Annotated in this window: 54 protein-coding genes, 2 tRNA genes, 2 pseudogenes and 1 CRISPR repeat array; of the genes and pseudogenes, 23 read left to right on the forward strand and 35 right to left on the reverse strand. The window is 52.5% G+C overall.

Features of this window, described 5'->3' with window-relative positions:
- Positions 1 to 499: integrase core domain-containing protein (locus IE065_RS12940; protein WP_194500037.1), on the forward strand; the 499-nt coding region annotated here is incomplete at its 5' end.
- A 262-nt stretch (positions 500 to 761) separates the two neighbouring features.
- Positions 762 to 1,097 (forward strand): STAS domain-containing protein, encoded by a 336-nt coding sequence (locus IE065_RS12945; RefSeq protein ID WP_189515748.1) that lies wholly within the window; start codon positions 762 to 764, stop codon positions 1,095 to 1,097.
- 50 nt (positions 1,098 to 1,147) lie between these two features.
- On the opposite strand, the gene IE065_RS12950 is transcribed toward IE065_RS12945, so the two are convergent.
- A complete protein-coding gene (locus tag IE065_RS12950) occupies positions 1,148 to 3,196 on the reverse strand; it encodes an ATP-binding protein (protein ID WP_189515750.1) in 2,049 nt (682 codons plus the stop codon).
- Between the two features lie 115 nt (positions 3,197 to 3,311).
- The gene (locus tag IE065_RS12955) at positions 3,312 to 3,725 is read right to left on the reverse strand and encodes a tellurite resistance TerB family protein (protein ID WP_189515753.1); all 414 of its coding nucleotides are present in this window, start codon (positions 3,723 to 3,725) and stop codon (positions 3,312 to 3,314) included.
- Between the two features lie 251 nt (positions 3,726 to 3,976).
- Between IE065_RS12955 and IE065_RS12960 the strand changes: the two genes are divergently transcribed.
- Positions 3,977 to 4,495, forward strand: a complete 519-nt coding sequence (locus IE065_RS12960; protein ID WP_189515755.1) for a phage regulatory CII family protein — start codon at positions 3,977 to 3,979, stop codon at positions 4,493 to 4,495.
- A 2-nt stretch (positions 4,496 to 4,497) separates the two neighbouring features.
- On the opposite strand, the gene IE065_RS12965 is transcribed toward IE065_RS12960, so the two are convergent.
- The 4 genes from IE065_RS12965 to IE065_RS12980 form a co-directional block, all read right to left on the reverse strand.
- Positions 4,498 to 5,022, reverse strand: coding sequence for a rhodanese-like domain-containing protein (locus tag IE065_RS12965; RefSeq protein ID WP_189515756.1), 525 nt, complete (start codon positions 5,020 to 5,022; stop codon positions 4,498 to 4,500).
- A gap of 95 nt (positions 5,023 to 5,117) precedes the next feature.
- Positions 5,118 to 6,428 carry a glutamate-5-semialdehyde dehydrogenase gene (locus IE065_RS12970; protein ID WP_189515758.1) on the reverse strand — a complete coding sequence of 437 codons (1,311 nt, stop codon included), beginning with the start codon at positions 6,426 to 6,428 and terminating at the stop codon, positions 5,118 to 5,120.
- Positions 6,429 to 6,518: 90 nt separating this feature from the next.
- Positions 6,519 to 7,805 (reverse strand): hypothetical protein, encoded by a 1,287-nt coding sequence (locus IE065_RS12975; protein WP_189515760.1) that lies wholly within the window; start codon positions 7,803 to 7,805, stop codon positions 6,519 to 6,521.
- Between the two features lie 35 nt (positions 7,806 to 7,840).
- Positions 7,841 to 8,212, reverse strand: a complete 372-nt coding sequence (locus IE065_RS12980; protein WP_189515762.1) for a dUTPase — start codon at positions 8,210 to 8,212, stop codon at positions 7,841 to 7,843.
- A gap of 118 nt (positions 8,213 to 8,330) precedes the next feature.
- Between IE065_RS12980 and IE065_RS12985 the strand changes: the two genes are divergently transcribed.
- Positions 8,331 to 8,960 (forward strand): methionine biosynthesis protein MetW, encoded by a 630-nt coding sequence (locus IE065_RS12985; protein WP_189515764.1) that lies wholly within the window; start codon positions 8,331 to 8,333, stop codon positions 8,958 to 8,960.
- Between the two features lie 132 nt (positions 8,961 to 9,092).
- On the opposite strand, the gene IE065_RS12990 is transcribed toward IE065_RS12985, so the two are convergent.
- The 12 genes from IE065_RS12990 to ilvN form a co-directional block, all read right to left on the reverse strand.
- Positions 9,093 to 9,767 carry a SanA/YdcF family protein gene (locus IE065_RS12990; RefSeq protein WP_189515766.1) on the reverse strand — a complete coding sequence of 225 codons (675 nt, stop codon included), beginning with the start codon at positions 9,765 to 9,767 and terminating at the stop codon, positions 9,093 to 9,095.
- A complete protein-coding gene (locus tag IE065_RS12995; RefSeq protein ID WP_189515769.1) occupies positions 9,764 to 10,450 on the reverse strand; it encodes a lipid-binding SYLF domain-containing protein in 687 nt (228 codons plus the stop codon). The genes IE065_RS12990 and IE065_RS12995 overlap by 4 nt, the downstream gene beginning before the upstream one ends.
- A 113-nt stretch (positions 10,451 to 10,563) precedes the next feature.
- Entirely contained in the window at positions 10,564 to 11,052 is a 489-nt protein-coding gene (locus tag IE065_RS13000; RefSeq protein ID WP_189515771.1) for a hypothetical protein, read from the reverse strand.
- A complete protein-coding gene (clpS, locus tag IE065_RS13005) occupies positions 11,045 to 11,338 on the reverse strand; it encodes an ATP-dependent Clp protease adapter ClpS (RefSeq protein WP_189515773.1) in 294 nt (97 codons plus the stop codon). The genes IE065_RS13000 and clpS overlap by 8 nt, the downstream gene beginning before the upstream one ends.
- Before the next feature lie 66 nt (positions 11,339 to 11,404).
- On the reverse strand, positions 11,405 to 14,125 hold the full coding sequence (locus IE065_RS13010; protein WP_189515776.1) for a hybrid sensor histidine kinase/response regulator: 2,721 nt from the start codon (positions 14,123 to 14,125) through the stop codon (positions 11,405 to 11,407).
- 247 nt (positions 14,126 to 14,372) lie between these two features.
- Entirely contained in the window at positions 14,373 to 15,134 is a 762-nt protein-coding gene (locus IE065_RS13015; protein WP_189515777.1) for a substrate-binding periplasmic protein, read from the reverse strand.
- A gap of 121 nt (positions 15,135 to 15,255) precedes the next feature.
- Complete coding sequence (gene cobA / locus IE065_RS13020) at positions 15,256 to 16,770, reverse strand: uroporphyrinogen-III C-methyltransferase (protein ID WP_189515779.1); 1,515 nt, start codon at positions 16,768 to 16,770, stop codon at positions 15,256 to 15,258.
- Between the two features lie 8 nt (positions 16,771 to 16,778).
- A complete protein-coding gene (locus IE065_RS13025) occupies positions 16,779 to 17,345 on the reverse strand; it encodes a hypothetical protein (RefSeq protein ID WP_189515781.1) in 567 nt (188 codons plus the stop codon).
- Positions 17,345 to 17,518 (reverse strand): hypothetical protein, encoded by a 174-nt coding sequence (locus tag IE065_RS13030; RefSeq protein ID WP_189515783.1) that lies wholly within the window; start codon positions 17,516 to 17,518, stop codon positions 17,345 to 17,347. Before IE065_RS13030 ends, IE065_RS13025 begins: the two co-directional genes overlap by 1 nt.
- Positions 17,519 to 17,562: 44 nt before the next feature.
- Positions 17,563 to 18,420, reverse strand: coding sequence for a hydroxymethylbilane synthase (gene hemC / locus IE065_RS13035; RefSeq protein ID WP_189515785.1), 858 nt, complete (start codon positions 18,418 to 18,420; stop codon positions 17,563 to 17,565).
- 163 nt (positions 18,421 to 18,583) lie between these two features.
- On the reverse strand, positions 18,584 to 19,618 hold the full coding sequence (gene ilvC, locus IE065_RS13040; protein ID WP_189515787.1) for a ketol-acid reductoisomerase: 1,035 nt from the start codon (positions 19,616 to 19,618) through the stop codon (positions 18,584 to 18,586).
- A gap of 87 nt (positions 19,619 to 19,705) precedes the next feature.
- Positions 19,706 to 20,206, reverse strand: coding sequence for an acetolactate synthase small subunit (gene ilvN, locus IE065_RS13045; RefSeq protein ID WP_189515791.1), 501 nt, complete (start codon positions 20,204 to 20,206; stop codon positions 19,706 to 19,708).
- Between the two features lie 133 nt (positions 20,207 to 20,339).
- Here ilvN and IE065_RS13050 point away from each other — a divergent pair.
- A tRNA-Val gene (locus tag IE065_RS13050) sits at positions 20,340 to 20,416 on the forward strand.
- Between the two features lie 438 nt (positions 20,417 to 20,854).
- Here the strand turns inward: IE065_RS13050 and IE065_RS13055 are convergent.
- From IE065_RS13055 to IE065_RS13080, 6 genes are all read right to left on the reverse strand, one after another.
- A complete protein-coding gene (locus tag IE065_RS13055; RefSeq protein WP_189515793.1) occupies positions 20,855 to 21,205 on the reverse strand; it encodes a hypothetical protein in 351 nt (116 codons plus the stop codon).
- Positions 21,206 to 21,316: 111 nt separating this feature from the next.
- A CRISPR array of direct repeats spans positions 21,317 to 21,681; the repeat unit is 36 nt; unit sequence GCTTTGCCTTGAATCCAAATCTTAATCGGGCAGACT.
- A gap of 31 nt (positions 21,682 to 21,712) precedes the next feature.
- Entirely contained in the window at positions 21,713 to 22,048 is a 336-nt protein-coding gene (gene cas2, locus IE065_RS13060) for a CRISPR-associated endonuclease Cas2 (RefSeq protein WP_189515796.1), read from the reverse strand.
- Positions 22,015 to 22,935 carry a type II CRISPR-associated endonuclease Cas1 gene (gene cas1, locus IE065_RS13065; protein ID WP_189515800.1) on the reverse strand — a complete coding sequence of 307 codons (921 nt, stop codon included), beginning with the start codon at positions 22,933 to 22,935 and terminating at the stop codon, positions 22,015 to 22,017. Before cas1 ends, cas2 begins: the two co-directional genes overlap by 34 nt.
- A 4-nt stretch (positions 22,936 to 22,939) precedes the next feature.
- Positions 22,940 to 26,176 carry a type II CRISPR RNA-guided endonuclease Cas9 gene (gene cas9 / locus IE065_RS13070; protein ID WP_189515803.1) on the reverse strand — a complete coding sequence of 1,079 codons (3,237 nt, stop codon included), beginning with the start codon at positions 26,174 to 26,176 and terminating at the stop codon, positions 22,940 to 22,942.
- A gap of 308 nt (positions 26,177 to 26,484) precedes the next feature.
- Entirely contained in the window at positions 26,485 to 26,724 is a 240-nt protein-coding gene (locus tag IE065_RS13075; RefSeq protein WP_189515805.1) for a hypothetical protein, read from the reverse strand.
- Positions 26,717 to 26,854: a hypothetical protein gene (locus IE065_RS13080; protein ID WP_189515806.1), complete on the reverse strand. Its 138-nt coding sequence runs from the start codon at positions 26,852 to 26,854 to the stop codon at positions 26,717 to 26,719. Before IE065_RS13080 ends, IE065_RS13075 begins: the two co-directional genes overlap by 8 nt.
- Positions 26,855 to 27,139: 285 nt before the next feature.
- Here IE065_RS13080 and IE065_RS13085 point away from each other — a divergent pair, with 285 nt between their 5' ends.
- Positions 27,140 to 27,304 (forward strand): zincin-like metallopeptidase domain-containing protein, encoded by a 165-nt coding sequence (locus IE065_RS13085; protein WP_189515807.1) that lies wholly within the window; start codon positions 27,140 to 27,142, stop codon positions 27,302 to 27,304.
- A gap of 140 nt (positions 27,305 to 27,444) precedes the next feature.
- Here IE065_RS13085 and IE065_RS13090 read toward each other — a convergent pair.
- A pseudogene (locus IE065_RS13090) lies at positions 27,445 to 27,597 on the reverse strand (tyrosine-type recombinase/integrase); the annotation flags it as partial.
- Between the two features lie 186 nt (positions 27,598 to 27,783).
- Here IE065_RS13090 and IE065_RS13095 point away from each other — a divergent pair.
- The 8 genes and pseudogenes from IE065_RS13095 to IE065_RS13125 all read left to right on the forward strand — a co-directional run bounded on the left by IE065_RS13095 (position 27,784) and on the right by IE065_RS13125 (position 33,419).
- Positions 27,784 to 29,685 (forward strand): ankyrin repeat domain-containing protein, encoded by a 1,902-nt coding sequence (locus IE065_RS13095; protein WP_189515809.1) that lies wholly within the window; start codon positions 27,784 to 27,786, stop codon positions 29,683 to 29,685.
- A 190-nt stretch (positions 29,686 to 29,875) separates the two neighbouring features.
- Entirely contained in the window at positions 29,876 to 30,478 is a 603-nt protein-coding gene (locus tag IE065_RS13100) for a site-specific integrase (protein ID WP_189515811.1), read from the forward strand.
- Positions 30,469 to 30,840, forward strand: a complete 372-nt coding sequence (locus IE065_RS13105) for a tyrosine-type recombinase/integrase (protein WP_200163326.1) — start codon at positions 30,469 to 30,471, stop codon at positions 30,838 to 30,840. Before IE065_RS13100 ends, IE065_RS13105 begins: the two co-directional genes overlap by 10 nt.
- A gap of 5 nt (positions 30,841 to 30,845) precedes the next feature.
- Positions 30,846 to 30,959, forward strand: a pseudogene (locus IE065_RS18420) (integrase); the annotation flags it as partial.
- 1 nt (position 30,960) lies between these two features.
- Positions 30,961 to 31,131 carry a hypothetical protein gene (locus IE065_RS18070; RefSeq protein WP_229792114.1) on the forward strand — a complete coding sequence of 57 codons (171 nt, stop codon included), beginning with the start codon at positions 30,961 to 30,963 and terminating at the stop codon, positions 31,129 to 31,131.
- An 80-nt stretch (positions 31,132 to 31,211) separates the two neighbouring features.
- Positions 31,212 to 31,697: a tyrosine-type recombinase/integrase gene (locus tag IE065_RS18075; protein WP_200163327.1), complete on the forward strand. Its 486-nt coding sequence runs from the start codon at positions 31,212 to 31,214 to the stop codon at positions 31,695 to 31,697.
- Positions 31,698 to 31,978: 281 nt separating this feature from the next.
- On the forward strand, positions 31,979 to 32,974 hold the full coding sequence (locus IE065_RS13120; protein WP_189515817.1) for a tyrosine-type recombinase/integrase: 996 nt from the start codon (positions 31,979 to 31,981) through the stop codon (positions 32,972 to 32,974).
- Positions 32,975 to 33,161: 187 nt separating this feature from the next.
- Entirely contained in the window at positions 33,162 to 33,419 is a 258-nt protein-coding gene (locus IE065_RS13125; protein ID WP_268244962.1) for a zincin-like metallopeptidase domain-containing protein, read from the forward strand.
- Positions 33,420 to 33,744: 325 nt separating this feature from the next.
- Here IE065_RS13125 and IE065_RS13130 read toward each other — a convergent pair whose 3' ends face one another.
- The 4 genes from IE065_RS13130 to IE065_RS13145 form a co-directional block, all read right to left on the reverse strand.
- Positions 33,745 to 35,820 (reverse strand): carboxylesterase family protein, encoded by a 2,076-nt coding sequence (locus IE065_RS13130; RefSeq protein ID WP_189515821.1) that lies wholly within the window; start codon positions 35,818 to 35,820, stop codon positions 33,745 to 33,747.
- Positions 35,821 to 36,195: 375 nt separating this feature from the next.
- Positions 36,196 to 37,182 carry a tyrosine-type recombinase/integrase gene (locus IE065_RS13135; protein WP_189515823.1) on the reverse strand — a complete coding sequence of 329 codons (987 nt, stop codon included), beginning with the start codon at positions 37,180 to 37,182 and terminating at the stop codon, positions 36,196 to 36,198.
- Positions 37,183 to 37,268: 86 nt separating this feature from the next.
- Positions 37,269 to 37,358, reverse strand: a tRNA-Ser gene (locus IE065_RS13140).
- A gap of 127 nt (positions 37,359 to 37,485) precedes the next feature.
- Positions 37,486 to 37,989 (reverse strand): hypothetical protein, encoded by a 504-nt coding sequence (locus IE065_RS13145; protein ID WP_189515825.1) that lies wholly within the window; start codon positions 37,987 to 37,989, stop codon positions 37,486 to 37,488.
- Positions 37,990 to 38,089: 100 nt separating this feature from the next.
- Between IE065_RS13145 and IE065_RS13150 the strand changes: the two genes are divergently transcribed.
- Both IE065_RS13150 and rpmG read left to right on the forward strand, forming a co-directional pair.
- Entirely contained in the window at positions 38,090 to 38,440 is a 351-nt protein-coding gene (locus IE065_RS13150; protein ID WP_189515826.1) for a DUF3127 domain-containing protein, read from the forward strand.
- Positions 38,441 to 38,562: 122 nt separating this feature from the next.
- Positions 38,563 to 38,733, forward strand: coding sequence for a 50S ribosomal protein L33 (gene rpmG, locus IE065_RS13155; protein ID WP_189515828.1), 171 nt, complete (start codon positions 38,563 to 38,565; stop codon positions 38,731 to 38,733).
- Positions 38,734 to 38,782: 49 nt separating this feature from the next.
- Here rpmG and IE065_RS13160 read toward each other — a convergent pair whose 3' ends face one another.
- Both IE065_RS13160 and IE065_RS13165 read right to left on the reverse strand, forming a co-directional pair.
- Positions 38,783 to 39,082, reverse strand: coding sequence for a hypothetical protein (locus IE065_RS13160; protein ID WP_200163328.1), 300 nt, complete (start codon positions 39,080 to 39,082; stop codon positions 38,783 to 38,785).
- A gap of 132 nt (positions 39,083 to 39,214) precedes the next feature.
- Entirely contained in the window at positions 39,215 to 40,297 is a 1,083-nt protein-coding gene (locus tag IE065_RS13165; RefSeq protein WP_189515830.1) for an Mrp/NBP35 family ATP-binding protein, read from the reverse strand.
- A 130-nt stretch (positions 40,298 to 40,427) separates the two neighbouring features.
- Between IE065_RS13165 and IE065_RS13170 the strand changes: the two genes are divergently transcribed.
- Together IE065_RS13170 and IE065_RS13175 are read left to right on the forward strand one after the other, a co-directional pair.
- On the forward strand, positions 40,428 to 41,627 hold the full coding sequence (locus tag IE065_RS13170) for a PD40 domain-containing protein (protein ID WP_189515832.1): 1,200 nt from the start codon (positions 40,428 to 40,430) through the stop codon (positions 41,625 to 41,627).
- A gap of 84 nt (positions 41,628 to 41,711) precedes the next feature.
- Complete coding sequence (locus IE065_RS13175; protein ID WP_189515834.1) at positions 41,712 to 42,764, forward strand: zinc-binding metallopeptidase family protein; 1,053 nt, start codon at positions 41,712 to 41,714, stop codon at positions 42,762 to 42,764.
- A gap of 6 nt (positions 42,765 to 42,770) precedes the next feature.
- On the opposite strand, the gene IE065_RS13180 is transcribed toward IE065_RS13175, so the two are convergent.
- Both IE065_RS13180 and IE065_RS13185 read right to left on the reverse strand, forming a co-directional pair.
- Positions 42,771 to 43,757 (reverse strand): agmatine deiminase family protein, encoded by a 987-nt coding sequence (locus tag IE065_RS13180; RefSeq protein ID WP_189515836.1) that lies wholly within the window; start codon positions 43,755 to 43,757, stop codon positions 42,771 to 42,773.
- Positions 43,758 to 43,770: 13 nt separating this feature from the next.
- Positions 43,771 to 44,649 (reverse strand): carbon-nitrogen hydrolase, encoded by an 879-nt coding sequence (locus tag IE065_RS13185; RefSeq protein WP_189515838.1) that lies wholly within the window; start codon positions 44,647 to 44,649, stop codon positions 43,771 to 43,773.
- 117 nt (positions 44,650 to 44,766) lie between these two features.
- Between IE065_RS13185 and IE065_RS13190 the strand changes: the two genes are divergently transcribed.
- Positions 44,767 to 44,934: a hypothetical protein gene (locus tag IE065_RS13190; protein ID WP_189515840.1), complete on the forward strand. Its 168-nt coding sequence runs from the start codon at positions 44,767 to 44,769 to the stop codon at positions 44,932 to 44,934.
- Positions 44,935 to 44,954: 20 nt separating this feature from the next.
- Here the strand turns inward: IE065_RS13190 and IE065_RS13195 are convergent, their stop codons facing one another.
- Complete coding sequence (locus IE065_RS13195; protein ID WP_189515843.1) at positions 44,955 to 45,812, reverse strand: phytanoyl-CoA dioxygenase family protein; 858 nt, start codon at positions 45,810 to 45,812, stop codon at positions 44,955 to 44,957.
- A gap of 55 nt (positions 45,813 to 45,867) precedes the next feature.
- Between IE065_RS13195 and IE065_RS13200 the strand changes: the two genes are divergently transcribed.
- Positions 45,868 to 46,842 (forward strand): helix-turn-helix transcriptional regulator, encoded by a 975-nt coding sequence (locus tag IE065_RS13200; protein WP_189515845.1) that lies wholly within the window; start codon positions 45,868 to 45,870, stop codon positions 46,840 to 46,842.
- A gap of 9 nt (positions 46,843 to 46,851) precedes the next feature.
- Here the strand turns inward: IE065_RS13200 and IE065_RS13205 are convergent, their stop codons facing one another.
- Entirely contained in the window at positions 46,852 to 48,462 is a 1,611-nt protein-coding gene (locus IE065_RS13205) for a bifunctional GNAT family N-acetyltransferase/carbon-nitrogen hydrolase family protein (RefSeq protein ID WP_189515847.1), read from the reverse strand.
- Positions 48,463 to 48,559: 97 nt separating this feature from the next.
- On the opposite strand from IE065_RS13205, the gene IE065_RS13210 reads away from it, so the two are divergent.
- The 3 genes from IE065_RS13210 to IE065_RS13220 all read left to right on the forward strand — a co-directional run bounded on the left by IE065_RS13210 (position 48,560) and on the right by IE065_RS13220 (position 52,310).
- The gene (locus IE065_RS13210; protein ID WP_189515849.1) at positions 48,560 to 49,867 is read left to right on the forward strand and encodes a PEP-CTERM sorting domain-containing protein; all 1,308 of its coding nucleotides are present in this window, start codon (positions 48,560 to 48,562) and stop codon (positions 49,865 to 49,867) included.
- Positions 49,868 to 49,961: 94 nt separating this feature from the next.
- Positions 49,962 to 51,659, forward strand: a complete 1,698-nt coding sequence (gene recJ, locus IE065_RS13215; RefSeq protein ID WP_189515851.1) for a single-stranded-DNA-specific exonuclease RecJ — start codon at positions 49,962 to 49,964, stop codon at positions 51,657 to 51,659.
- Positions 51,660 to 51,761: 102 nt separating this feature from the next.
- Positions 51,762 to 52,310: a hypothetical protein gene (locus tag IE065_RS13220; RefSeq protein WP_189515853.1), complete on the forward strand. Its 549-nt coding sequence runs from the start codon at positions 51,762 to 51,764 to the stop codon at positions 52,308 to 52,310.
- Positions 52,311 to 52,500: the final 190 nt, after the last annotated feature.

A 52,500-nucleotide genomic window follows, 5' to 3' on the forward strand; every position in this document is an offset into this window, starting at 1 on the left:
CCATAATCTATCGCATGCGACAAGCCGGAAACACACAGCAGCAAATCGCCTACGCTTTGGGCTTTTCGCAATCGGCCATCAGCAAGGAGCTGATGGCGCAACGCCGGGCATCGTGGTTACCGCCCAAAGCAGGCTCAGCAGATGGCTGATTACCGGCAGTGGCGTAGACAATGGACCTGAGTTTGCTGGCAAAGTGCTCGATGCCTGGGCTTATGCCAATGAGGTTCAGCTTGATTTTATTCGACCAGGCAAACCAACCGAAAATGGCTATATCGAGTCCTTCAATGGCAAGCTTCGCGACGAGCTGCTGAACACTGAGATCTTCTTTTCTCTGCCCGAGACCAGGGAAAAGCTTGAAGAATACCGCCTCGATTATAATACCTATAGACCGCACAGCTCGCTGGGCTATCGGCCTCGGGCCGAATACGCCCAGCAAGCTGCATCCAAGACAACAACAACCCAATCGAAACGGAAAATCCTAGCACTGCCCCTGGCATAAAGATTGGGAGCGAGTCATGACCGAAAATCTTCTCACTGACAATGGACTGATTTTATGGAGCCCCTGCCACATACACCTCTTTGCTTTATTGATTGAGGTTTGCAGGCCGGAAGCTGTGTTTTGATAATCAGGGTAACAGACAGGTGCCAAAATACACGATTTCCACTCCGGAACGATAAAAAATCTTGAATCAAAGCCATTGTCACCGTTTCTTGTAGCGAACAAACTTCGAACCAATAATTTACCAACCCCCCGTACCACTGTGGAAATCAACCAGGAAAAACAGGAAACCATCAATATTGTCAGCCTTAAGGGCCGACTAGACGCCGGCACTTCCGGGCAACTGGAAGAATCGCTCAACGCACTGGTCGAAGCCGGTGAACCCAAGGTGCTCGTTGACTGCCGCGAATTGGACTACATTAGCAGCGCTGGCCTGCGTGTTCTTTTGGCTGCGGCAAAGCAATTCAAGAAGCTCAGCGGCTCGATTGCACTTTCCACGTTGAATCCAAATGTGAAGCAAGTCTTCGAAATCTCGGGCTTTACGTCGATTTTCCCGATCTACGGCACGCGCGAAGAAGCGGTCGAAGCGCTTTCTTAAAGGAAGTTAGATTTTTTTTACCAACCCTGCCACTAACGTGGCGGGGTTTTTTATTGGGTGGGGCTCCGTTCGAAGTGTTCCTGAGCTTTCTGGATCAAGGCATAAAACTGCTCGTTGACCATGGGCTTGTTCATATATTCATCTGCCCCAGCGTCCAACGCTTGCTGTCGAGTGCTACCCACGGCATCCGCAGTTATGACGATAATGTAGGCAGGGATGAAGCCCGTGCGATCAGCCATGCTCTCCCGCTTACGGATGCGAGCGACTGCGGTCAAGCCATCCATATCCGGCATGTGCACATCGGCAATAATCAGATCGAAATCACCGGGAGAAAAGGCACGCAAAAGCTCTTCTCCGCAATCCACCACGTTGCAGCGATGCCCACGGCGATGAAGCAAGGCAGAGATAAGCTTTTGGCTGACGGGACTATCTTCGGCCACCAGTGCCTTTAGCGGGCGGCCTGCGAGCGTCACTGGCTTCTCCAGCGAAGTCTCCAGACTAGGTGCCGCGGCCCGAATGGGAATCGTGACGAAGAAGTTTGAGCCTTGGCCGAGAGTGCTGCGCACCCCGATTTCTCCACCAAGCATCTCCGTGAGACGTTTCGTAATGGCCAAGCCCAGCCCAGCTCCACCAAAACGCTTGGTAGCGCTCGCATCGACTTGAGTAAAGGAATTGAAAATGCGCGTCTGATTATTTTCCGCAATGCCGATGCCGGTGTCTCGCACCTCAATGGACAAGGAATACTCACAGAGCAGTTCTATAGAGCTGACAGGAGTGGCATCCACATGAATTTCCACAGAGCCAGCTTCGGTGAACTTGATGGCGTTGCCGGCCAGGTTAAAAAGAACCTGGCGCAGGCGGCTGGCATCAGTAACGACGGTATGCGGGGTGCGGGGTGAAATAATAATCCTCAGATCCAGATCTTTTCGAGCAATCTCATGTTGGAATATTGATTCGACTTCATGGAGCAGTGATTTCAGGTCAAAGGGCGAAAAATCCAGCTCAATGCGCCCGGCCTCAATCTTGGAGAAATCCAGTAGATCATTGAGTAGAGTCAGTAGATTATTGGCACTGGAGTGGATGATCTCAGCCAGCTCCAATTGCTCTTCATCCAGCTCCGTCTCACGCAGCAAGGAGGCAAAGCCCATGATGCCGTTCATCGGCGTCCGAATTTCGTGACTCATTGAGGCCAAGAACTCCGATTTTGCGCTGCTAGAGGTCTCCGCCTGTTCCTTTGCCGTACGCAAATTCTGAGATTCCAATCGTTGAGCAATCACCAATCGCTGCTGCAAACGGCGTTCGCGAATTTGTGCTTTGCGCAGTTGCTCCTGTTCTTCGTGCAACAGCTTTACTTTAGACTCCAACTCCTGCCGCGCGTGCTCTAACTCCGCTTCACGCGCTTCAATATGCGCCAGCATGTGATTAAAGTCCTCCGTCAACTGCCCAAGTTCGTCATTGGAGTTTTTAATAGCGCGCAATGAGTAATTCCCCGAGCGCGTAATCCGACTAGCAGTGTCGGCAAGCTGGCGCACCGGAATCAAAATGAAATCCAACAGGCGCGACGATAAACGCTGCGCCGTAATCAGGCAAACTCCGACAATCCCCAAGCTAATGAGCAACCCGGTAAAGATCGAATGCCAGAGCGGGTAAAGGCTGGAAGCCAGCGAGAGAAATCCGTAGTAACGGCCATCCTTAATGATTCGGCAATGCACCACGGCCTCGCCATTAATGAACTCCATATGGTCCTCGACCTCAAACTGCGCATCCCGCGGCGTCGCACTCTCAATCGATTGAGAAAATACGTAATCTCCATCGGCGCTACGAAAGCTGACCCACCGTAGATGCTCGTTGTTATACGGCAAAGACAATGCGTCCCCCAAATCAGTGGGTTCCGCACGATCCATCATCAACGCGATCCGATAACCGATCAGGTGGGCGTTACTGGCAAGCTCATCCTCTAGAGTACGCAGACTAACAATTGTCTGATATGTAACGATACCTGCTCCGGCCAGAACGACAATAATGACGCCCGTTAACCCAATGATCAGCGTTAGTTTATCCCGTAACGATCGGGAATTCAGATGGAATTTAAAATCCAAAATTATGCGATGACAGCCTTCGCCGTTATTTAGTTATTTGGCCCCAGTATGGTGATACGCAGCTTAGTTATACGAATAGAACGGGTCAAAATAAAAAAGGCCCGCCAACCTAGGCTCACTCCCCTAGAAGCGCAGTGCGCAACTCCGCTTCCAGCTCGTGTTCATCTGGACTTTCAATCCCATCACTCAGGAAAAGTTGATGACTAAGCTGGAAGGCTTTTTCACGGGTAGAGACATCGGCAAGTCGCTCGGACACACGTTTCAAAAAGCTCTCGCGCGCCTCTTGGCTAACCAAAATGTCCCGCACGCGGGTCACCGCCAAATCATAGTAGTTGTCGATACTTTGAACGGCCTGCCAGTCCATTGACTCCAAGCGCCGCTGGATCAACTGATCCTCAGCCAGTGAGACCGTGCGGTCTGAATACATGCAGAATACCAGCAGATCAACGATGGCTTCGCGTTGCTGCTGGGTGAGACCGTCAGCGGAATCACCACCAGCGCGGAAAAGTTTTTGGAAAAAGCTCAACATGTCAGTGGGAAAAGTATGAATCTAATGGGCTCACGGCAACAGATATTAGTAGGGCGAAATGCCCTAGGCCATCAAAATATCGTAAGCATTTTCACCATACGCTCAAGTAGTCGCGGGGGGGGTATTGATGTCAAAACTAAGAGTATATAAACAAGAGTTATATCCTGCGCAAAAACCAATGAAAATCATTATTTTTCGGTGGCTGGACAAAGCTTGCCACGCTCTGTCACGATTCGCACAATGCAGAAGTCATGAAATCCCATCAGGTGGTGAAGGCTTGCTTTGATAAGCAAAGCCCCAAACAAATCGCGGAGGATATCGGAGTCTCGGTATCGCTTCTCTACAAGTGGTCACAGCCCGTGGGCGAGACCCAAAGCGGCGCAATCAATCCGCTCGATCGGGCGGTACAGCTCAATTCAGTCGCCCCAGACAATGAAGTGTTGCATTGGCTTTGCCAGCAGGCCGACGGCGTCTTTATCCGCGATCCAGAGAGCGCAGCGCGGGCCTACCGCTACATGCCTGCCACCAATGACATTGTCCGCCAATTCGCAGCCCTCCTATCTGAAATAACTCAGGCTGCACTGGATAATAGGATCACTGAGCAGGAGGCAACCGCCATTCGGCAACTGTGGGATCGGCTAAAGGCCTATACGGAAGGCTTTGTCACCGCCTGCGAAGAGGGAAACTTTGCGCAAATCCGCGGCCTGCCGCTACCAGAGCCACCCACTGATTCAGGTGAGCCATCACCCAGCGGGATCGACTGTCGCTAAGCTTATCGGTTCCAAGGCATTTTGGTGAGCAATAGGGCCAAACCACAGGCACCCGTGAGACCGGCGAACGTCAGGCCAGCGCCGAAGAAGCCTGGGATCAGCAGGAACCAAGGGTTCACAAAAGCGCCGAGCAACGTGCCTACAAAGATGTTGGCTCCGGCCACAATCCTCACTTGTCGATCCAAAGAGATCGCACCGCCCGTGGGCGAAGTAAGACCTGCTTGACCGGGCCAAGCGCTCATCCCACCGTCCAGCTCAACGGCACCGTTGTGGCCTGCCTTAGCCCAAATTTCGAGCGCACGTTTGGAGCGCGTGCTCGATTGACAAATCAAGACGATTTTACGCCCATTGGCGGCATCAGCAAGCCGGCTCACCGTAGTAGCATCGAGTTGGTCTACCGGATAGTTAGAAGCACCGTCGATGTGGCCACTGCGGTATTCACCAGGGCTGCGCACATCGATCAGAAACCACTCATCAGGAGCGTGGCGTAGATTATCCGAGAGTTGTTGAGGCGATATGGAGTTCATTTCGATCCATTAGTCTACTCAACTCCATAAACATTACAGCACAAATCGTTATTTTTCAGTGACTTGCATCTTTGGTTCCTGACTCAAAATACTAACTACTTAACCTGCCCAGATCCGAAGATCAGATATTTGTAAGAGCACAGTTCTCGAAGTCCCATGGGCCCACGAGCATGCAAACGATCCGTCGAAATGCCAATCTCTGCACCAAGGCCAAATTCGTAGCCATCAGTAAAGCGGGTGCTGGCGTTCCAATAGACTGTGGCCGAATCCACACCGAGCATGAATCGCTTCGCCGTCTCCTCGTTACCAGTCACGATACCGTCGGAGTGAGCGCTGCCATAGAGATTAATTGCCGCAATGGCGTCGTCGACCGAATCCACCAACTTCACCGCAATGATGTAGTCGAGGTATTCTGCGTAAAAATCGTCTTCGGTCGCGTAGTTGTAATCAATCGACGGCACACCGTGGGCAATGCCGCCAGCATTGATTTTCTCCAGCACACGACCGGCAGCGTGATCGACGCGCATTTCAACGCCTTTTGCCTCAAATGCCCGAGCCAATTTGGGCAAGATGCTCGCTGCAACGTCCCGGTGAATAAAGAGATTCTCGATGGAGTTGCAGACGCCCACACGATCAGTCTTGGCATTGACCACAATGGACTCGGCCATATCGGCATCAGCCTCCGCATCAATGTATATCGCACACACACCCGTGTAATGTTTGATAACTGGGATACGGCTATTTTCCGCCACAAAGCGGATCAGCGTCTCCCCCCCCCTTGGGATAATGCAGTGGACGTATTTATCGAGCTTGAGCAACTCATTGAGCGCCCAGCGATCTGTCGTCGGAATCAACTGCACCGCCAATGGGTTAATACCGGCCTCAGTCAACGCCTCATGAATAATCTCTGCCAGCGCCATGTTCGTGTGGAAGGCCTCTTTGCCCCCACGCAGAATCGCTGCATTACCGCTTTTCAGGCATAGAATCGCGCAGTCAATAGTCACATTGGGGCGAGACTCGAAAATGATGCCCACCACACCAATTGGCACGCGCACCTTGCGAATGTCCAAGCCATTGGGGCGAGAAATACGCTCCAGCTCTTCGCCAACGGGGTCGGGCAGCGCCGCGACCTGTCGCACGCCATCAGCCATCTTGGCGATACGCTCCGGAGTAAAGGTCAACCGCTCAACCATAGCGGGCGCGAGCTCCAGAGCTTTGGCGGCGGCCAGATCCTTCTGGTTCATGGCCAGCAGGTCGCCCGTTGCCGCAACAAGGCGATCAGCCAGGATTTCTAGCGCTCGATTCTTCTGCGCTGCGTCCAGCGTAGCCAGCTCCAACGACGCCGCACGCGCCTGCTTGGCAATGCCAGTAATTAATTCCTTCAGATGTTCAGTCTCTTCGGCCATAGCTAAAGTGGAAAGCAAAACCGCCTTTTTGAAAAGCGCAATCCTCAGGCAGTCCTCTTATGCAATTCCAATAACTACGAACTCCGAAGGTTACTTAAACCGCGCCATAAGCGGAACCAAGACTTCGGTTACGACACCAGCACCATTGTCACGCGCATGGCCACGGGCAACAGCAGACACCGTGCGGGCTGAATCACTGTCTTCCCGGCCATCAGAGAAGGCGCGTTGGGCAAGCGAAAGATAGGCCGTGGCAAGGTCGAGGGAAATGGTCGCTAAATGCGCGTTGTTGCTGATTTCCGCGGCTAAGCCGAGAACGATCGGATTGTGTTGGCGAATCTGCCCGTCTTCCTTCCAATGTGGCAGGTCCGCACATTTGCCCAGTCCTAGGATATCTGTGTCAAAAATGGGGGCTACATCCAGATCGATAACCTCCACGGCATCTGGAAGTAGATGGCTCACGCTATCGAGCACTTGAGAATCGTAGCGATTGGCCCTAGTCATACGACGATAAAATCGGATGGCACCAGCCAAGCCACCCGCATCAGGGTCAAGTAACTCGGGCATGAGTGTGTCCAGAATCCTCTCTGCGGCGTCCCGAAAACGGTCATCGCGCGAGATGTTCCAAATTTTAAGCAATGCCTGAATCGCGTCTTCGGCCAGCAAGGCTTCCGCACGATGGACATTTTCCCGGCTATCATTGGCGATACGTGGCTCGTAGACCGGGCCTTTGGCGTCGAGACCAACCGGCAGCATGTCGCCCATTAGAATCGCGTCTGCCCAGCGACCACCATAAGCGATGGCAAACTTCGCGTAGCGCTCAGACTGGTTAATCCGATAGGCGACCAGCGCGAGGTTGATTAAATGAAAATGCGCAGGCGTGTTATAACTCGGAAAGCTATCGTGCGAGAAGCCCTCAGCACCCAAGGTGTGCGACGGGAAGCAAGCAGTCTCCTCATCATACCAAGGCCGCACATTCTCACTCCAGTTACCAATGTGCTCGGCAGCGTCGAGGACTTGGCCGATAGTCGCCATGTCGCCATCCAGTCGTGCTAATTGAGCCAGAAAAATCTCAAAATGCTGCATACCGCTGGTAACGTCGGCCATCCGCCAGTAGCCGTGGCGCCAAGCCTCGGTCTCCTTGAAATGCCGGGCCACCTGATCGCGAATTTTCAGCAAGAAATGTGCGCCAGGGTGAGTGGGCTCAAAATAGAGCAGCGGCAGCCAACCCGTCGCATAGATCGCCTGATCCGGCGTGTCGAGGGGGGGGGCATCGGCGTAGCGGCGTATGCAATCATTCGTCCATGCACTTACCTCACGCAACAGGTATTTGCCCGCTTCGCGCGGGTCCTGATGGCGGGCAAGCTTGTAATGAAACATGGGGCAACGAGAAGGCGCCGGGAACAATGCGCCTGTTAAATGTGTTTAGAATCCGCCTCGTCCTTGACGACGTATCCGCTGTCTTGTCGGGCGTGGTTAACTTTATTTTTCTTGGTATAAGCTTCGTAAACGTCTTCAGCAGTCATTCCAAGCACTTGAGCGGTGGAAATCAGGAAGTGGAACAAATCGACGACTTCCACACGTGCATTTTGCTCATCGAACTCTTGATACTTCGCCCACCATTTCCATGGAACTGAGTCAATCAGCTCGGCAGTCTCTTGCTGCATGGCCCGTGTATAGTTGAGGACCCATTTGATTTTTTCCTCCTGAGTAAGGCTGGAAGTATCGACCCCGATACGCTTGTTGAGCGCTTCCTGCTGCTGAAAAATTTCGTCGAGCTTATCCATATCCGTCACGAAAGCCCGCCTTTTGGCTTGGGGCAAGATTTTAACGCATCTACAACAGCGACTTGCGTTGAAAAAGGCGTTTACTCACGCAGTTAATGCGTCAAGCTGGCGCGCTGTTATGGGACGCCACGCTATCAAACGCGAAATGGACCTGCAAATCCTCCTAGAGTGGATTGCGGATGGTGCGCGCGTGCTGGATCTCGGCTGTGGGCGCGGTATTTTGCTTGAGGAGCTCATTGCCCGGAAGCACTGCTACGCCGTCGGGATCGACAGTGATCTAGCTAAAATCACCTCCTGCGTGAAGCGCAGCGTGCCAGCTTACCAAGGCGACCTCTGTGACATGCTCCCAGTCTACGACGACAATTCCTTTGACTGGGTGGTCTGCTCGCGCACGCTTCAGGAATTAAGCAACCCCCAGCAAGTCCTCCGTGAGGCGCTGCGCGTGGGCAAGCGCCTGGCGATTGGCTTTGTGAATCATGGCTACTGGCTCAATCGCTGGCATATGCTTAAGGACGGTTCCCGCGTAAAGAACGATGTCTACCCGGACCCGTGGTGGGCAAGTCGCGCAATGAACCCCGTTAGCATTTCAGGGTTCGAAGATTTTTGTCGTGCAGAAAATGCCGTGATCGAGCACCGCGTTTTTCTAGCAGAGGACTGGCGCACGCCCTGCAAATTCCTTCCCGGCTGGTTTGCCGGATATGCCGTTTATGAACTGCGCCAAGGCGCAGTTCAGGAGGTTAAAGTTTAAAGATTAAAGTCTGGGGGGGGGGCATGACGCAACGAGATGGCATCTCGAGACGGAAGCTCTGTAGATTCCTCAGCAACTGAAAGCTGGGCAATCTGGATTATGATGCCCCCCGGGGGGGGGGAGGGGGGGGCGTTAATTTGCGGTCAGCAGGTAGATTTCGCGGCCAAGGTATTTCGGGCGAGTGTCGAGGACTTGCACATCAAGAACGGCCTTCACGCGGGCCAACTCCTCACGGAGATTGGTCTTAATACCGGTGTTAAAGGGCACATCCCGTGCAGCGAAGCCTGTAGCGTCCATCCCGTTTTCCTGGGCCAAATAGAGGGCGCGCTCCACATGGAAACCCTGCGAAATGATTAAAACGTCGTTGCAGCCAAAGATTTCCTTGGCGCGGACCACCGAATCCAATGTGCGAAAGCCCGCATAATCACGCGCGATGTAGTCTGACGGCACGCCACGCTTGATCAGCGCCAGCTTCATTGCGGTGCTCTCGTCGTAGTGATTGGTTGGGTTTGCTCCGCTAACGAGTAGACGCTCAACTTTGCCTGCGCGGAAAAGCGCGGCAGCAGCATCCATCCGGTATTCGAAATAAAGATTTGCGCGTCCATTGGACAGCGTGGGGGAGGTCCCCAGCACTAAACCAACGGGGGCTGACGCGACATCGGCAATATCGGTTGCAACCCGGCCTTCTGCCGCTGCTGCGACGGTCGCCCGCGCCTTCCAGATCAGGCCACCTGCGACCATTACCCCGACGCCACCTGCAATCAGGCAACGTCGGGCAATGCGATTAAATATGGCGCGGGTGATCATTCACCTTCAACAATGGAATTGAGCTGTGAGTAGAACGTGTCCATCAGCGACGGCGCAGGCACTTCTCCGCTAAGAATTTGGTTTGGTGTAAACAGGTTGCTGTAAACCAGGTTGTTCAAATCAGTATCAACGGAGACGTAAACGCCGCCAATCGTCGCCCCAGCAAAGGCCCCATCCGAGATGGAATAGATGTAGATGTCAGATTTTGGCATCTTATCATTGGCCGCAGCGGCGTGGTCGGGGCCTGCAGTTGCGCTGGCCTTGGCGTCCAGAGAGACTTCATTGCCGACAAACTGCTCGATAGCAGTTTTAGTGTTGAGAACAAACACGTATTGCACGGTTTCAACGCCTAGCTGGAGGCCAATAGAGCCGCCACCGGTGTCAAAAGACGATGGGGCCGACCAACCACCTTCTGTCTTGGTGATTACGAACCCCTTGCCTTTCTGTCCGCCGATGCCGATGCCACCGCGCGTAACTGTCGCAATCGCCAAACCTTCAGCCTCTTGGATGACAAACGCCGGGATTGGCTTTTCAGAGGCTTGAAGCAGTTCGAAAGACGAACGGCACTTAATGATCAGCTCGTTCATCGCATCCGGCTTTGGGCCGCCGGGATTCTTAGCAGACAGGCTTAGCGCCAGAAGGCTGGTGGAAATAAGTATAGCAGAAATGGATTTCATTTTCATAGTGAACATAATACCATTTCGCAGCACCTTGTAAAGCGAATCTTTGCCAGAAAGTGTGTCTTCAAATGACAGCCCGCATCAATAAACGAGCACGCCACAGCCGACCCTCTTCCTTAATCCTCGTCTTCTTCAAAAAGCTCGTTGAAATCGTAAAAATCGGGCATGAGCTGGGCAACTAATGCCTCCTGAAAGCGTGCTAAAAACATGAAGCACAGGTAGGGCTTACGCTCTTCTGGGCCAAGCCGAGCCATATCCACCTGATCGCGCTCCAGCGCTTCTTCAGAAAATCGAGACAGGAACACTTCGCGAATTTTCAGGCGAATGGCCGAGGCCGCTCGCAAGGTGCTTTCAGCTTCCTCATCGGTGAGGGTCAAGGACTCCTCGGACAGCATTTTGCGCAGTAAATGGATGAGGTATTCGCCGTCTTCCCGAAGTTGCTCCAACAGACTGTCTCGCCATGCCTCCAGCAATAATTCGTCGTCATCCGGGACGCTGTCCAGAGAGATGGCCACTTGCAGATGCAGGCGCTGCTCAATGGGCTCTACCACATCCATCAAGGCTTGCAGGAAGTGCGGGCTGATCTGAATCGAAAGTTTAGGCATCGTGCTCTAAGCGGGCGTTCAGTTGCCACTTGTGTAGCTCATGGACGTAGTTTTCGGCCTTTTCACGTTCCCCTCCCCAAACAATGGAGCGCCCCTCCTCGTGGACCTCAAGCATGTGCTTGCGGGCTGTGTCTTCATCAAACCCCAAAACACGGCGAAACACTAGCACCACGTAGCTCATCAGGTTGACGGGGTCGTTGAGCACGATCACGTTCCATGGGGCTTCAGTTGCGACTGACGTGCTCGTATCGCTCTCCGTAAACGGATTATTCGCCATATTACTCATTATTACTCCCCCTAATTTAAACTCTGGAATGGGGAGAAGCAAGCCTCCGCCAAGGAATGAGTTGGCTCAAGATCGGAGTAAAAACGATTCCAGTGAGGCACGGATGAGGACGCCTTCACGGTCCAACTGAGCAAGCACCTCGATCACGCCCGCCCGGTCATGACGCTTGGCCGCGTCTTCCAGACAAGCGGCGCATTGGCCAAGGCGGATCGCACGGAGCAGACCCGATGCGCCCTTGAGCGTGTGTGCGTAGTGCTGCATCACATTATAGTCAAATGGGCCATCCGAATTGAAGCTCTTGAACTCCCGCTCCCAGTTTTCGTGAAACATACGCGCGGCCAAATACATGTCTTCGCGATCTTCTTCGCTCAGTTCTTTAGAGATTGCCTTGGGATTATAATGGGGGCCGCTAACTGTCGCACGACTTTCCATCTCCATACGTTCCAAAATGTGTTCGAGCACGTCGCGCATTTTTGCCGCCCGAAAGGGTTTGGTTAAGTAGCCGTCCATCCCGGCGTCGAGGCAGATTTGCTCATCACCTCGCATGGCACGCGCAGTCATCGCGATAATCGGCGTGCGGCGGTCGATGCTTTTTTCAATTTCGCGGATGCGTCGGGTCGCTTCCAAGCCATCCATTTTAGGCATTTGCACATCCATTAACACGAGGTCGAACTTCAGGCTCTGATAAGATTCCACGGCCTCAATGCCATCGCCGGCTAGTGTTACCTCATGCCCTAATTTGGACAGGCGCTGCATGGCGACCTCCTGATTGATTGGGTTGTCTTCAACCAATAAAATACGGAGTGACGATGTGTCCGCTGGAGGAGTAATCATCACATGCCCCCGGGGGAAAAATGGATCCGATGTTTTCGCTCCCTCAATCACCAGTCCAAATGCATCCAGAATGGCTTCCCGGAGTGCGTTCTGCTTAACGGGCTTGGTGAGAAAGCGCCCAATGCCCATCGTGCTGCCCCGCAGGCGTTCTTCCTGCGTAATCGCTGAGGTTAAAATGATCATCTTAATGTCCCGCAGACGCGCCCGACTGTGCACCAGCGAAGCGACATCGGTGCCGCTGAGACCCGGCATTTGCTGGTCCAATAGCAGAAGCTGGTAAGGATTGCCCTCTTCAAGCGCCCGCTCCAGTCGATCAATCGCCTTAACGCCGTTATCGCATGTGGCCGGACTCAAGCCCCAATGACGACAAACCTCGTCCAGTATCTGGCGATTCGTTAAATTGTCGTCGACAATGAGCACGCGACAGCCGTGAAGCTCCTCCAGCGTGATCATTTCGTTTTCGGTCTCGCTACTGACACAGCCCATCTCCAGCTCGACAATAAAGGTGGCACCTTCGCCCAGTTTACTGCGAACAGAGACGTCTCCGCCCATCATTTTTGCCAGTTTGCGCGCGATCGACAGCCCTAGCCCAGTGCCACCATATTTGCGAGTCGTCGAGGAGTCTCCTTGGATAAAAGTGTCGAATACATTCTCAATCCGCGTCGGGTTGATGCCGATGCCGGTGTCGGATACCTCTACCTCAATGCGCAGGCGCTCATTTTTCACAGAGAGTCGGCGAACGCTGACAATGACTTCGCCCTCTTCCGTGAACTTCACGGCGTTGCTCAGTAAGTTGTTCAGCACCTGGCGGAAGCGAATTGGGTCGCCCGAAACCACCGATGGCAATGCCGGGTCAATCTTAAGCGCCAACTCGAGCCCACGGTCACGCGCCAGAGTGACAAACTGGTCCATCGTGTCTTCGATGCTTTCGCGCAGGTCAAAATCAATATTTTCAAGCTCAAGCTGCCCGGCTTCGATCTTGGAAAAATCGAGCACATCATTCACCAGAGCCAACAGGGTATTGCTACAATTGAGCACCGTTTGCAAATAGCGATCCTGATCAGGCGTCACATCGCTCTCCAGGCACAGTTCGCTCATCCCGATGATTCCGTTGATGGGCGTACGGATTTCGTGGCTCATGTTCGCCAGGAAATCGCTTTTGGCCTGATTGGCCTGCTCAGCACGTTGAATCGCCTGGCGTAAGCGGTTCTCAGTCTGCCGCGCCTCGGAAATATCTCGACTTACAGAGACCAAGCCAATGCACAGGCGGTTGTGGTCAAACACTGGCATTTTCGTAGTCTGCAACCAATGGGCACCGCCATTACGAATCTGGAACAGGCCTACGTGATTAACGATTGGCTTGAGCGAGGTCAGCACCTCCTGGTCGGTCTCACTGACCCAGCGCGACGTCTCCTTGGTGACGAAATCCATGATCGACTTACCCACTTCCTGGCCCGGGTATTGCGTCTCCAATGCCCGTTGAAAGGCGCGGTTGGTAATGACGAAACGGCCGTGAATATCGGTGAAGTAAACGTAGTCGAGAGTGTGATCCATCAGGATCTGAAGCAGACGGAGCTCACTACGCGGATTCAGGATCATCTGGCCATTGACGACCGGATTTTCCATGACGATGAGCCAGACATGGTTCGGCGTATCCATGTCCGCCTGTAAGAGCACTTCGACGGCAAGATTCTGCCGTCCCACGATTTTCAACTTGCCGTGCCAAGCTTGTTTCTCCGTTTTGGCCAAGAGGGAATTCAATTGAAGACCCGCCTGAAGGGTGCTCATGAACTCACCTATATTAAGCCCGCTTTCCAAGCTATTCTCCACTCCCACCAATCGTGTAAACACATCGTTACAATGAACTACCATGCCCTTGCGATCGCACAGAGCATATGGCCAAGGCATTACCTTGGCTAGGTTTTCAGTCATTGACGGGGTTATACTACTCATTATCGGGAGATGAAATTACTTAGCTAAATTATCACAAATGACAAATACATTTCACAAAGCGCTCTACATCATCATCGATTAACACCACAAACCGTGCCCGAACTACCAAAGTCGTCCGAAAACAGAACTTCCACACCTACGCGGAAGCCGTGGCCCATGCTTTATATCGCCTTAGCGATCGGGCTCTTTATCTTTATTTTTAATCTTTTTCTGTTTTTAACAGAAGGGAGCTAACGCTCCGCCTAGATTAAAGGCTGATCCAGCGCCGCACAATGCGGTTAAGTTCGCCATTGGAAGCCCAAGTCGTCACCAGAGCATTGATCTGGTTGACAAACATTTGATTGTCCCGGTTCACGCCCCAGACCATTTGGTCGAGCGTTAACACCGGTCGAGCCGGCGTCACCCCGCGATTCTGGTAAGTTCCAGCCAACCAATAAATAGTCGGTGCGTCATGGATGAGTAATTCCACGTCGCCATCGGCCACCGCTTGCGCACCAGCTTCAGCCGAGGAATAAGTCACCAGTTTGGCATTAGGAAAACTAGACTGAACGAGATATTCACCGGTCGTACCGGCCTCAGCACCCACCTTCACGCGTGTGTTGCCAATCAAGCCAGGCAAGCCGTATTTCGAGGCATTTTTGCGCAAAACCAGCGCCATCTGGCCACTTTGCATGTAGGGCGTGGTCATCGCAATGATCGCCGCACGCTCCTGCGTGTAATTCATGCCAGCCATAATGATGTCCACGCGATTGTTTTGAAGTGCAGGGATCAGGTCTTCAAAATCCATCTCCACGATACGCAGCTCGCGGTTCATCCCCTTGGCCAACTGCTTCGCCAGATCAATTTCCAAACCGACAAGCTCGCCACCCTGCTTAAAAACAAATGGTGGCATATTAGCTGAAGTGCCCACCCGCAGCACATTGGCCGAAGCGGCCATTTCGTCTGCGGAATTGGAGCTGCCCTTTGCCCCGCTATTGGCGCAGCCCGACAAGCCAAAGCTAGCCAACATTAGGGACAGCAAAACAAATGCGTGCGCAAGAAAACCAACGGAACGGAATCCGGAAAAAGCTTGTTTGGATGTGTCGATAAGCACACGCCACAGTCCTCTCAGAGGGGAGGCTCCGTCAAGGTTAATCCCAAAGCGATTGCACGGCCTTGACCAAGCCTTCGATCGATGACTGCTTGGCCAAACGGTCCACTGGCAAGCCAATCTCGCGCATCCGCGCCGCGGTTTTCGGGCCAATTGCCACGCCCTTGGGCCGTCGCGCACCAGGTCCGGGCAATAAATTTTTCGCCTGCTGCACGAAACCGTCCACTGCACTGGAGCTGGCAAAGGTAATCGCATCAGCGCCGGAATCGCGGAATCGCGTTGCTGCCGGGTGGCCAGACAGATCCGTTAGTTCCGTCCGGTAAACCGGGAAGGCATCGACGATCGCACGGCCCTCCTCAAGCTTCCCGATCAGCACATCGCGGTTGCGATTGCCCGTAACCACCAGCACAGTTTCATTTTCCAAAGTTTCCTCGCGCAGAAGTGCCTCAGCAAGGGATTCACTCACAGCCTCATCAGGGACTAGGTCCACGACCAAACGTTGCTCACGGACGGCCTGCGCTGTCGTCTCGCCCACGCATGCAATACGCACTCCACCGATGCAACGTAAGTCGTCGAACTTCCGGTGAAATTTTTCAAAGAAATACTTCACGCCGTTCGGGCTGGTGAATACCAACCAGCGGTAAGCGCCCAATGACGGCCAGATGTCTTCTCCGGTCGACTCCGCGTCCTCGGCCACCTCAATCAAAGGTAGTTCAAGCACTTCGGCCCCCAACATTGTGAGCGCAGCAGAGAGCTCGCTTGCCTGCTCACGACTACGGGTGACCACCACTCGGCGGCCAAACAGCGGACGCTGCTCAAACCAGCCAATCTTCGTGCTCAGCTTCGCCACCTCGCCAATAATAACCACTGCCGGGGACGACAACCCTGCCTCCTCCTTCGCCGTCGCAACTTTGGCCAGCGTGGACAGCAAACTGCGTTGCCGTGGAGTCGTCGCCCATTGCACGATCGCAACTGGAGTTTCGCCGGACAGTCCGGCCTTGAGCAGCCGCGCCGTAATTTCGGCCAAGTGCCCCATGCCCATGTAAATACACAGCGTGCCGCCAACCGTGGCGAATTGCTCAAAATCAACGTGCATCTCGTGCTTTTCCGGGTCTTCGTGGCCCGTTAAAAAGCTCACCGAGGAGCTGAAATTGCGATGCGTCAACGGGATACCTGCATAGGCCGCTGAGGCCAACGCCGCCGTCACCCCAGGCACGATTTCGTAGGGCACACCGTCTTTCTGAAGTGTTTCAGCCTCTTCGCCGCCGCGTCCGAAAACAAACGGATCGCCGCCCTTGAGCCGCACAACGCTCTCCCCCGCCTTAGCACGCTTAACGAGGATCTTCTCGATCTCCTCCTGCGAAATCGCATGTAGATTTGGCTGTTTGCCCACGAAGATTTTCTCACACCCGACCTTGGTCCACTGGAGCAAGTCCGGATTGGCGAGATAATCATACACCAGCGCATCACAGCGCTCGATGAGCTCCTTGGCACGCAAAGTAACGAGCCCGGGATCCCCCGGCCCCGCTCCCACGAGATAGACTTTTCCTGGCATTGGCATAACTAAAATTTCAGTCGAGGTCGAAAGAACCCAATAATGCTTACGGCACTGCGGACACATATCTGGATATGATCCTGCTTGTGTAGGCCCGCCCCTGGATAAAGTGGCTCACCTTCAGAGAAAAAACCGCGGACACTACTGTAAGGTGCCAGATCTTTCTCTTCGCGCAATTGATGTAGCCACTCGAAGACCGCACAATCCCTGTATCTCTTCTCCAATTGAAGCCCTTTATTTTCTGGCAAAGATAGCCCGAACTCCTCCATTGACTGAAGCGCTGAAAAGGTAGCTTGAACTTCAATTAAGCATTCAGCATCGATTAAATTCAGGCAGTTCCCTAAATCGATGACAGCGCCCAGAACAGCGGGTTTCTTAATTTTACTACCTTTTTGACTGCATCTTTTTTTTGCCCAAGCCATTGCACGCAAGGGACTGTCTTCCCAAAAATAAAGACCATGCCCAAGCCAATCGTATGGCTTGGCGCTGGGACGCATATCTTCTCCTTCGATTATCGCTTTCGCGACCGACGAATCGCAGCCATGATAGCCCAATGCAATAGAATATGCGGGCATTAACGAAACTGCTTTTTCAGGCTGCCATCCTTCTTGTACATACCCGTCGCCTGCGCCAAACGAAGGAATTTCTCTCGGTCCTCCATCAGTTCCTTCGCAGCTTCTTTAATAAGCTCGATTTCCCTGTCAATAACTCTGGGATCGCGAGATTCGATGTATGTTCCAACAGTCATTCTATTTAACAATTAAACGGTGTAACGCCTCCTAGTCAAGCCAGCTACGCGCTGAGCACTTGCTCCACGACATCCTTGAGCCAGTTGTCCATGTCGCCATTGTCCTTGGGCAAAGGGAACTCCTGACGGCCCGTGTCTTCGTGGAAAACGTGCAGGCTACCGTGGCAGAAATGGCCTGCGGTCGCCGTGTGGCAACCACCACCCATCGCCGCCAGGAACTTACGCTCTAGCTCGACCGCAAACTGCGTCGCTGGGCAGGCTAATGTGGCAAATCTCTCAACATCCTCAGTGCGGCATTGAAGCGCAATGGCCCCCTGCCCCACCGCTGGCACCATCTGATGGATCGTCAACGGCTTGAAGACCACGCCTTCGCTTTGCAGGATACCTAGGCGACGTAGGCCCGCCGCCGCGAGGATGGTTGCATCCGCCTGACCGTTAGCAATCTTGCGTAGACGAGTGTCCACATTCCCACGGATTTCGCTCCACACTGCACACGGAAAATACGTCTTGAGCTGCAAGCGGCGGCGCGGGCTGCTCGTCGCGATAAAGCATGGCTTCGCAACGCCGTCGCGGACCACGAGCACATCATTAACTGCCTCACGAGGCAAAAAGGCGGCAATGGCCAAGCCGGGCGGGTTTTCCGTCGGCAAGTCCTTGGCCGAATGCACGGCCAGATCAGCCTCTCCGGCAAGCAGGGCATCTTCTAGCTCCTTGGTGAAAAGTCCTTTGCCGCCCTCTTTCTCGAGCGACCAGCTGGTCTTCTTGTCGCCAGTGGTGACAAATTCCTTCAGCTCCGCCGTCGCGCCGTCGAAAATCGTTTCCACGTGCGCCTTGGCCAGTTTCGCCTGACAAAGCGCCAGCGGGCTACGCCGCGTCGCGAGTATGATTGGTTGGTTCGACATAGGAAAAAATAGCGAGCAATCAAAAGGTTTCAGGCCACACAGTCAATTTCCGATTCGGGAGGGTAAATCCCCCGAGAGCGCCACCTTCTAGACGCCTGTACGACAAAACGGGAGAGCGCATTTCGCACTCTCCCGCTGATTAAAGTTCATACTGAACCGGCAATTACTTGCTGGTATATTCGGCTTGAGTGCCGCCGATTTCCTTCTTGGGGACCCAAGGCATGAGAGCGCGGAGTTCCTTGCCGACCTTCTCGACTGGGTGATCCTTACCTTCCTGCGCCATGCGCTTGTAGTTCGGGCAGCCCTCTTTGTATTCCTTGACCCAGTTCTTGGTGAATGTGCCGTCTTGAATTTCCTTGAGGACCTGGCGCATCGCCTTCTTCGACTCGTCGTTGATCACGCGCGGGCCGGAAACGTAGTCGCCGTATTCCGCAGTCTCGGAGATCGAGAAGCGCATGCCGCTGATGCCGGACTCAACCATGAGGTCAACGATCAGCTTCAGCTCGTGCAAGCACTCGAAATACGCCATTTCCGGAGAGTAACCGGCTTCGGTCAGGGTTTCGAAACCAGCCATGACGAGGGCGCTCGCGCCACCGCAAAGAACGGCTTGCTCGCCGAAGAGATCGGTTTCTACTTCTTCCTTGAAAGATGTCTGAATAACACCGGCGCGGGTGCCGCCAACGCCCTTGGCCCAAGCCAAAGCGATTGGCTTAGCGGATTCAGAAGAACCTTCAGCGACAGCGATCAACGCAGGAACGCCCTTGCCCTCATTAAACTGAGTGCGGACAACGTGGCCCGGGCCCTTTGGTGCCACCATGATGACGTCAACGCCTTCTGGCGGTGTGATGAGGCCATAGTGAATCGCTAGGCCGTGCGTGAAAAGAAGGGTTTTGCCAGGAGTCAGATTCGGCTCGATGTCTTCCTTGTAGACCTCGGCTTGCTTCATGTCCGGCAATGCGATCATGATGACATCTGCCTTCTTGACAGCTTCGGCCGTCGTGTAGACCTCGAAGCCTTGCTTTTCAGCGACGGGCTTCGACTTGCTGCCTTCATAGAGGCCGATGATGACCTTACAGCCGCTGTCCTTCAGGTTAAGCGCGTGGGCATGGCCCTGCGAGCCGTAGCCGATGACGGCGAGGGTCTTGCCTTGGAGGACGCTCAAATCGGCGTCCGCTTCCGTGTATACTTTTGCGGGCATGTGTTCGGGTTTTTCGTTGTTTTCGTTTTCAGCCGCCAGATGCATTCACTGACAACTGACAATTGGTAAAAGATTATCGGTAAATTCTTAGTCTTCCTCTGTCTCGGCTGGTGCACCGCGTAACAAGGCAACATTGCCCGTGCGAGCCAGCTCCAGAATGCCGAAGGGTGTAATGAGTTCCAGAAAAGCGCGGATCTTATTCTCGTTGCCCGTGCACTCTATAATAATCGCCACTGGAGTGACGTCGATCACCTTGGCGCGGAAGATGTCGCAGACTTCAATGACCTTTGAGCGTGTATCACCGCTAGCGCTGACCTTGAGCATAACCAGCTCGCGAGCCACAAACGCATTGCGCTGACCAAAATGCGTGATGTCGATGACATTGATCAAACGATCGAGCTGCTTGATCGCCATGTCCAGCGCATGTTCTTGAGCGCGCAGGGTGATCGTGATCCGCGAATACTTGGGATCATGAGTCGGGCCCACGTTGAGGGTGTCGATGTTAAAACCGCGACCGCTGAACATGCCAGCAACTCGCGCGAGGACACCAAATTTGTTTTCAACTAAAGCTGAGATCGTATGACGCATGAGGGAAAAGCTCGGAAAAATGACGCATGACCCGCCCTTACGGAAGCATAAAATTGTATCTTTCGGTCAATTCCCGCTTCTTTTTACTTGATCGACGCCGCAAATCGCTCATTTTCATGCGTTTCCCACTAACGGACGGTTAGCTCAGTTGGTTAGAGCGCCTCGCTTACACCGAGGATGTCGCAGGTTCGAGTCCTGCACCGTCTACCATTTTGGCAAGGTGACTACGTGCGCCAAGTTGTGCCAGAATGCGACTAAGACCCTGATCCATAGCGGCTTGCACGGCTTCCCTTGCGTCCCTGATTGTGACAGGTTGTGACTGCGAAGGACCCTCTGCGACTGATTTCTGTAGCACTATACGTATCAGTTTTTCATCCGGCTTTAGCCTCGGCAACTGGTCAAGGGCGGTCGAATCGTGCAATAGCTCGCGATCCGTATAAACTTCTTCCAACAACCGAGAATCGCTGTGGCGCATTAAATTTTGCGCGTAGGAGCGAGAAATATTGTTGCTGACTAGGAATGTCGCGAAGGAATACCGGAGCGAATGAAAATCAACCTTGCGACCGCTCGCGTCCTTGCGAGGAATGCCCGCAGCGTCGATGTCACGAAGATGACTAGGCTCATTGCTTACTCACCCATGGAAATCCATTAATCTTCCTCCCGCTCATCAATAAGCTCGTTGTAGTTCTCAGCCAAATTCACCCCAACAACTTTGCTGCCATGCTCAAAAAGCGAATCACGCGCCTCATTATTTGTGTCGATGAAGTCGTCTTTAAGGGTTTCGTCCCTAGAATATACCTCCCAAAAATTCCTTACGGATGTGTGGCTTGTTTTTACACCACGCTCAGACGGCCACTTGGACACACCTCGCCAACTAATGTCCTTCATGCGCAAGACAGCAATAGTCTTCCTATATGGGAAAAGCATGGAGCTTTCGGCATCACATGCTGCTTCGCTGAATAATTGATCGGGATCAGGCAGTTGTTTTTCGTTACTCATGGTTTTTGCAATTCAAATTTACACAATAAAATCAATATGTATTTACGGAATGATTTTACAGGCTACTTGCGCGAAGAGAATCCCTGTAAACATTACCCCACCAGAAGCACCACTTTGCCTTGAATCCAAATCTTAATCGGGCAGACTTTAAAACGGTGGGTTCGGTATTGCTGATTGCTTTGCCTTGAATCCAAATCTTAATCGGGCAGACTAACGATGAACGCGGACGGGTAAATAACTGCGCTTTGCCTTGAATCCAAATCTTAATCGGGCAGACTGGTGGTCTTTTTCGTTAGCCATCTATTCAGGCTTTGCCTTGAATCCAAATCTTAATCGGGCAGACTCTTGATCAGTGGCTAGATGCTCGTCCCTGGGCTTTGCCTTGAATCCAAATCTTAATCGGGCAGACTTGGCCATTATGACCCCGCAACTCCGCGCGGGCTTTGCCTTGAATCCAAATCTTAATCGGGCAGACTGGAATTTTCCAGTCTGCTGATTAAGAAGAGTTTACCAGAAAAGAGTTTGTTCTGGAAGATCTTCCGGAGCCTGCTTTTTTGCGGGTTTACCGTAGATGACGAGGCTTCGCTGCCATTGCGCTTGGGTGACATACCAAGCACGAACGCTCCCATTGGGTGGGATTTCTTTCTCAACGCGGCGCAAGTGGGTTTGCATCCGTGAGTGTGTGACCATGGGGCGTGCATACACCGAAAACTGTATCATCTGAAACCCGTCTTTCAACAGGAATTTGCGGAAGTCGGTATAGGCTTTACGGGCTTCTTTTTCTGTGACCGGAAGGTCGAAGGCGACAACTAGCCAGCCCATTTTGAATTTGAGGGAATCCACGGTTTGTATTGGCGAGTTTGCCCACTGAGCACAGCTTGGCGAAAACTGCGCACAACTGATTCCAGGCAATTGCGAAAATCCATTTCAATACCTAGGTAACCAACGCGCTCCAGTGTGAAGTTGGTAATGTAGCGGCGGAAACGGCCATTGACTTGATAATCATCCGGTGCGGCTTCTTCCATCATCCATCGTGCCACGCGCCAGTCCACACAAGGGCGAAACGGTTCCATGAGGTCATATGCAAGCGGAGTAGATCGTTCACGCACTTCATGGGAAATACCAACCGTTGGATCGAGTCCACAGGCAAAAAGCTTTTGAAGAATAAGTGATAAAAGAATCGCGTAACCGAAGTTGAGTAAATCGTTGACCCCACCCTCTTGACGGCCCCGCTTGAAGCCAATGATCGCCAGAGCATCAGCATAGATTCCCCAATAATAGCGCGCGCAAACGCTTTCCTTACCCGGAGCTTTACTGTTGGCCCGCTTTTGCAATATTTCACGCTTGGGGTGCTCGGGATTCAGGTGCTCGGCCAGAGACGCTTGGTTCACGCATTTAGCATCAATGGTTTTCTGCCAGAGTGTCGCCACTTTCTTCTTATCCATTGTGAGCGCCGCTTTAGTGAGCAAGGTGTCGGTCGAGCGATTCGCCGGCAATAGCAGACTGATCGGCTGAAAATATTCACAGATCACGAGCGCAACGCCATACTTAGCGGCTTCCAACAGCAGATGGCTATTCAACTGCGCCGAGAAACTGGTAATGACGATAGCGGCAACATCCTCCAAAGGCACTTGCTGTCTTCGCCCATTCTCACCCAAGCACGTTAACTGTCCGTGCTTGCAATTGATGCTGCAATTCGGGGAATCGATGTTGACGATGTGGTAGGACATGGCGTCATAGCGTCCCAGTATAGTCAGGCGAGAGTATGGTGAGCTTATTTGCTAGAAGCGTTTTCAAAAGCGCGTTGATGACACAGTCTCGCTTCTTATTGGCAAGTTTCACAATTTCTGGTGAGGCCATGTCGATGAGGAATCCAGACTTCGCGTCTTTGATTGAAAATACTTTCCAAGTTCCTTTGTAGCGGCCCTCCTCTATTCGGATCAGGCTTCCTCCTCGAATAATACGAGGCTGCACTCCATTGTTTGCGGCTTTAGCCCGCTCCAACTCGTAGTGAACATTTAGATGAGGCAGTACGCGCATCTCAGGATCCAATATTACGCCAAAGTTCTCCTCTACGATCAGACTACCTTTTAGCTTCGCCAACTTACCGTCACCATTCTTGGGAGCTAAACCGAGTAGTTTACTTTTCTTTTCGGTTTTAGTACTTCGTTGACGTTTTTTGTTTTCATCCCGTGAGGCTATGGTGATGACCATTTTCTGTGAATCTTTTTCATCCTGACCCAATACACGCCAGGTGTTTTGCTGGACCTTCAGGCCACGCATGGTCTTGGGCTGATGCTGCACAACGCGCCGTTCGGCAAGGCGGTTCGCGACTTGCTGTTTGAGCTTAAGGGGCAGATCTTTAATGCCCCATGAACCGCCACTGGAGAAGCTAACGCTTTGCTTGGCGCGTTGTCGAAATTCCTGTTGCTCGGCGGCGCTTCTGATCTGCCGACGGCTCATCAACTCCCAGAGCTTTCCATCTTTTGGGAAATAGTAGGCGGCGAGCCCGATGGTCACGGCATCCAATGCATGGTGCAGGTGGGTGATTTCGCGAATCTCCGTTTTGGTTTTGTTTTCGGTTTCCGGACAGGCTTGGACAAGGCAACCCTCCAATTTCCATGCCTTGCGCACGGCGGCAGTGACGCTCCCAGAGAGGCTCAAAATATCGGCGGAATGTGCCCGCTTGAGTTCATCGCGGGCCTGCAGCGCAGCTAATTTATTGAGATGGCTGGTTTGCGTGAGATCGCGTCCAGTGAAACCACTACCAGCGTCACCATCGGACTTCTTCCGCTTATCGAAATCTGGCAGTTGCAGCAGCAACTTGCGTCGCCAACGGCGCAAATCGTCATCGATGAAGGTTTGCGCGGCGTTGCCACGCGGGTCCCTCCCAGGCTTGAGCGATTTCTGGACGAGTTTCTCGTAGTTGGCCAGTGTTTGCAGTTGTAAATTAGTTCCGGGAACTTGCTTGCTCTCGTCGCTGACCATAAATTCCCAAGCTGTACGCTGGCCCTTCATGCGGTTGACTTCGGGCCATGTCAGGACAAGTGAGTCAAGAGAATCACTGGGACGCCACGAACGAGGAATGATGTGCTCTTTGTCAACTTGCCCATTCACAACGTCGTCAAAGCAATAGTGCTTGCCGGTGAATGGACATGTCCAGTTCATGTCTCGAGCAATCCGCACCTTTTTAATGAGTCCCGCACTGATCTTATATTTGCCTCCGTAATTGGGCAGCTCTTGTTCAATCTCTTTTACTGCACGTCGATGATCCGCCAACTTCAAGCCCATCAGTTGAGCTTTTTCTTTCGCGGTCTTTGCCGAAAACTCCTGAAGGTCGCGAATGACTTCGATGGATACCTGGCCAACTCGTTCTGCTTTGCCCCCAGCATAAGTCCGCACCATGTCTTTCAACAAGCGACGGAAAATAAGCAGACGATGCCGAACTAGGTGATTGTTGATTTGTGCGTCAACTGAGCGTTGAATTTGCTTGCCGACGATTTCCGCCGTTTCTTCCAGGCAACCACCAGAATCTTTAGGATCGGGTTGCTGATCATCAAAGACCGCCTCCCATGCCCGCTGCATGTGCTTACGCGAATAAGGAGCGCGACCACTAGCGCAGTCTATACTAATTCGGTCAGCTTTAAATTGATATAAAGATCGCGCCTTTTTACGGCTGCGCTTCACGTAGGCATCATAGGTAGCTTGAACTGCTTCGTCAAATGCCTCAGTGGATTCGCCTCCGGCGATCAGCACATCACGCCAGCGGTTTAAACTGGCTGGTTTGCGCTTGAAAAGTTGGCCCGCGAAGCGTTTTTGAAATTGCTCGGGGATTGTTGACCACATGCCGCTCAGTTTTTGCGATGATAGTTCTCGCTTCACCGGATCAAGGACAAGAGCCTTCTCCATTTCCGGCGTCACAAACATCTGGTCCACATTGACGGGCGTCGAACTCGTGGCCTCCTCCAACGCTTTCTTGAGCGTCTTTTTCGTCAGGTAGCCATCCTTCTCCATGATCGCATGAACGGCCTGTCTCTCACGGGCAAACAGCTTCCTTGAATCGGTCAAAACGTCCGAGACGCGTAGATTGCACAGAAGCATACCCCAACGATACCGGTAGAAATCTAGGCAATGCTTATCGGGCGTCTTTTCACCACTGATTCGACACTCCGGTATGATGCGATTGTGAAACCGTGGCACCATTTGCCCGAAGAGCAAACCGCCATGAAAGCGCTTGGGCAAACGAATGCCGCAACAAGAAACCGCCTTCCAGGAATCGCGCCCTTGACCACATAGACATTCTATTAGTTGAGCGTCACAACGCGGAAGCTTACCAATATGCGCTTCAAGGATACGTATCACTTCCCCTTGAACAACTTCGCGTGGAAAGGCGGCGTCCTGGCCTTTGAAATACGCTTTCAGCGCGGGTGCTTTGTTATCGGATAGGTCTACGCCGAGGAATGCGCACACCGTTTCCGCCATAGTCGAAGTCTCAAACTGCTGCATCAGGCGGTTCGCATTTTCGACCTTCTGCGTATCATCCTTGTCATCTTCGTCAGGAAGTGAACCCGACCACAACACATTGCCATCGTAGCCACGATTGTGTGCGTACCAGCGGATTACTGCCCAAAGTTCGAGCCAATTCAACTGATCATAGTTTCCGATTAATACCTTAGCGGCCAACAGCCACGGCCAAGGATGCGGATTTCTCCGTGCAAGCTCGATGTCCGCCTCGCTTAACGCACCGATATCAAGCAGCAACTTTTCCAAGCGCTTCATGCGGTTTCGCGTCGCGGCGATATGCCGCCGCCCTCGCCGGAAAACGGCCCGAGTGTGGTTCTGGCAATCATCAGGCCTAAAAGTCACCGCGCCGCATCCGATAATATCGGGCGCATCGTCGATTTCCTTAATCGCTGCCCAACCAATGCTGGCGTGACCAATGTCGAAGCTGAACGAAATAGGGCTTTCCATTTATTCAGCTTGAGCAATCTTTTAGCTTGATTCAATTCCGTATTTCGTAATTATTGCAAATGGATTCAAGACAAAGTCAATAACGCGGGCGTATGGCCACGGTCACCGTCTAGCTGTCCGTTCTGCGGATCACGCCAGCCCAAGAAAGCGTTTTCTAAAAAACACGAGCCACTAGGTTCGTGTTTTTTTTCTAAAATTCCATACTGTAGTCTGCGTCACTTATACTGATCCTTAACAAGGAAAGGGCCGAGCCCGAGTCGGGGCAGGACGGCGAAGCCGTCTCCGCTCCCGCCATCGAGCATCGGCCGTCATTCCATTTCGGCAAGCCATTCAGGGATTGTTGATTCATCGACGTATTTTTCGATTACATCCAAAACAATCGTATCATAGACGGTTTCGCCAATGTCCGATATATGGCTATCGAGTCCCTCAAACCCCATCAGGACAAAGGCCTGACAGAATTGCCCAGGTGTAACCCTGTAACGCTTTACCCATGCATTGATAATCTGAAAATGGGCATCGCTAAAGGAAACGGCGACCTCATTCATAGCTGAATTCGACGTAAACGGTCATGATTCCTTTTTCCTTATTGGCACCATCGACCATGATCATTGCACGGCGTCCCACCTGAACCTCTGGCAATTGACCGCGTTTATCACTGGCGGAGAAGACATACATCTGCCGCCCGTTTGAGATAGTGGCGCGGAGCTGCTTGTAAGCCTCCTTTGCCCGAAGTGGATATCGATAAACGCCTACCTTTCACCAGCGCCGAGCTAAGAAGCATTTTTGAACGCTCAGGTGTATATCTGGAAGGCAAGCGATACTCATGGGCGGTAGAGAGGCCTGCTACTGGATTCCACTTCTGGCGCCATATACGGGTGCGCGCGTGGAAGAACTCGGGAGCCGATACCAGAGAAACCAATAGGGAACACCGTTGAACCAATAGCTGAAGGCCAGAGACTGGTGACGGAATGGACTGATGGTCCAGAGATCCGTCACGGCATGCGGGATGCGACCTATTTTCCTCTGCTAGACGTCATCGGTCTACCTAACCGAGAGTCCTTTACCTCTGCACCTGAGTATTACTCAAAGCTCTTTTACGAAATGGGACGTTATGCTGACTTCTGAATTATGCCGATATGAGCTTGGAGCGATGCAAAATAACAGGGCTTAACGCATTTAGAGGTTGGCATAATCATGGGGCTCCGGGTCCGTGCCTATCAACATATTGACCAATGAAAATCCAGCGGACTTGTCATCGCCTGAGATCACTGGCTTCGCACATGCAGGTAAATTTGCGTCGTTTTGATATTGTTGTGACCAAGCAAAGATTGGACTTCGGCAATGTTGGTTCCGTTTTCCAGTAAATGGGTGGCGAAGCTATGGCGGATAACATGAGTAGTAATGCGCTTGGCCCTACGCGAATTTTTCGTTTTAGCACTTGTAGAATTATTTTATCGGCCTACTTTCAATTCTGTGCCTGACAGAAGGCCATCGTGTCCGCGAGAAAGACTGTGTCTAGCTGCATTACCTAAGATATAACAAAACCCATTCATGGTTACTCTGGCTTGTTACGCGGACTCGGGCCTTATTTTGATTGAGCAATCATGAATACTTCAAAAAATAGGCACGATCCGATCCGCCGCCAGCTTCCTGAGCGGCCGGATTTACAGCAGATTAAAAGGCAGGCTAAGGAGCTTATTGCGCGCTACAATAACGGAGACAGCGCAACACGACAGGAGGTGGAGTTTTATTTTCCAAAACTCCAAGAACCATTGCAGCATTCGCAGGCCATTCTGATCATTGCCCGTTCTCATGGGTATGCCAGTTGGTCTCGTCTCAAAGCATTTGTCGACGGGGTAACAGTCGCCCGGTTCTGTGACGCGGCCAAAGCAGGTGATGTTGGAACCCTTAAATCAATGGCGAAAAAACGGCCCGAGTTAGTGAAGATGGAACTTGCGCCAGACGATGAACGCATTGCGCTTCATTTTGCTGTCATGAATAACCAAGCAGACGCGGTGCGCTGGTTGATGCAAGCAGGATCAGATGCCCGTAAAGGCATCTATCCCTATCGCGATGTATCAAGTGCATTGGATCTATCCAAACGCTCTGGCAGTGAGGCTATTAACAAAATAATTGAAGAGGAGGAACAACGGCGACGCGAAAATGCAAGCTGCCCAAACGTAACGGTATCGCCAGCTCAGGATAAAATCAATCAACTCATCAAAGAGGGAAGTGATGCTGATGTCCTTGCCCTGATGAAGTTGAACCACGATTTACTCCGAAGCTGCGACCGAGACGGATGCACTCCCCTGCACCGTGCTGCCGAGCAAAGCCGTTTATCACTCGTAGAAGCCATGATCGCACAAGGCGCTCCGGTTTTCAAAGAAGACTTGAGCGGAATGAACGCCCTTGAATATGCCTTACACCGTCCAAGATGGGAGCGGCATGGAACGCCAGAGCGTATTGCAATTGCTAGACGTCTTGAGAAGGCAGGCGTTGAGCCTAGCTTGCTATCTTTGGCTGCTTTAGGAGAGATCGAAAAATTAAAAAGAGTTCATGAGCAATCATCTGATGGGTTTCATCGGATTCAAGAGAGTATTGATTGGCAAACGGGTGGCCTGATGAGTCAGGCCGTAAGGTTTGGGCAACTTGATTTGCTGGCATGGTTGCTGGAGATTGGGTTAGACCCAGATGAGCGCACGCGCCTCGGAGGCGTCGAAGATGAAATTTGGAGTGAAGGGAGACCACTGTGGCTGGCAGCTGCAAATAGTGATTTAACCGCAGCAAAACTTCTTCTCGATGCAGGCGCAAATCCCGATGGTAATGTCTATGCGTCCGGCGTCGCCTTGGATCGGGCTTATGAGAATAAAGATGAAAAGATGAAAGCACTCCTACTAAAACACGGTGCTAAATTCATGAGCTGGACCCTGTGTTACCATAATGAAGTCGAGCGCGCACCGCAATGGATAGAAGACAACCCAGATAAAATCAATGACTTGCTATGGGCCGCGGCAGGCCGAGGCAGTCTAGCGATTACCCGGATGGGTTTTGATAAATTAGATTGGCCGGGTGATGATAACCATTGGTTTAATATTTTGGCGGAGACTATGAGTGGGCTTTATTGGGGAGTCGAACGAGTTGATGAGTTCCTGGAAGTTTTCGACTTTTACCTCGATAATGGAATCTCTCCAAATGTCATGGGAAAGCGAGGAGTGACTCTCGCTCACCACGTAATTGGACGATGCCCGGGGCATATTACAGAATCCATCCGTATTCGATTTCTGAAACAATTGATCGAAAAGGGAGCAGTATTAACCGCACGAGACGAAGTCCTACAAGCAACACCGCTCGGATGGGCTTGCCGATGGGGCTACGCCGAAGTCGCAGCTTATTTGTTGGCATCAGGAGTCGAATCCGATGAAGCAGACGCTCCCCCATGGGCAAGGCCTAGAGCTATTGCCGAATCCTATGGCCATTTTAGATTGTTATCTAATATTTTAAACTAATTAAAATAGTAGAACTACAGAATACGCAAAAGAGCTCAGGAGATTTAATTATTTTCAGCAGTCACATTTCTGCGGGAATTCGCGTGTTTTGTAGTTCACTGATGGAATTAAATCCAGTCAGTGCGAACATAATCCAACACTTTCTGCAACTGGAATAGTAGTGTGGGGTTGATATAGAGCATCGTTCTTTATGGATGCCAAGCTCGACAATGCCCTTGACGCCTTTGTGTTGCAACTGGAGCAGCAGGGATACGCGCGTTCCACTCGACGCTCTTACGAGGCGTCTGCTAGACATTTCTGCGAAACACTTGCAAGCGAAGGTGGGCGAATCTCGGAAACTTTGATTGAGTGCGCAGTAAAAACGGTTTTGCAACGTTACAGTGCGTCGTCTCGAAAAAGTAGAAAGTATAGCCTGAGTCGCTTTGTTATTTTCATCAGAGAAACCGGACGATTAAATATGCCGGTTACACCAGCGGCAAAATCATCGGATCGGAAGGAATTAGAGGAGCAACTCACAGTTTACTTAGCGGAACAACGTGGACTGAGTGCAGCTACGGTGGCGACATGTCAGGATGAGGTGCGGCGTTTCTTGAATTTCCAGTTCGGCAATGGTGAATTAGGCGATTTAGATACAATAACTGAGAATGACATCGTGGCGTTTCTTACGCGCCCAGCGGAACGTCCGGGTCCAATAAGCGCCTGCGTGCTCCTAGTCATTTGCGCAGCTTCTTCATATTTCTGTTTTGGAGCGGTCGGACGAAGCGAAATCTTGCCCAGTGTATTTTGCCAATAAAACACGGGTATCCCAACAATAGCCTCCGCTATCTCGATGCCGATTCGGTTTTGAAACTCTTGGAATTTATTCACGAGACCGGTAAAATGGCGCTTCGCAACTATGCAATGATATTGCTGATGGCTCGGCTAGGCCTTCGCTCAACCGAAGTCATCGCAATCCGCTTGGAAGATATAAACTGGCGAGGTGGAGTATTAGAGGTTCGCGGAAAAGGGAAGCGTCGAGACAAAATGCCACTTCCAGTAGACGTCGGTGAAGCCATCGTCGCTTACATCCGCAGCCTGCGTCGTGGTTCTTCGCGTTATCTGTTTGTTGGAGACCGGGGGCACCGTATCAACCGTTCAAGGATGCCCAAGTTCTAAACACGGTGTTGCGTGAAGCTTTCAGCCAAACTGACCAGGCTCCGCCACAAACCTACAGTGGAGCACATGTGCTCCGCCATAGTTTAGCGACGGAAATGCTGCGCCGAGGCGCTTCGATGGATGAAGTGCGCGATGCGCTTCGGCATCGTTCGCGATCAACAACTGCGCTTTACGCCAAATACGGCCTGGAAGCCTTGCGAGAACTTGCACCAGAGTGGCCAAAATGTGATGACGCTGACCGCACAGCTTGAGCGTTATCTGAACTTCGCCGTCGCTTCGGCTATTCGCTAAAAACCGAAGAACGTCTACTTCGACGCTTCACGGCCTACGCTGATGATTCGGGCGTCAATTATGTGACCATTGAGTTATTTTTGAATTGGAAAAAGCAGTTTGGCTCGGCCAACGAGCAGACATGGTCAATGAGGCTGGGCATGGTCCGAAATTTTGCCCGCTGGATGCAAAGTGTTGACGATCGAACGGAGGTGCCGCCCGCCGAGTTGTTGCCATCTAAGATCCGTCGCCCTAGACCCTATATCTACACTGAAACAGAGATCCATTCTATACTGCGAGAAGCAAAGCGTATTCCTTCGTGGTATGGTTTGCAGACACATGCGATCCTCTTTGGTCTGCTCGCGGTAAGCGGTATGCGTGTCAGCGAGGCGATTCATCTGCGAGATAGCGACGTAGACCCTGAAGCGAAGATACTGACCATCCAGCACGCTAAGGGCGGAAAAAACCGCTGCATTGCGCTGAGTGCAAGCACGGCGAAAGTGTTGGCTACTTACCGAGCTGAACGTCAATACTTCCTCGGTAAGAATGCTCTAGCGTTTTTTATTCAAGAGTCTGGGCGTCCGTAGACGGACTGTTCTGTGCGTTACGTATTTGCCCAAATCTGTCAACGCATTGGATTGCGTGAACCCCAAGATTATTTTCGACATGGTGTTGGCCCACGCATCCATGATTTGCGACATACCTTTGCCATTAGTACACTTATTCGTTGGTATCGCGCCGGTCTAAATATAGACACAGAAATCCCAAAATTAAGTGCATGGCTTGGTCATACCAAACCATCCCGCACTTACTGGTATATCGAAGCAGTTCCAGAGCTAATGCGCTTGGCTGTCGAACGCGCTCAGAGATGAAACAAACAACATTACCTGTCTGTCTTCAGCGTTTCTTCGCTGAACGCCTTAGAAATCAGTTGAGGGCAAGCCCACACACAATCGCCAGTTACCATGACACTTTCCGACTTTTACTTAACTATGCGTCTGAGCGTCTAAATCGCGAACCAACAATGCTAGATATCGGTGACCTGGATGCCGAGTTAATCGGTGGGTTTCTCGCTGACCTTGAAGCCGAAAGAGGAAAAAGCGCACGCACTCGCAATACCCGATTGTCGGCAATCCGTTCCTTCTTCAAATATGTGTCGGTCAATGAACCACAATGGCTCCATCATTGTCAGCGCATTCTGTATTTACCGCCAAAACGATACGTAAAAAAAGTTATAGACTTCCTCGATGCCAAAGAAATCTTGGCGCTCCTTGATGCACCTGACACTAACACTTGGCATGGTTGCCGCGACCGGATAATATTGCTACTTACACTTCAAACGGGATTGCGAGTTTCCGAACTCATCAATCTCACATTGAATGATCTTGAATTTGGCCCGTCGCCCGCTGTGCACTGCTTGGGAAAAGGGCGTAAAGAACGCACTACCCCCTTGCGTAAGGATACCGTACATGCCCTGCGATTATGGCTTCGGCAACGCAACGATCCCATAGTTGATACTCTCTTCGTCAGCCAACGCCAGCAGCCTCTGAGTCTTGATGCCATTGAGCGGATTGTTCACAGGCACGTTAACGAAGCTGCGCTGAAGTGCCCGTCACTAAGCCACAAAAACATCACTCCCCATACACTGCGGCATACCTGTGCCATGCAATTATTGCAGAATGGCGTCGATACAACGGTAATAGCACTTTGGCTCTGGCACGAATCTATCGAGACCACACAAATGTATCTGCATGCAGATATGCAACTCAAAGAAAATGCCATAGCAAAAACAACGGCCACCGATGTTCCAAAAGGCCGATACAACCCCCCGGATGAAATTCTTGCCTTCCTTGAAGCGCTTTGATTATGCCGATATCAAAGGCGGCGAATGCTGTTACTATGCACTTACTCAAGCTCATGTCGGCATAATTTGGAAGTCAGCATAATGCCCCTTATGCCGATATCGGCATAAGGGCCACGCCACAGGCCACCGATTAGATCGCAAGATGCAGGGTGACTTTGGCTCCGAAAACTACTGAAAAGAGGAATTAATCGCGGAGATGACTTCCGCTTTTCTCTGTGCCCAGTGCGGTATAGATAACGAAGTGATCGACAATCAGGCGGCCTATTTGCGCAGCTGGATGAAAGCCTTAAAGTCCCACACTCGCCTTGTGATAACGGCAGCTTCGCAGGCCCGAAAGGCGGCTGATTTGATCATCGGCGAAAAGGAATCCGTAGAAGTGACAGCGGCCAAGGTCGATGCGCATGCCAGCCAACTTCACGCTGACGCCATGGCGCGTTGTCGTTAATCAGAGGGTATTGAATGACTATAAGACGATTGGATTTCAGTGCCGATATAGCCGAGATTTGGAAAAAGCATAACGGTGATTATCGTTCAGAATGAAAATGCCAATCGAGGTTGAGCATTAGGGTATATAACAATCGGCGAGCCATTAAATCTGTTCGATATTTGCCAACTAGAGCAACCAAGCATCGCCGACTGTTGCCCTAAGTGTCGGCGACACTTCGGCCAATGGATGCTCAAGGGTCAGACTAACCTATAGCCATGTTTCGGCCTGACTGATGGTAGTGTATTGATCCAGAGCATACTACGCTTTTCTGACGTTCTCATTGTTACGGAGACGGGGTTCCAGTTAGGACAACGTTATCCCAGCCGAAGACGCGTGAATTGCTGTCTGAATTGCCAAAGAGGGCGAATGAAAGGCTTGTTATTGTATTGTCGATATCGATTGAAACCTTAATCCAGTCTTGTCCGTAGCCGGAGCTGCCTCCAACTGACAAGTTGGTGCTTTCGATTAACTGGGTTGTGCCGTGACACGTGCTCTGGTCAGCATTGATGCTCGAAGAAGTCACTGGTGTGAAATTCGCAACGCTCCCATCTGTAGTTCCAGCAAGATAATAACCAAGTTCTTGGAGATTGCCCTGAGCAGACCAGTAAAAGCTGACAGTGACATCAGTGTAGCCAGTGAGATCAATACTGTCGAAAATGGTCCATCCTCGTGTGAATCCGTTAAAAACCTGGCTGTAGTCAGCGTCGCTACCTCCAAAGAATCGGCTGCCGTCTTGAGGCCCCCAGATGGTGGTTAAGCCATTTATCGATGTCGTCGGCCCCCAGCTCCTGAGAGTTGCGTCCAGTGTCGTTTCGGCACCGGCTGCTGGATTGACCACAGTCGGTGAGATGGAATAGCCCCAATCGTCGCCAGTTGCGCTCGTGCCAATGTCTTCGAAACTATTTGAAGCGATTTCAATTTCACCTGCTTGGAGTATAATCGGGGTGATCGAAAGGGCGTTTATATGACCATACCGAGCGCCGGATCCGGGTGTAGGAAGCACTACGACTTCAATCACACCGGAAGCATCCGCAGATACAGCTGGGAAAACCGGGAGCTGGTCATCGTTCATAAAAGGGTCTAAATCAATGTATTCGCTATTGATCTGATAACGTGTAGTGCGGGTATAACTGCCGTCGTTGTCATCCTTGGTAGTGAAAATTTCGATTTGATAAAGTTGATCCGGAACAAGACCACGGATCTCAAAAGAAGCACTGGGGTCGCCGGAAGTTACCTTCTTAATGGTTCGCCAGCCATCCAGAGCGACCTCATCGTCATAGAGAGTGGTCCCAACAGAACCGCTTTCGTCGCGGTTACCGAATGCTTTAGTGACTTCGAGTCGAACAGGTGTGCGACGCCCGGCGTCGGTCAGCGCGAATGGAACCACGGCCGCATCAAGTGTTTTCTCCAAAGAGTAGTTCGTGCTGTTCCAGAGTAACCCGTTCGAATCCGGATCCGTTATTCGAATGCGGCCAAAATCAAATCGGATCGTCTCATTCGGCTGAATCGTCAAAAGTTCATTCTCATTGGAGAGCAACCAATCATACATAAAACTTTCATTGTAAACGCGCCCCCAAATGTTGTGCCCGCCTGAGGCATACTCGGAGTAACGAAGAGCGTCCTCACTGTAGAAGGTGTCCCCTGAATTGGTAGAGTAATAGGGCTCACCATTGTTATAGTAAGGATTGGACGGGTTGGTGTTCAGGGGAAAGCTCACCGGAGATTTGCCAAGGGCGGCGCGGATGCTATTCACCCGGCCACGCATCTTCTGCGGGCCGTCATTGGCAGCGATATACAACCAGAGCGGCATATCCACGAGATTGCTACTATCCCCGACACCAGCGCCCTCCGCAATCGAAACGCCACCGGCAAATACCCCGTCATAATCTGACATCGCCCCCAACGACCAATCCGAACCGTTGGAAAGGCCGGTAATGTAAAGGCGACTTTTATCGATTGAATATAAATCGAGAAGATGCGCCGTCATCCGGAGCGTGCGATCCATGCCCTCACTTGTCCACCCCTTGGTCGGGTGCTGAGGCGCATACAGAAAAAAGTCACGACTCTTGGCGTTAGCGAGCAGGTTATTAATATTGTTATTGATCTGGCTCATGTTGTCGGTGCCGAATTCTCCCAAACCGTGATAAAACAGGACTAGGGGATAGGATTGAGCCGGATCATAGTTGTTGGGGACAAAAAGGCGTCCATACAGACTCGGGGATGACGAGTTGCCATGGGTGTAATTATAAACAACGAAATCAGCTGGATCAGCGGCGTATGCGGGAGTCGCGCTCCCGAGTGAGTAGGTGAGAGTCGCCAATAAGGTCGACCACAAGTGTTTTGGGGAATAGGGGATCATACAATATGGGGTTGGGGTTGGGGTTGGGTTCGATGGTAGATCAAGACATCGTAGCTCAGAGGCTACGTGATATTGGCGAAACATTTTGCCTGCGCTTGATAAGATATAACTTTTACGTAATAGCAATATGAAAATGGGCTGACGCGCATTTAGGCGTGTCTCTGAAAACAGCGATTACTCAGAGCAGGATCGCCGTGAAGCAGAGAAGGTCAGCCGCCTAAACTGCGCTCTATCTCTCCAAGGCAAGCCATTGAATATGCGATGGAGTATCACTTTGAGCGCGCCTCGGTGGAGTCCATCCGTGCCCAGTGGGAGCGCACCGATAAGCTTACTGGCGTGATTCAGGGGCGCACCGTATGCACCACGCAACAGATTTTAGATGAAGAATCCCGCCTGTTGAAGCTGGTTCGAGGCGGTTAGCCACGCCACGCAATTGGGTGTAAGTTCTATGACGCGTAAACGGCGTTTCTTGGCAATTGTGGCGTCAATGGTCACAATGCCTTCCTCCAGGTCGATGTTGTCCCAGTGGAGCTGATAGAGCTCGCTGGTGCGGATGCCCGCGAAAAGTCCAAGGGCAACTAGCGGCAGTAAGCCACCCTCTCGAAAGCGTTGAGCTGTTTTGAGCAGGCGTTTAGTCTCTTCAATGGTAAGGATTGCGGGCACCTCCCAGTCTATTTTGGGGACGGAAATGCCCTCAATGGGATTATCCCCCTTGGCGCGGTATCCTTTGCTGATGGCAAAATTGAAAAAGGTTTTGAGCGTAACGATGTAGTTTTTGAGAGATCGGGCAGAAAATCCCTCGACGCTATCCGCAGACAAACCCTTCAACTCATCCAACCAACGTTGTATTTGCGGTGTTTTTAGCTGGTGTATGGGCTTTTCACCGAAGGACTCCGCAAAAGGTCGTAAGCGATTCCGTAAATCGCGGATAGACCGAGGCCGCAGATTTCCGGCCTCCTTTTCTGCCAGTAACTTCTCAAGCGCTTCCGACACTGTCACCGCTTTGTCAGCGGGCTTGTAGTGCTCCTTGGTGAACTCAGCCGCTTCTAGCAGAGACAAACCCGTGTCACGCAGGGCAAAGATAGCCTTGATGGCTTCCTCGTGCTGGGTGGAGGTCAATTCAAAGTGCGCTTTTCCGCTGGCGACAAAGCCCCGATATTGCTGGTCAGCCCATTCTTCCGCTGCCTTCGAATCGGCAAATTGCTTTAAAACGCGCTTGCCTGCGAATTTGGCTGGAATCGAAACCCGATAGGACACGCCGAAGTCTTTTCCCTCATAGCGGTTGATGACTTCGCGAATACGAATGTCGCTTCCTGCCGGATATTCCCAGCCTTTAAGTGGACTTTGGTCTTTGTTTGCCAACGCTTTCCTAGTCTTGCCGCTTGCCGCGCGAATGCGAGTGCGTTTTGATAGGAATCTGGTAGGAATTCCGTAAGTCGTTGATAGTGTGGCGGAGAGGGCGGGATTCGAACCCGCGGAAGGATTTCTCCTTCGCATCTTTAGCAAAGATGTGCTTTCGGCCACTCAGCCACCTCTCCAAAGCAAGATTGGACACAAGAAAACGCCACCATGGGACTGTCAATGCTTTTTAGGCGGCTTTTGCAGCTCAAGTGTTGTGATTGATGTGCAATGAGGCAAGTGCAGGGGGGGGGGCTTGTTTTGCGTTTAATCGGAAATTGTGTGGTGTGGTAAGGGTGGCGGTTGTGGCATTTGACTGAGGCGGTGAATTTTGAAACAGACGCGCACTTGGCCAAGGAAAATTAAAATTGCGCCAATTATAGTGCCCCAATGAAGAACGAGCTTTGTTTGGCGCATTGTTTGCGCCCATACGTTATCGGGGACAGGCTGGCCGTAGAGTTGATTGTTGATTTGGTCCATCGTGTCTCGGATTGTGTCCCAATACTTGGAGTCCGCCATGTAATGTCCCACGTAGATGAATGAAATTCCGATGATCAGGCCCAAAATGAACTGCGTCCAGATGATGCGCTGCCAACCACGTTTAGCATCAGTTGAGACTAAGCGAAGGTTGCGGAGATCGAGCAGACCGATGGCCAATAGTGCTACATTTATCGCCAGTCCGGGACCGTCCAGTTGGGTGAGCGAATAAATTGCACCAGGTGCCGCGAATATGATTAGCACCCAGGCGGCAAAGCGAATCCAGGTAACCATGTGGTAATCCTTGCGATAGATTAGCTGCTCGCAAGGTAATCTTCGGATGGCAGGGAAATAGTTTTGCCCTACGCGAAACGATCCCCTTAGATACCGCGCCATGTTTGAATTATCTGGAAAAGTTAAGCTCGTTTTGGAAGAGCAAACCTTCGGTAGTGGCTTTAATAAGCGCGAATTCGTGCTGACCACCACCGCGGACCGTTACCCGCAGGACATCAAGTTTGAGACCGTGAAGGAGAAAACTTCTATGCTCGACGGTCTGTCGGAGGGCGATGAAGTCACCGTTAGCTTTGACGTGCGCGGTCGTGAATGGAAGGGCAACTACTACGTTAATCTCAACGCTTGGAAAGTCGTTTCTGGTGGTGGCAGCAAGTCTGAATCGAGCGATGGGCCGCCCTTGGACCACTACGACAACAATGCTGAGGCCGAAGAAGAAGACGTGCCGTTTTAACCGTTTCACCGCGACATAACAATTGTCTGATTACGCAGGATTCTAGACCTAAATAAAATAGTTGCCAAGGCGGTGCAAAGCGCCCATTTTGGCCAGCTTTTCAACTTTAGACCTACACAACCATGGCAAGAGAAACCGTTATTTTGGAATGCACTGAAGCGCGCAAGGAGAACAAACCAGTCTCCCGCTATATGACCACGCGCAATAAGAAGCTCCAGGGCGATCGCGTCGAAAAGAAGAAGTATAATCCTTCTCTACGTCGCCACACCATTCACCGCGAAATTAAGAACTAATCGCGGCAAAAGTCTTTTTTACCACAGGCCAGTCTCCTCGGAGGCTGGCTTATTTTTTGCGCCGAATGGCAGGTGGTCGGGTGTTTGTGCGTTTGCGTGCGCGTTTCGTTGCGGGAAATTCGATCGGTTCATCGGGAGAATCACGTCGTTCCGAGCGCCATTTATCGCGATGGTTGCGAATCCAGTCCAGCAAGGCCCGCTCAAAACCAATGTCGTACCCACGCTTTTCTGATTCGATCCACTTATGACGTAAGATTTCCTCACGCTCCGCCAAGAACTCCTGATAAAGGCTGGAGCGTTGCATCAAATCCTCCCCGTTGGGGGGGGATTTACGTTCTGGAGCTTTCATATGTTTAGACGGCGCAAGACGGGAGTCCTCCGCAGTGCCCAAGCAAGGCGTTGGTTTCAGTTAGGTTAGACAAATTAAAAGCTTATCCTTCAGGCTTGTAAAGCCCCTTAACCGTTAAAACTTTTCAAATTATCACAACTCTGTGACGGGAAATTCTGCTTTTAGACGCTCGGCGATTTTCATAAATGCTTGGGAAGCAGGTCTTTGTGGGTCGCTTATGACAATCGGGATGCCTAAATCGGAACCTTCCCGGAGTAAAGGGTCCAGAGGGACTTCACCCAGAAAATCGGTTTCCAAGGCTTGTGCGGTGCGGCGCCCCCCCCCTTGACCGAAGATGTACTGCCTCGCGCCGTCGGCCCCTTCGAGGTAACTCATGTTTTCCGCCACTCCGATTAGTGGCACGTTAACTTTGCCGAACATCATGGCCCCGCGTCGGGCGACATTGACCGCTGCCGCTTGGGGAGTGGTCACGATGATCGCGCCGCGTAGAGGCAAGGTTTGGACGAGGGATAACTGCGCGTCACCGGTGCCGGGTGGTAGGTCAACAATCAGAAAATCTAGCTCCCCCCATTCAACATTGGCTGCGAATTGTTGGATGGTTTTCATGATCATCGGGCCGCGCCAGACGACTGGCGTGTGCTCATCGACGAGTAGTCCCATGGACATTACGCGGACATTGAAATTTTCCACCGGAATAAGCATCTCGCCCTGAATCTCGGGCTGACGGCTAACCCCCATCATCAGTGGAGTGGAGGGTCCGTAAATATCGCAATCCATCAGGCCGACTCGGCGCTTTCGGCCGCTTTCGGTCAGCACACGGTCCAACGCGCAGGCTAGATTGACGGCAAACGTGCTCTTGCCAACCCCCCCCTTACCACTGGCCACCGCGATAATGTGTTTTACACCGGGTAACGCTTGTTGCGCAGGGCCAGTGACGGTCCGCGCGTCACCTGATGCGGGAGGCGGTGTCTTTGGTTTGCTCACCACCACGCTGACATCGGCTGACGTTACGCCATCGAGCTGTGCGAGGACGTTTTCGACATCGGCTTTCACTTGCGTGGGGATGCGTGGGTCTCCTGTGGTCAAGGCAAGGTGGACTTTGGCCACGCCTTCTTGAAATTCGATGTTCTTGACCAGCCCGAAGGAAATGATGTCCCGGCTGAATCCGGGATACTTAACGGCCTTCAGGGCTGTTTCGATCTGCGATGTGTCCATGTTGATTGCGATATGATTTCGTGGAGCAAAGGGGCAACTATGGGCATGGCTCTGCTCGCTTTCAATGGCCAAGCAATAAAATTTATAAATTCCGATTGAACCGTTGCCCGCTCATGATTGTCTCAGTGGCATGCGCTTGTTTCGATTACTTTGCCCGCTGATCGGGTTACTCTTCGCCTTCCAGTTTAACGCTTACGGACAATCTCCCTATACGATCGAAAAAAAGATCGATAAGAAGGTCACGCCTATCGCGATACAAAGCGGGGATGCTTCGGCCCAAGCTTTGGCCTCCTTTGCCTTTAACACCCACGGGGCGTTTAGCGTCACGACGCCCAGCAAGGCTTCCGCCGTTCTGGTGCTAACACCACTGACTGGCAATCGCTGTCAGTTGAAGATCGTGACGGGTTCACCTGCGCAGGTGCTCTATGAGGGGACTGCTGACGGCTCCAGTCCGGAGAGTGCGATCCTGCGTGCGTGTGATGCCGCGGTTAAGGCGCTCACCAACAAGCCGGGCTATTTTGGTGGGCAGATTGCCTTTGTCAGCAATCGCACTGGCAATCGCGAAGTCTGGATGGGTGATCTGTTTTTCCGTTGGGTTAAGCCACTGACGACTGACAAGTCCAACGCGTTACGGCCATACCTTGCGCCTGACGCAAAGACGGTTTTCTATCGCAGCTATTACCGCACTGGTTTTCCTGATGTCTTTAAGCAAGACGTGGCCACTGGCCGCCGCGTCCCCTTTGCCAGTTACAAAGGCACCAACGCCGGCGGTGCGGTCAGTCCCAATGGCCAGCAAGTTGCATTGACCCTTTCTGCCCCTGGTAACATGGAACTCTACGTGGCAGACATCAATAGTAGTGGTAAGCCCTTGCGTCTTACTACCAACCGCTACGTAGAAACCGACCCCGCTTGGTCGCCCGATGGTCGCCGTCTCGTTGTTACAAGTGACCAGCTTGGCTATCCACAGCTTTATGAAATCCCGTCTCGCGGTGGCCCAATGACGCGCTTGCAAACCAACATTAGCAAATACTGCGCGGAGCCTAGCTGGAACCCGCTTGACGAAAGCAAAATTGTCTTCACTGCGAACATGGGCGGGAGCTATGAGTTAGCGCTCTATCAGTTCGGCCAAGGTTCAGCGCAAGTTCTAACCAGTTTCCCCGGCGACGCCAAAGAGGCAGTTTGGCTGAACGACGGCCGGCACATCATCTACACTGAGAAAGCGCCCGGTAATCGTGAGAAGCTGGTCATTTTCGACAGCGAAACGAAAAAGCGCACACCCATCACGCCCGACAATTTCGGCAACGCTTCCCAAGCGAGCTTTGCTTATTGAAGCGGCGAAAGTTGGTTTAGATCATTCGCAGGTTCGCCGATCAATCTTGGCAGTCTTCGCAATGCGGCCTATTTATAGTTGGAAATGAAAGTCTTTCAATGCGACCACTGCGGGCAGCTGCTGTTTTTTGAGAACACTTTTTGTGGTTCATGCGGCAGTGCGCTGGGCTATCTATGGCGCCAAAACACACTGAGTGCACTTGTGGAAAACGATGGTGCGTTGGAGGCGTTATCGAGTCCCCAAGCGCGCTACCGTTACTGCGCCAACCACGCCCACGACGCATGCAATTGGTTGGTCCCAGATTCAAGCGAGAATGCGTTTTGTCGCAGTTGTGAGCTGAATCATACCATTCCTGATCTTAGCTTACCCGATAATCATGCCGCTTGGCTTAAGCTCGAGGCAGCGAAGCACCGACTGGTTTATAGTCTGCTGCGTCTGAATTTACCCGTGAAGAGCCGTTTAACTGAGCCCAAGACCGGACTGTGGTTTGATTTTCTGGCTGATGTCCAAGGAGAAGACCGCGTTACTACGGGGCACGACAGCGGATTAATCACCATGAATATTGTCGAGGCTGATCCCGTCCACCGCGAAGCAGAGCGTGCAAATATGCATGAGCCATATCGGACGCTCATTGGACACTTCCGCCATGAAATTGGTCACTATTACTGGGATATACTGGTTGCTCCGAATCAGGATAAATTGGAGCGGTTTCGCGCGATTTTTGGCAATGAACAACAGGATTATCAGGCATCGCTTGAGCGGCATTACCAAGAGGGACCGCCGCAAAATTGGGCTGAGTCCTATGTCAGCGCCTATGCCACCATGCATGCGTGGGAAGACTGGGCCGAGACTTGGGCGCATTATCTCCACTTGCTCGATACGCTGGAGACCGCTTATGCCTTTGGCCTGACTCTAGACGCCGACCTCAAGGCTCCGGCATCCGTCAAAATGGCGGCGGACTTCGACCCCTACGGCCAACCTGATTTTCAACCGATCCTCGAGTCCTGTCTTCCGATTACATTTGCTGTCAATAGCCTCAACCGTGGTATGGGCCAGCCGGATTTATATCCCTTCGTCTTGCCGAGAGCCGTTGTGGAAAAACTGCGTTTTGTGCATCAGTTGGTGCAGCCGGATTGACCGACCTCACGCTGGCTCGTTGGCGGAGATGCAGTGCAGCGCACCACCTTCTTCCAGCAGCAGTCTGCAGTCGATAGGGACGATTTTGCGATCGGGGAAGCAGTCCTTTAAGGTGCCGATTGCCCACTGATCCGTTGTCTTCTGGCCGAAAACAGGGGTCAGCACCGCGCCATTGATCACTACATAATTGGCGTAACTGGCGGGTAACTCTTCACCTTTGGTGTTGAATATTGGGTCGGGCAGGGGCAGTTCTACTACTTGTCCAAAGCGCGCCTTGAGGATCTCGTGGTTGTCCTTGAGTGCTGGCGTACGCTGGCTGGAAACGCATAGCACGGCATCCTCCGCGAAGAAGCGGGCGAGGTTGTCGATATGGCCGTCGGTATCGTCATTGGGTAGCTCGGTAGGCAGCCAAACGATTTCCTTGATCCCGAGCGCATCCGCGAAAATGCTCTCATAGTCGGCCATGGAGAGGCCGGGATTACGGTTCGGATTGAGCAGCACCGGGGTTGTGGTCAGCATGACTCCCGCGCCGTTCACCTCAATGCCGCCGCCTTCAAGGATCACGTCGTAGCTATCGCACGGTTGCCCCAATGCTTCTGCAATACGGGGGGGGGTAGCGTTATCGAGATCCCACGGTTCAAATTTACCGCCCCAGGCGTTGAAATTCCAATTGGTCACGCGGACTTGGCCATCTTCCTTAATGTAGATGGGCCCATGGTCACGACACCAGACATCATTGGTGGGGTGGTCGTAGAGCCAGATATTTTCCCAGACGGCTTTGGCGTGGCGCAGTTGATTGCGGATGCCGACATGCGCGTCTTCTTCGGCGTTGATGTTCACGCGCTGAAAGCGACTAGCAGCGGCGGTGATCTCAGCAAACTTTTCCGCTATGGCCTCATGTTTCTGCGGCCAGATATGCATCGAAACTGGCCAAGACAGCCAAAGCGCGGTTTGCGGTTCCCATTCAGCGGGCATGCGGCGGGTGGAGGTCATTGATTTGAAATTTTTAATCCAGAAACCGTTTCGTTAGCCCGTCGTAGGCGTCGATGCGTCGGTCGCGGAAGAATGGCCAGATGCGGCGGAAATCTTCTTGGGCCTTCAAGTCGCATTCAACGATGGAAACGCCAGCGGCAGTGGAGTCCATGCGGTGCTTGATCTGGCCGTAGTAGTCACTGACGAATGACTGCCCCCAGAACTCGGTGTCGCCCTCAGTTCCCACGCGGTTGACAGCAACCACGTGGCAGCCATTGGCTACGGAGTGGCCGCGCTGCACGGTTTCCCAAGCAGTATGTTGGGCCTCGCCGAGTTCGGTTTTTTCCTCAGGCAGCCAGCCGATTGCGGTTGGGTAGAAAAGGATGTCCGCGCCAGCGAGCGCCGTTAAGCGCGCGGCTTCGGGATACCATTGGTCCCAGCAAATACACACACCGAGTTTGCCAAATTTAGTGTCCCACACGCGGAACCCGAGGTCGCCGGGGGTGAAATAAAATTTCTCCTCGAAGCCGGGGTCTTGCGGGATGTGCATCTTGCGATATTTACCCAGCAGCGAGCCGTCAGCGTCAATGATTGCGGCGGTGTTGTGGTAAAGACCGGGTGCGCGCCGCTCAAAGGTGGGGACAATGATCACGACCCCTAGCTCGGCAGCCAAGGCTTGCATCGCCTCGACCGATGGGCCGGGAATTGGCTCCGCGAGGTCAAACTGTGCGACATCCTGCGTTCGACAGAAGTAGAGCGTATTGAACATCTCCGGTAGGCAGATGATCTGCGCGCCTTGCGCTGCCGCTTCTCTAACGAGCGCCGAGGCAGTTGCCACGTTTTGCGCGGGGTCGGCGACCATCGCCATTTGAACGAGGCCTAACGAAACAGTTTGCGAGTTGGGTTCGCCCATACTTAGGAGCCAAAAAACTTAGTGAATCGCGCGCAAGCTTAGAGTGTCGCTTGAATTTGGCCTAAAATATGCGATTGTTATACTGTGGAAAAGGTAATGCTGAGAATATTGGCGGCCATGGTATTTTGCGTCATTGCATTATACACATGGTGGGCTCGCTCATATGGATGGAGCTGGGTGGAGATTTCCTTCTTTGATTTCTGGGCTTATCAGATGGTGTTTCTCAGCTCGGCTTATTTGCTCTATCGCTGGGATGAAGTCCACGGCCACTCGATCGACGAGTAGCCGTAGGCTACTAATCGTTGTTACAGAAAGAACTTCTTAACTTTATCTTCTTCGCTGGCACCTTTGATGCGGTAGCTGAAAAAGTGGTCATAATGCGCAGCATGCCATTCGCCATCGGCGGAATCATTGTAAGATAAGAATATCTGGCGGCGGAAGCCGTCAGTGGTGTTTGGACCGGCCTCGTGGGGGGTGAAACAGTCAAAGAAAATAACATCGCCCGGTTCTGCGCAGACGACCTCGGGCTCGACACCGTCGACGACCTTTCGATCAAGAAAGGACAGCTCACCCGGGGCGTTAATCAGGCCATTCTTATGTAGGCCGGGGTAAAGCGTGGTCGCGCCGTTGGCGATGGTAGTGTAGTCAATTGCGATGCAGACGGAGATTGCGCTCGTGGGCAGGCCTTGCCACCAAGTGTAGTCTTGGTGGAGCGCGTTACCCTGAGAATGGGGGGGCTTGTAGATAAGCTTGTCCTTGAGGAGGCGCGGCTCACGGCCTTCGTAAATGGTGGCGAGCACGTCGGCAATGCGGCGGTCGCGGGTTAGTCGGCTCCAGAAGGGGTGGAGATCGGCAAATGGATCGATTTTCCAGATGCGTGCATCCCGCGTTAGGTCGAGGCGAAGATTGCCATCTACCTGGAGCTCCTCCATGGCCAGAAGGGCGTCAGCCTGCGTTTGCATTGTCTCGGCGAAATCGGCCACGAGGCCGCGTTTGACCAAGAAACCCTGCTCGTGGTAGCGCGTTAGTTCGTCGGCAGTTAGAGCGAATTGCAGCGGCTTGGCCGTCGCCTGATGGGCGGTCCAAGAGAGCTTTTCGTCCAGACTGCGGGCGGGGGTTTGCATGGTCTTCGTGGTGAAGGGGGGGGGGGCGGTTATGTTCATGGCGTCCATTATAGCATCGACGCGATGCCTTTTCCTGACAAATATTGCCACATTTATGTCATTAGATGATAAAGACGACGCATTACATGATTGCATCTACGGTGGGCCGAACCCCGTGGAGGTCATTGAAGAGCGTCTTGCGACTGCGGGGATAGCTTTCCCTGTCATGACGTCGGTGCGGTATGAGGCGGATTTCGTCAACGACTGGGCGGGCTGGGCCTTTCGTCCGGGTGACGGGCTGGTTTATCAGACTGCGGCTGCGCGGCCTGGGCGAGGGGACGAGTGGCGGTTGGCCCGCGATCCGTTGGAATGGCAATGGAGCCTCCAGCAATGTATTGTCGAGCTACGTCGCCGCAATCTGCCAGCGACTGGGATTGACACGCGACCTGAGGCCGAGGCCCGCTTCCGTCAATTAGCTCTCCAGCATTGCCAGACTGCGCGTCCGCCTTGGCGCGAAGCGGTCACTTGTTGGAGTGATGTTGTGCTCCGCCAGACGGATCGGAAAATTCACGATACCCAACGCGCGTTTCTTCGCTTTTTACTCGATGCTAGTGTGCCACTGGATACGATTGGCGTCGTAGGGCATCGTTTTCACCATGCGATGCAGCAGTTGCTTGCATCTTTTTCACCATCGGCTCTGATTCATTGGCTGATGCAGGGGCTGGAGATTGCCCAAGAACAGCTTGTCCGTCAAAATCGTCGGTTAGACGAGCCGATGAGGCGTGCGTTGGCGTATGTTCAGGCGCATTTGGCCGAATCACTGTCATTGGAGAACGTTGCGGGGGCAATCCCGATGAGTTCCGCTGCATTTTCCCGGAAATTTAAGTCTGTGATGGGCCAGACTTATACAGACTATATTCAGGCCGTGCGCCTTGAGCGCGCAATCCCGTTGTTGCTGCGGACCAATCGCACGGTGCTCGATATTGCGCTGGACTGCGGGTTCGGCTCGGTGGAGCAATTCCACCGCGTGTTTAAGCAGCGTATGGGCGTCACCCCGCTCGCTTATCGACACGGGCGGGTGACGGCTTGATTGGTTGGCTTATTCTGGTAACTGAAAGGGCACGGACTTCGTGGCGTCGGCGTGTGGCCCAGGCAAGTTCTTGAGTTTGGAGCGGATCTCGAAGAGGTCGGTGCGGCGATCCTGGCGAGGGCGAACGGCACCGGTGTTGCGGACGCGGTGCAGGTCGGATACATCCAAGTCGGTAATGAGGAGCGTTTCCACGTTGGAATCGGCAATGGCCTGGATGCCGTCGCGGGCGAACTCAAAATCACTCGGCGTGTAAACAGCGGCTTGCCCGTAATGGATATCCATCGCGGATACGCTCGGTAGGTTGCCAACGATGCCAGCCGTGACGACATAGATCTGATTTTCGATTGCACGAGCCTGAGCGCAATATTTTACCCGTAGATAGCCTTGGCGATTATCGGTGCAATACGGCACGAAGATGATTTCGCAGCCTTGATCCGCGAGGTAGCGCGTGGCTTCGGGAAACTCGATGTCGTAGCAAATTTGCACACCGATTTTGGCCTTGGGCGTATCGACTACGTAGACCTCGCTGCCACCGGAAATGCCCCAGTACTTACGCTCGGCTGGTGTGATGTGCAGTTTGGGTTGGGCGACGTGCTCGCCGTCGGGGGAGAAAATCAGGCTCTGGTTGAGGATCTTTTCGGGGTTCTTCTCCGATGCGATGGGATGGCTGCCAGCGATAATGTAGCAGCCATACTTGATCGCCAAGCTGCTCATCAATTCGATGAACTGCCCGCTCAGCTCGGTGAGGCGGCGTATGGCCTCCAACGGAGCCAGATTGGGCATTGTGGAGAGTAATTGGACCGAGAAAAACTCAGGAAACAAAACGAACTCCGTATTATAGTCCGCGGCGGTCTCAATGAAATACTCCGTTTGGGCGGCAAAGTCCTCAAAGGTTTTGATGCCGCGCACCTGATACTGAACGCATGCCACGCGCACCTTGGAGGATTGGCCTTCCTCTGGCGGGTCGTAGTCTGGGTTGAGCCACTCGATCAGGCTGGCGTTGTTCAGGCTGTTCGGGTCAGGCAGGTAATTCTTTAAGATATCGCGGAGAATGAAGCCTTCGCGCAGTTGGAAACTTAGGACTAAGTCCTTGAGTTCGCCTTCCTCGACACGGCGAGCATACTCATCGGGGGTCATTTCGCTAGCGTGATCGCTGTAATTCCACAGGCGTCCACCGGCCAGAATACGGCGGAGGTTGAGATCGCGGCAAAGTCGGCGGCGGGCTTCGTAAAGCGCTGCGCCCACGCCTTGGCCGCGCGTATCGGGGTCGACGTAGACATCGGCACCGTAGAGGGTGTCACCGCGTGGGTCGTGATTATGAAAATAGCCACCGTCGGTGATACCTGCGTAGGTGTGTGGGCGCAGTGGAACCGAGCCCATGTCGACGATTAGGCTGCAAATGGCCCCCGCGATTTGGCCATCGAGCTCGGCAACGAGCTGACCTTGTGGAAAATAACGTAAGTGAGAGCGTAGATGCCCCTCGCGCCAGCACACGTTCTCCTCCGCCAAAGCCGGGTATGACTTTTTATTCAGCTCGACCAAGAATGGAATATCACTCTGGTTGGCTGCGCGGATGAGAATTTCGTGACCCTTGGGGCCCGTTAAGGTAAACGGCTGCATAGGATTAAACTGTCTTCTCAGAAAAACAAAAATGCAAGCGGTCATATGCACGTTCTGCATTGATTCCCCAAGTGTTTTTGCCTAGGGTGCTGTCAAAATGAAGCGCTACGCACTCACTGCATTATTGTTTTCGGCTTCCGTGCTCACGGCTCAGGTGACGAGTAACTGGACGGGTGGCGGCGATGGCTCCGATTTTTTTGACACCCTTAATTGGGATAACGGTGTGCCGACCTTTCAGGATACGGCAAACTTTGGCTCAATCGCAGATGGCTCCTTTATCAACTTTTCCTCGGGAGACATTGATGTAGCCGGTTTGGAGATCAACACCTTGGGCCTTGATGGAGGCGTTACCCTGTCAGGGGAGAATGCCGTTTTCATCAATAATCATGCCTCCGTTAATGGTGGCGGTATTTTCGCCGACGGTTTCGATAAGTTGGTCGATATTGGATTTGAGGCAGATTTTGAGATATTTGGGACGGATGATTTCACCTTCACCGGCCGCGACATCCAGAATAATGGCACATTTACGCTTTCAGGGACCAATCAGGTTACCTTGAGTAATTCGACGTTTAATAACCTTGGCTCGTTGCTCATCGAAAACTCAGCCAACCTGTTTAATGATGGCAATGGCCTCTTAAATAATACCGGCGGTGATATCGTCTACGATGCGCCTGGGTCCATTGCCGTTGGCTGGGATGTTGTGAATGACAATGGCCGGGTGGCGGCGGTTCAGGGGAAACTAGGCTTTCAAGGCCCTTACCAGCAGGACAATGGCGACACGGTTGTGGCCAATTTTGCGGAAATCGCTTTTCATGGGACCACGGTTTTCAATAGCGGACGTATTTTAGGGGAAGGCCTACTCAATAATAACACGGGTTCGGCAATTGATGTCTTTGCCACCTTTGTTGACGCCATGGGTAACCCCGAGGCGCACATTATCAATGGTGATCCGCAAATGCCGGGCAAACTGACTTTCAGTGGAGACTATACCTTCGACGAAAACACGGTGTTCTTCTTTGACATCATGGGTCCGGGTAGCACCGAATACGACCAAGTAGAGTTTGTGAGCGGATTGGCGGACTTTAACGCGGGCCCGGATATCATTATTTACGGCGATGCCAGCATCAAGAGCACGGTGACCAGTGTGGATCTCTTCGATATTGTAACGGGCGATTACGTCGGAATCTTTTCTACTTTAAGTGAAGGTAGTCAGATTTTTGTTTTCAACAATGATCCGCTCGGCTCTCCGCTTCTGGGCACATTTGATATTTTCTATACTACCGGCGCTATCCAATTAGGAAACTTTACGCCGGTACCTGAGCCACAAACATGGGCCCTTATTGGCCTCGGCGCTGGATTAATCGGCTTGTGGGCCCGCCGCCGTTTTGTGCGTAAAGCAGCTTAGCTGTGCTGGTTGATAGGCAGAAAAAGTCTTATAAGGGCCCCCGAGCGCAATAGCGTTGCCAAGGCTCACGGGATTTGGTGGTCTGAAGTTTTACATGCAGTGGCGGACAATTGATACACCTAAAGACGCGATGAATCGCCTAATGCGCGAGCTGGGCGTCACGAGTGTGGTCGCAACCTTACTTGCGCAGCGCGGTTTTAATGAACCCTCCAGCGCGGAACGCCACCTGCACCCGAAGCTCGCTCATCTGGACGACCCGTTTGCCATTAAGAATATGGATCGCGCCGTTGAACGCCTGATCGCTGCTTTACGTGACGGAGAACGGATCACGGTGGTGGGCGATTACGATGTCGACGGCGTCACGAGCACTTCGTTGTTGGTCATGATCTTGCGCCGTTTTGGTGCTAGCCCGCGTTATTTTGTGCCTCGCCGTCTCGACGAAGGCTATGGTCTGAGCGAGGCCGCGCTGGAACGCGCCTTGGTTGACGGCAAACCTGACCTGTTTATTGCGCTGGATTGCGGTACAAATTCCGTGGCTGAAGTTGCGTCCCTGACCTCATTGGGAATCGATGTACTTATTATAGACCACCACCAGTCGAAAGATGAGACGCCAGCGGACGCAATTCTCATCAATCCGCATATTTCCGGCCAGAGTGACGAGGCCTGGGGCGATAGTTGCACAGTGGGCTTGGTCTTCAAGTTTGTTCATGGTCTCGTTAAGCGGATGCGTGAACTGGGTGATCCAGTGGCAAAAGACATCAAGTTGCGTGATTATTTGGACTTGGTGGCTCTGGGGACGGTTGCCGACCTCGTACCTTTGCGGGACGAAAACCGGATTTTTACGCGATTTGGCCTGCAACGCTTGGGGCAAACCGAGCGCCCGGGCCTGTTGGCGCTCATGCAAGTGGCTGGTTTGGAGCTGGAGCAGCCGCTCGCCACAACCGATATTGCCTTCCGGCTGGGGCCACGTATCAATGCAAGTGGCCGATTGGCCGACGCCGCCGTCCCGGTGAACCTTCTATTAAGTGAAGAATACGGCGAAAGCTTGGAAATCGCGCGCGAACTGGATTCCCGCAACCGTGAACGCCAGACGATTGAGCGAGCCATTGTCGAAGAGGCACGGAAACAGGCACTGGAGCAGGGGGACGCGGCGGGCCTAGTGGTCCACGGCGCAAACTGGCACCCTGGAGTCGTCGGCATTGTCGCCGGCAAGCTGGCGAAAGAATTTTACCGTCCGTGTATGGCCTTGGGCGGGGAGGGCGATTTGGCCAAGGGCTCAGGCCGCAGCGTGGCAGGAATTGACTTGCAGGCTGCTCTACATTTTTGCGACCACCTATTAATGGAGTGGGGGGGGCATCCCATGGCGGTCGGTGTGACTTTAGAGGCCAGCCACGTGCCCGAACTTCGTAAAGCCTTTGCCCATGCAGTTTCCAGCGTGGTTCCGGAGTTGCTGGAGCCTGATTTGGCCATTGCCGCTTGGCTGGATGCCAATCAATTACATGGCGATGTCGTGGCTTCTTTGGAGGAACTACAGCCCTATGGGCAAGCTCATCCAACGCCTGTCATTGGTCTTCGCGGTGTGCGGTTGACGGAATCTCCGATGATATTTGCTGAATCCCATGCGCGTTTCCGCTTTAAATCAGATGGCGGAGATGCTTTTTCCGCAGTGGCTTGGAATTTTGCTAAGCGTTTGCCGCCAACTGGGCGGGACATCGAGCTAGCCGTCAAACTAGGCTGGAATCGCTGGCAAGGCCGCTGCGAACCACAGGCCGAAGTGCTGGATTGGCGTTGAGCGAAATTTGCTTTGTCAGCGCTAGGGGTGACTGATTGTCTGGGCTCAGTGAAACGGGCGGCGTCATTCATTCATCGGTCGATATTATTACTGCTGTATTGCGTGGCATTGCCATTGGGAGCCGCGGATGAAGTGTCTGAGGAGGCCATTCTTTTACCGGATGCCGAGACCTTTGCCGCGCTAGCCGGTTATAAAGAAGGGATGATGACCTATTTCGAAGTGAGCCCTTTGGAATCGGAAGCCCCGTTTATTGTCCGCGGGACTTACAACTTTGTCGAAAAGTCGGAGGTTCGGTATGCAATCACTCTTTATCCCGCTAACAGGCACGCATGGAGTCTGCTGCAAATGCGCAAAGATGGCTCGAGTCTTACGGAAGATGAGCGAAAATATTTGGCGATCATGGAGTCGATGCGCCAGGAATTACCTGATGGCAGAATGATCTATTGCTTTGGAATGGCAGGCGCAGGCGGTGAGGGAGCGAGTTACCTGCTGACTCTTAGCGATGGTAGTTATGATTTATACCTGTCGAAATCCACTGCTTATGAGATGAACTGGGCGCACCCGAAACCCAATCTATCCGTTGGAGAGGTACTCTTAGGCTTAGAGAAGTGGCTAATCGAGGCGAATGCACCGATTAGGCAGGGGCGGTAATGCGCTATTCTTTAAGATGAATCGGCTCAAAGTGGCAAAAATGTAAGGACGTGGTTGCTGATTCGGCGCTAAAAAGCAGCGAGTATCCCTCGATTTCGGTGCGGACTGTGTATATCTTTCGCGGGAAGTCGGATAAAAATCGCCTTGGCACAGAATCAAATAAGAAGAGGGTCTTCTGTAGCCCAGTGTT

The organism is Cerasicoccus arenae, from assembly GCF_014651635.1.
GTDB lineage: Bacteria > Verrucomicrobiota > Verrucomicrobiia > Opitutales > Cerasicoccaceae > Cerasicoccus > Cerasicoccus arenae.

Coding starts and splice junctions, on each gene's coding strand:
- cas9 (WP_189515803.1), bottom strand. CDS start 26,176: ATGGAAAGCCCTATTTCGTTCAGCTTCGACATTGGTCACGCCAGCATT.
- IE065_RS13145 (WP_189515825.1), bottom strand. CDS start 37,989: ATGGTTACCTGGATTCGCTTTGCCGCCTGGGTGCTAATCATATTCGCG.
- IE065_RS13080 (WP_189515806.1), bottom strand. CDS start 26,854: ATGTATGTCTTCTCCGCCAGTGATAAACGCGGTCAATTGCCAGAGGTT.
- IE065_RS13095 (WP_189515809.1), top strand. CDS start 27,784: ATGAATACTTCAAAAAATAGGCACGATCCGATCCGCCGCCAGCTTCCT.
- IE065_RS13195 (WP_189515843.1), bottom strand. CDS start 45,812: ATGAACATAACCGCCCCCCCCCCCTTCACCACGAAGACCATGCAAACC.
- IE065_RS13000 (WP_189515771.1), bottom strand. CDS start 11,052: ATGCCTAAACTTTCGATTCAGATCAGCCCGCACTTCCTGCAAGCCTTG.
- IE065_RS13130 (WP_189515821.1), bottom strand. CDS start 35,820: ATGATCCCCTATTCCCCAAAACACTTGTGGTCGACCTTATTGGCGACT.
- IE065_RS12975 (WP_189515760.1), bottom strand. CDS start 7,805: ATGTTTCATTACAAGCTTGCCCGCCATCAGGACCCGCGCGAAGCGGGC.
- IE065_RS12980 (WP_189515762.1), bottom strand. CDS start 8,212: ATGGATAAGCTCGACGAAATTTTTCAGCAGCAGGAAGCGCTCAACAAG.
- IE065_RS13055 (WP_189515793.1), bottom strand. CDS start 21,205: ATGAGTAACGAAAAACAACTGCCTGATCCCGATCAATTATTCAGCGAA.
- IE065_RS12955 (WP_189515753.1), bottom strand. CDS start 3,725: ATGTTGAGCTTTTTCCAAAAACTTTTCCGCGCTGGTGGTGATTCCGCT.
- hemC (WP_189515785.1), bottom strand. CDS start 18,420: ATGTCGAACCAACCAATCATACTCGCGACGCGGCGTAGCCCGCTGGCG.
- IE065_RS12995 (WP_189515769.1), bottom strand. CDS start 10,450: ATGAAAATGAAATCCATTTCTGCTATACTTATTTCCACCAGCCTTCTG.
- IE065_RS13015 (WP_189515777.1), bottom strand. CDS start 15,134: ATGTTGGCTAGCTTTGGCTTGTCGGGCTGCGCCAATAGCGGGGCAAAG.
- IE065_RS13200 (WP_189515845.1), top strand. CDS start 45,868: ATGTCATTAGATGATAAAGACGACGCATTACATGATTGCATCTACGGT.
- IE065_RS13185 (WP_189515838.1), bottom strand. CDS start 44,649: ATGGGCGAACCCAACTCGCAAACTGTTTCGTTAGGCCTCGTTCAAATG.
- ilvN (WP_189515791.1), bottom strand. CDS start 20,206: ATGCGTCATACGATCTCAGCTTTAGTTGAAAACAAATTTGGTGTCCTC.
- recJ (WP_189515851.1), top strand. CDS start 49,962: ATGCAGTGGCGGACAATTGATACACCTAAAGACGCGATGAATCGCCTA.
- IE065_RS18070 (WP_229792114.1), top strand. CDS start 30,961: ATGAAGTGCGCGATGCGCTTCGGCATCGTTCGCGATCAACAACTGCGC.
- IE065_RS13100 (WP_189515811.1), top strand. CDS start 29,876: ATGGATGCCAAGCTCGACAATGCCCTTGACGCCTTTGTGTTGCAACTG.
- IE065_RS13205 (WP_189515847.1), bottom strand. CDS start 48,462: ATGCAGCCGTTTACCTTAACGGGCCCCAAGGGTCACGAAATTCTCATC.
- IE065_RS12970 (WP_189515758.1), bottom strand. CDS start 6,428: ATGGCCGAAGAGACTGAACATCTGAAGGAATTAATTACTGGCATTGCC.
- IE065_RS13030 (WP_189515783.1), bottom strand. CDS start 17,518: ATGACTGTTGGAACATACATCGAATCTCGCGATCCCAGAGTTATTGAC.
- ilvC (WP_189515787.1), bottom strand. CDS start 19,618: ATGCCCGCAAAAGTATACACGGAAGCGGACGCCGATTTGAGCGTCCTC.
- IE065_RS12985 (WP_189515764.1), top strand. CDS start 8,331: ATGGGACGCCACGCTATCAAACGCGAAATGGACCTGCAAATCCTCCTA.
- IE065_RS13165 (WP_189515830.1), bottom strand. CDS start 40,297: ATGGACACATCGCAGATCGAAACAGCCCTGAAGGCCGTTAAGTATCCC.
- IE065_RS13190 (WP_189515840.1), top strand. CDS start 44,767: ATGGTATTTTGCGTCATTGCATTATACACATGGTGGGCTCGCTCATAT.
- cobA (WP_189515779.1), bottom strand. CDS start 16,770: ATGCCAGGAAAAGTCTATCTCGTGGGAGCGGGGCCGGGGGATCCCGGG.
- IE065_RS13175 (WP_189515834.1), top strand. CDS start 41,712: ATGAAAGTCTTTCAATGCGACCACTGCGGGCAGCTGCTGTTTTTTGAG.
- IE065_RS13025 (WP_189515781.1), bottom strand. CDS start 17,345: ATGCCCGCATATTCTATTGCATTGGGCTATCATGGCTGCGATTCGTCG.
- IE065_RS13160 (WP_200163328.1), bottom strand. CDS start 39,082: ATGAAAGCTCCAGAACGTAAATCCCCCCCCAACGGGGAGGATTTGATG.
- IE065_RS13170 (WP_189515832.1), top strand. CDS start 40,428: ATGCGCTTGTTTCGATTACTTTGCCCGCTGATCGGGTTACTCTTCGCC.
- IE065_RS13210 (WP_189515849.1), top strand. CDS start 48,560: ATGAAGCGCTACGCACTCACTGCATTATTGTTTTCGGCTTCCGTGCTC.
- IE065_RS13180 (WP_189515836.1), bottom strand. CDS start 43,757: ATGACCTCCACCCGCCGCATGCCCGCTGAATGGGAACCGCAAACCGCG.
- clpS (WP_189515773.1), bottom strand. CDS start 11,338: ATGAGTAATATGGCGAATAATCCGTTTACGGAGAGCGATACGAGCACG.
- cas1 (WP_189515800.1), bottom strand. CDS start 22,935: ATGTCCTACCACATCGTCAACATCGATTCCCCGAATTGCAGCATCAAT.
- IE065_RS12960 (WP_189515755.1), top strand. CDS start 3,977: ATGAAATCCCATCAGGTGGTGAAGGCTTGCTTTGATAAGCAAAGCCCC.
- rpmG (WP_189515828.1), top strand. CDS start 38,563: ATGGCAAGAGAAACCGTTATTTTGGAATGCACTGAAGCGCGCAAGGAG.
- IE065_RS13075 (WP_189515805.1), bottom strand. CDS start 26,724: ATGAATGAGGTCGCCGTTTCCTTTAGCGATGCCCATTTTCAGATTATC.
- IE065_RS13010 (WP_189515776.1), bottom strand. CDS start 14,125: ATGAGTAGTATAACCCCGTCAATGACTGAAAACCTAGCCAAGGTAATG.
- IE065_RS12965 (WP_189515756.1), bottom strand. CDS start 5,022: ATGAACTCCATATCGCCTCAACAACTCTCGGATAATCTACGCCACGCT.
- IE065_RS13150 (WP_189515826.1), top strand. CDS start 38,090: ATGTTTGAATTATCTGGAAAAGTTAAGCTCGTTTTGGAAGAGCAAACC.
- IE065_RS13120 (WP_189515817.1), top strand. CDS start 31,979: ATGAAACAAACAACATTACCTGTCTGTCTTCAGCGTTTCTTCGCTGAA.
- IE065_RS12990 (WP_189515766.1), bottom strand. CDS start 9,767: ATGATCACCCGCGCCATATTTAATCGCATTGCCCGACGTTGCCTGATT.